Raw genomic sequence first — 57,671 nt, 5'->3', positions numbered from 1 at the left:
CTTTGAGCGCAGCGGCCGAGGACGTACTGACTCGCGGAGCCGCAAGGGCCGGACCTCTGAGCCCATTGCCGCGCTTAGGTGGAGGGGGATGATGATGGTATAGTGTCGTACCATGGGCTGGAGAATGGATGCTGCTCGTCATAAAACCTGGTAGTCGCAAGTGTGTGGACGAAACTAGGAGCGCATCGCATCTGAGGGCTTCCCGCTTGCAACGCTTTCATCGCTGAGTTCGGAGAATTCGCGGGCGTGCGTAGCGGCGGTTGAAGCTACATCGGTTCTCATACGACGGGGTGGCCGAGCTGGTTTGGGACTGCAAGCAAACGTCTCAACCCGGTTTTCGCACGCAGCCTCGATCGTTCTGAAGCGGCCGTTTTCCGATTTCGTCCATGACAGCTTGAGTCGATGGGTATCGGAAGTTAGCGGCAAAGTATTGATACATCACTCAACCGGATAGCAAATGACCGTTGCGATCATCACTGGCATTACTGGCCAAGACGGCGCTTATTTGGCGCAACTCCTCCTCGAAAAGGGCTACGAAGTTTATGGCACCTATCGCCGTACCAGCTCCGTGAATTTCTGGCGGATCGAGGAAGTCGGGGTATCGGACCATCCGAACCTGCATCTCGTCGAACACGATCTGACTGATCTCGGCTCTAGCATCCGTTTACTTCAGACAACCAAAGCAACAGAAATTTACAATTTGGCGGCTCAGAGTTTTGTCGGTGTGTCGTTCGATCAACCTGCTACGACCGCTGCGATAACCGGCGTCGGGGCCTTGAATCTTCTTGAGGCGATTCGTATCGTCAATCCTGAGATTCGCTTCTATCAGGCAAGCACCTCTGAAATGTTCGGGAAGGTGCAGGCAGTTCCTCAAATTGAAAGCACGCCTTTCTATCCGCGTAGTCCGTACGGTGTCGCGAAACTCTACGCGCACTGGATGACCGTTAACTACCGCGAGAGCTATAACATCTTCGGCTGTAGCGGCATTCTGTTCAATCATGAGTCGCCGTTGCGCGGTCGGGAATTCGTGACGCGCAAGATCACCGATAGTCTCGCGAAGGTGCAGTTGGGCAAGCTTGATGTGCTCGAGCTGGGTAACCTTGATGCGAAGCGAGATTGGGGCTTCGCAAAGGAATATGTGGAAGGCATGTGGCGCATGCTTCAGGCCGATAAGCCCGATACCTATGTGTTGGCAACCAACCGCACCGAAACCGTCCGCGACTTTGTCACGATGGCCGGTCGTGCTGCCGGCTTCGATATTGCGTGGCAAGGCAAGGATGATAAGGAGGTCGGCGTCGACTCCAAGTCCGGCAAAACGATCGTCCGAATCAATCCCAAGTTTCACCGGCCTGCCGAAGTCGATCTGCTAATCGGCGATCCCGCCAAAGCGCGCAATGACCTCGGCTGGGAGCCGAAGACCACTCTCGAACAGTTGTGCCAGATGATGGTCGAGGCGGACATCCGCCGTAACGAGGCTGGCACCTCGTTCTGATATATGGCAAAGGTTTTTATCACCGGCGCTGACGGCTTCACGGGCCGCTATCTCGCGAAAGAACTGATCCGCGATGGCTACGAAGTATGCGGATTGGCTCGCAAGGCCGATTCGAACGTTTCGTGGCGCTTGCGCGTCTGTGACCTGCTCGATCGCGAGGCGTTGACAGAAACCTTGGCCATCGAGAAGCCGGACGCGGTCGTTCACCTCGCTGCAATCGCTTTCGTGGGGCATGGCGATGTCAGCGAGGTTTATCAGACCAACGTCGTGGGTACTCGAAACCTGCTCGAAGCATTGACAAAGTCTGGTTGTAAGCCTCAGTCGGTGCTGCTCGCGAGTAGCGCTAATGTGTACGGCAACACCGACCGTGAGGTAATCGACGAGTCGGTTAAACCTGAACCTGCAAACGACTACGCGATCAGCAAACTCGCTATGGAGTTAGTTGCCCGTTTGTGGGAAGGAAAGCTCCCAATTACCATCGCACGGCCGTTTAACTATACGGGCGTGGGTCAAAGCAGTAATTTCCTGCTGCCGAAAATCGTCTCCCACTTTCGTGATAAAGCTCCGGTTCTCGAGCTGGGTAATCTTCACGTTATTCGCGACTTCTCTGATGTGCGGACAGTCGTATCTGCGTATAGCCGACTGTTGATGGGGAAATTCGCAGGTCGCACATTCAATGTCTGTTCTGGGGTTGGGTATTCGCTGCTCGATATCATCGCCATCATGCGCGGTCTTACGGTGCACCATCCAGAAATACGCGTGAACTTCGATTATGTTCGTGCGAATGAGGTCCACAAGCTCATTGGCAGCAACAACGAGCTTCGCACTGCAATCGGGGCGCTTCAGCCCATTCCCCTTCGTGAGACGTTACGTTGGATGTTGGAACATCCGACGGAAACGTAATTCCTGAATCTTCTGAACAACAATGCGGAGCAAGTTTGCCGCAAAGCCTGTGTGTTCTCGAGCCATCGGGACAACGGAAGGAACTCTCTGCGGACGTTGCTCGCATTGGGATCCTCGCGAACCAGGTCAAAGAGCGCGAGCCGCAATCGCCATTCAAAGGGCGGCAAGAAATCCTTCACGACCTTACACGTGTAAGTCCATTTATTTTGCAGTCTGCAGCCTGAATTGAGGCAAAATAACTGGGGCTTGATGGTGGCTTCGTGCGCAGTAACAAAAGGAAAATCGGGTTGCCGAACTGCACAACATTGCGCACACTCCGGGGTTGTTGCGGCCACACAACGAAGTGTCGTCCATAAGACACGCAGTTCTCACTTACATGAATGCTACAAGCGCGCCGCGTCCAGAAACTGAAGGGCTGTCCGTCTCCGTTGTCGTCTATCGGCCGGAGCGGGCCCAATTAACGAGTACGCTCGCGAGCCTTGGTGCCGCCTGTGAAGCACTGCGGGCCGTACGTCCCGGTCTGCCGGTTACGCTGTATATCGTCGATAACGGTGGCTTGCCGGACGTCCAGCGCGAGCTCGACGCACTGAAAACACATCGCATCGAGACGTCCATTCTCAGCGGTCATGGCAATGTCGGCTACGGTCGCGGCCACAATCTGGCTATCGAGCTTACGGCTAGCCGTTATCACCTCGTGCTCAACCCGGACATCGATCTGGACCGTGACGCACTGCTGCGCGCAGTCGACTTCTTCGAAGCGAACCCCGAGGTCGGTCTTTTGACGCCATGGATCGGCGACGAACAGGGCCATCAGCAGTTTTTGTGTCGCCGCTACCCGACCTTGCTCGACCTCTTCGTACGGGGCTTTCTGCCGGGCAGCGTCCGCCGTCTGTTCACGCGCCGTCTTGCCCGTTATGAAATGCGCGATGTGATCAACGAACGCGACATTGTCTGGGACCCGCCCATCGTGAGTGGCTGTTTCATGTTGTTCCGCACTGGCGTGCTCAAGCAGCTGGCGGGTTTCGACGCGCGCTATTTCCTGTACTTCGAGGATTACGACCTGAGCCTGCGTGCGCATGACGTAGCTCGCGTCGTCTACGCACCGGCCGTGCGTGTACTGCACCACGGCGGCGGCGCCGCGCGCAAAGGTTCGGCCCATATCAAGATGTTTATGGCGTCGGCGTACAAGTTCTTTAGCCGCTTCGGCTGGAAGTGGCTATGAGCCAGATCCTCGTAACCGGCGCAAATGGTTTTGTCGGGCGGGCGCTGTGCCGTGCGCTCGTTGACGGCGGACACGCAGTCACAGGCCTCGTGCGGCAGGCAGGCGGTTGTCCTGATGGCGTGCACGAGTGGGTGAGCGCCGGGAAGGATTTTGAGGACGTGAAGACCGATTGGCCGCAAGGCCTGCGACCCGAGAGCGTAGTGCATCTGGCAGCGCGCGTGCACGTCCTCAATGAGGATGCTGCAGACCCCGATGCGGCCTTCAACGCAACCAACGTCGACGGTACGTTGCGGATCGCCGAGGCGGCCTTGCACAACGGTGCCCGGCGCTTTGTTTTCGTCAGCAGCATCAAGGCCTTAGCCGAGGGCGATTTGGGGCGACCGCTGCGCGAAGACGATCTGCCCGCTCCGCAAGACGCCTATGGCCGTTCAAAGTACGCCGCCGAACAGGCTCTGCTGCGTTTCGGCGAGGAAACCGGGCTCGACATCGTGATTGTGCGGCCGCCGCTGGTGTATGGCCCGGACGTGCGTGCCAACTTCCTGCGCCTGATGGATGCCGTCTGGAAGCGTATGCCGCTGCCCCTTGGCTCAGTTCGCGCCAGGCGAAGCCTGGTGTATGTCGACAACCTCGCGGACGCGCTGGCGCGTTGTGCGACCGATCCGCGTGCTGCGCGTCAATGCTTCCACGTCGCGGATGGTGACGACCCGACGGTCGCCGGACTGGCGCGCTCGTTGGGCAGGCATTTGGAGAGGCCCGCGCGGCTCGTGCCGGTGCCGACGAGTTGGCTGCGATTGGCAGGACGGCTGACGCACCGCTCGCCGCAGATCGAGCGCCTCGTGGGGAGTTTGCAGATCGACTCGGGCCGGATCCGCTCCGTCCTGGGTTGGCAACCTCCGTATTCCACCGAAGACGGTCTGGCTGCGACGGCCCGTTGGTATCGATCGACGCGTTGAGGTCGTCCATGCTCATGCAAGTTTTTGGAAATTCACCTTGGACAGATGTCGGCGTGGTCGCAGCGGCAGCCGCGGTCGTTTGTGCGGCGATTCTCCTCGCGTTGTTGAAGACCGGTCTGGCATGGCGTCTCGCCACTGACATCCCGAACGACCGTTCGCTGCATGTTCGCCCCACGCCACGAGTGGGTGGCTGGGGGCTGGTGCCGGTATCGGTGGTAGCAACGCTGCTCATGGCGCCGAGCCTGTGGAGCGCCGCCGTGGCGGCGGCATTCCTGGCGGCGGTTTCGCAGATCGACGACCGCCGTGGACTGCCCGCCCGGGTCAGATTTGCCGCGCATCTGATCGCGGTGGTGGGATTCGTCGTGCTCAATCCTGCGCCGGTGCCATGGTGGGTGCTCGCCGTCCTGTCGTTTTTGATGCTCTGGCTGGTCAATCTTTACAATTTTATGGATGGCGCGGACGGTTTGGCCGGTGGTATGGCGCTATTCGGCTTCGGCGGTTACGCCGTGGCCGCGCTCATCGGCGGCCATTCGCTGCCCGAACTGGCAATGGCGTGCGCCGCGGTCGCCGGCGCGGCGCTGGGCTTTCTGTTGTTCAATTTCCACCCGGCGCGAATTTTTCTCGGCGATGCAGGCTCGATCTCGCTGGGCTTTCTGGCCGGCGCGTTAGGGTATTGGGGCTGGCTGAGCGGTGCCTGGCCTATCTGGCTCCCTTTCATGGTGTTTGCGCCGTTCATCACCGACGCCTCGATCACGCTCGCCCGCCGCCTTTTGCGTGGTGAAAAGTTTTGGCAAGCGCACCGCGAGCACTACTATCAACGCATGGTGCGCTCGGGCATGGGTCACGCCGGAACCGCCAGCTTGTGGTATGCGGTGATGGCCACAGGCATAATGCTTGCTTTAAGCATACTTGGCCGTTCTGCGGCTGTTCAATGGTGCGTGGTCGCGGCATGGATCGTCGCTCTGTGCCTGATGGGCGCGGCGGTCGATTTGCGCTGGCGTCGTTTTCAATCAACACTGTCTGAACAATCAACTGAGGTATAACGCTGATGCTAAGAAACAAGGCCTCGCTGCTATCTCTCAGCGCATTTCTATTCGACCTGTGTGCGGTCTGCGCGGCGTGGCTCGTCGCGTACGTCATCCGTTTCAACGGTTCCGTTCCGGTGGATTTCCGGGCGGGCGCATTGCATTCACTGGTCTGGGTGCTACCGGTCTACGGCGTGATGTTCCGGATTTTTGGCCTATACCGGGGCATGTGGGTGTTCGCTAGCCTGCCGGACCTCATCCGGATTGCGAAGTCGGTCGCAACCGGCGCAGTAGTCGCGATGGTCGTGTCGGTGATGGTTCAGCCGATTCCAATCGTTCCGCGCTCCGTGCTGGTGGTTTCGCCGCTGTTTCTTTTCCTTGCCATGGGCGGCTCGCGCGCGCTCTATCGGGCGACCAAAGAGTTTTATCTTTACGGTGGCCTGGTTGCGCAGGGTAAGCCGGTCGTGGTTCTGGGCGCAGGTTCCGCAGGCGCGAGCCTCGCTCGTGAACTCTCACGCTCGAGCGAGTGGCGGCTCGTTGGGCTGCTCGACGACGATGTGTCCAAGCATGGCCGCGAAATTTATGGCTACAAGGTCTTAGGCCCGATTAGCGAATTGCCGCAGCTCGCCGAATCGCTCAAGACCGAATACGCGATCATCGCCATCCCTTCAGCTTCAGTCGAAGCGCAGCGTCGCGTCGCAACGCTCTGCGTGCGTGCAGGCGTGCGCGCAATGGTGTTGCCGGCGTTGACCACGCTGACGCAAGGGCAGGCGTTCCTGTCGCGCGTACGCCAGATCGACCTTGAAGACTTGCTGGGTCGCGATCCGGTGAAGATCGATACGCCGCACGTGGAGGCGCTGCTCCGCAATCGCGTGGTCATGGTGACCGGAGCGGGCGGTTCGATCGGCTCGGAACTGTGCCGTCAGATTCTGCGCTTCGAGCCGGCTCAACTCATCGCCTACGATTTGTCCGAGTTTGCGATGTACAAGCTCACGGAAGAGTTGCACGACCGCTTCCCTGGCTTGTCCGTGGTGCCGGTGATCGGCGATGCGAAAGATTCGCTGCTGCTCGATCACGTGCTGTCGCGGTACACGCCGCATATCGTCTTTCACGCCGCGGCCTACAAGCATGTGCCGCTGATGGAAGAGCAGAACGCATGGCAGGCAGTGCGCAACAACGTGCTCGGTACCTACCGTGTGGCGCGCGCGGCGATCCGTCATGACGTCAGGCACTTCGTGTTGATCTCGACCGACAAGGCGGTCAACCCGACCAACGTCATGGGCGCGAGCAAACGGCTCGCGGAGATGGCGTGCCAGGCCTTGCAGCAAACAAGTTCGCGGACGCAGTTCGAGACGGTGCGTTTTGGCAATGTGCTCGGCAGCGCCGGCAGCGTGATTCCGAAGTTCCAGCAGCAAATCGCGAAGGGTGGTCCAGTCACCGTGACTCACCCGGAGATCACGCGTTTCTTCATGACTATTCCCGAGGCTTCGCAACTTGTGTTGCAGGCGTCGAGCATGGGACGCGGCGGCGAGATTTTTATTCTCGACATGGGCGAGCCAGTGAAGATAGTGGATCTTGCCCGCGACCTGATTCGGTTATACGGCTTCAGTGAGGAGCACATCCGCATCGTCTTTACGGGTCTGCGGCCGGGCGAGAAGCTGTACGAAGAATTGCTGGCGGACGACGAAACGACCACGCGTACCCCGCATACCAAGTTGCGGATCGCGCAGGCGCGTGGCGTGCCCGACAACCTGCTGGACGAACTGCTGCCGTGGCTGATGCAGCACCGCGTGCCGGCAGACGACGAAGTGCGCCGCGATCTGCGGCGTTGGGTGCCTGAGTATCAGCCGAACCTGGCTCCGCCGCTGCAAGGTGTGCCGACGGTGTCGGAGATTCGCGCGGCGCTGTGAAGGATTGGAATTACGCGGGCCCGCAGGTACTGCGTGAGAGGCAAAAAAGGCGCGTGGCGCCTTTTTTGTTATTTGCGACCTCTCCGGACCACCAGCCACCGCGGCGACTTGAACCGCACAATGCTCACGTACAACCACACGTAAGTTGCTGCGAAGACCATCACAAAGCAGAACAGGTGTAGCGTATGCCGCCAGAACAACGTGGCCGGAACTACAGCCACCAGACACAGCAGCCAGAGGTAGGGCGAGGTCAGCGAATTGCGCCGCGTCAATTCGCGCGCAGTCCGTACCCCAACGGCCCAGCGCATCAACCGCTTGTACACCAGCATGTGCAGATGCACGCCGTCGGGAATTCCCGGTGACATCCCGCGAATAAACTTCTTCCGGTAGATCGAGAAGCAGGTCTCGAAGATCGGGTACATGAACAGCAGAACCGGGTACCACGCCGAGACGTCGCGGTTGCGCATCACCAGCATGATCGAGAGTTCGGCAAGCATGAAGCCGATGAAATACGCGCCGCCGTCGCCGAGAAAGATCAGACCGGCCGGGAAATTCCAGATAAAAAAGCCCATCACCGCGCCCATCATGATGAGCGACGCGGACAGCACGACCGGGTCCGATACCTCGAACGCCACATACGCGAGCGACGCGAACATCATGAACGCGACCATCGACGCCAGTCCGTTGAAGCCGTCGATGATATTCACCGCGTTCGCAAGTGCCGCTACCGCGAGCACCGTCACCCCACACGAAATGACTGCGTAGGAGAGCAGAAAATCGAGCGGCGGCACGCTGATTCGCGTAACGGCAATATTCAGCAGGAAGTAGGCGAGGGCCGCTGCGGCCATCGTGCAAATGAGCCGCACGAGCGGCGAAACCTTCTTGGTCAGGTCTTCGACGAGCCCCGACCCGAATGCCGGCAGACCGCACGCCACGAGACCCAGAATGCCTCCGGAGACGGCGGGGTAGGAGTAGTGCAACTGCAAGGCCGACACCACCAGTCCGATCAGAATGCCCGTTCCGCCGATCCGCGGCACTGGGCTGGCGTGAAATTTCTGCACGCCGGAGAGGTCGGTATCGGTGGAGAATTTTTCATGCAAATGCGCGTAGCGCACGATCAACAGGGTGACCAGCAGTGAGACGAGAAACCCGAGCGCGAAACTAAGCATGAAAGTGAGCCTGAGCGAAGACGCCGAATTATACAAACGAAATGTGCGGGCCTCGAAAAGCGTGCCGGGACGGACTACAGTTCAGTCAGTGACCGCGGCCAGTGGTCTCATCAGGTCCAGTCGACGGCGCCCGTAGGGCTACCGCATCGCCACTGAAAAGAATTGGCCGTTCAGTCATACTTTCGGCTTGTTCGTCTGACAGAGTGCGCCCTATGTTTGGGAAGTTTCACGTTGCTTTCATTCTGCTTTTTGTAGCTTGCGTTGCCATGGCCGATGGTTATTCGCATCCCGTGGTAATGACCGGCGTCACCCAAATGGCCGATACGGCCGAGTTGCATTTCGACCCCGCCCCTGCGCATAGCGGCACGCTGGTTGTTCTTGGTGATCACTCTAAAACGCCGCGACAGAGCTATCCCTTTGTCTACAACGTGCCGGCACCGCAACACACAGAGGTTGATCCGCCGGTCAACCTCGATTTCACCAATAAGCAAAAACTGACCCTCTTGTGTGATCCACGCTCTGATAACTGCATGGCGACCGGCTATCTGACCATGGGGGAGACGACGTTCTCCATTCTGTGGAAAGTCACCCAGCGGTAACGACAGCCTCCGTCAGTCCCACATACTGACTCCGTCGCTCCCGGCAAACCCCCGCCTGTCATGGATTCCCCCTATCTAGCACGGGGTCCGCTCGTCCGTTAACCCAGAGGCGGCGAAGTGTGAGGGAGCCCAGGTCATGCGCCGCAGGACCAGGACGATACGGAGAAACAATGCTAAATAACATCACCATTCGGGGCGGATTGACGCTGGTCATCGGCGTGTTTGTCGCGTTCTTGCTGACTGTGATTGGAGTCGGTTACGGCGCGCTCAAGCTCGCGAGCAATGGCCTGCAGGATGTGCAGCGCAATTCGGCAGCGCTGACGCATCTGAACGAGAGCTCTGCGAAACTGCTCCAGGCGCGCCTCGCGCTGGGCACTTACGAGACCTTGTTTAGCGTCGGTAAGAGCACGGACGATCTGTTGCCGGCCGCGCACAAGGTGCTGGTCGAATCGAATAACGACTTCCATGCCTATGCGGACGGTCCCTTCGGCAGCGCAGACGAGGAGCGGCTCGCCCACACCGTGGCGACGGCACGCGCCGCCCTGGTCGATCAGGCAATCGAACCGGAATTCAAGGCGCTCGCGGACAACGACTTCAATACGTTCCGCAACATCCAGGGCGAAACGGCCAACGGTTTCTATGCCACCTATTCGAAAGCGATCGATTCGCTCGAACAGCTGGAAGCCGATAACCAGCGACTTCAGGCAGAAACGGCTGCCTCACGTTTCCGCGTTTCGACGCTGTTGTTCGCAGCGATCGGTGTGGTTTCGATCGTGATTGGCGTGATGGCGCGCGTCGGTCTTTCGGCCGCCGTGATCAAGCCCGTTAACCAGACCATTCGGCATTTCCAGCGCATTGCTGCCGGCGATCTGACGATTGCAGTGAAGGTGAGGTCGCGCAATGAGATGGGCCAGTTGCTCGCTGCCCTGACGCAGATGCGCGATGGCCTGGTCGACACCGTATCGAAGGTGCGCGGCAGCACGGGCGCGATTACTCAGGGAGCCAAAGAAATCGCTTCAGGTAACGCTGATCTGTCGAGCCGGACCGAGCAGCAGGCGGCCGCGCTCGAAGAGACGGCGGCCAGCATGGAGGAGCTGTCGGCGACGGTGAAGCAAAACGCCGACAACGCGCAGCAGGCTAATCGGCTTGCTCATGGCGCTCTGGAGACAGTGACGCGCGGCGGTACCGTAGTGGGCCGCGTGACGGAGACGATGGACGGCATCACCACCTCATCGCGCAAGGTGGCTGAGATTATCGGCATGATCGAAGGTATCGCTTTCCAGACCAACATTCTCGCGCTGAACGCGGCGGTCGAGGCCGCGCGAGCGGGCGAACAGGGGCGGGGGTTTGCGGTGGTGGCGTCCGAGGTGCGCAACCTCGCACAGCGCTCAGGCACGGCAGCGAAGGAGATCAAGGAGCTGATCGGCGAGTCGGCTGCGAAGGTCGAACAGGGCGCGTCGCTGGTAGCCGAAGCGGGCAAGACGATGCGTGAAGCGATGCAGTCGGTGGAGCGCGTGACCGGCATCATGGGTGAGATCGAAGCGGCAGCGCTCGAACAGAGCGAGGGTATCGCGCAGGTTAACAAGGCGATTACCCAGATCGACGAGGTCACGCAACACAACGCGGCACTGGTGGAAGAGGCCGCTGCGGCGGCGAAGTCGCTGGAAGAACAGGCGGCTGTGCTGAGAGAGGCGGTGGCGGTGTTCAGACTTGAAGAGAGCGAGCAATCGGCGGCAGGCAGAGGTGTTGCGCTCTCATCGTCGAACGCGGTCGCGATTTCGTCGGGTGAACGATCCCACTCCTCATTGTCATTACAAGCCACCTGAGCCGTTTGTGGCCGTTGACACCCGCGACGGGGGCGTCAGACGAAATGTCGCGTGGGCAGGGGCTGCAGCGTTTCGTCAGGCGTTCTTTGCTGCCGCGTCGGGACGGTGCGACGCCGGGCGCATAATGGGCCTGATTGGGGGTAATTTTGAGGCGACATATATTTCGACAATTTCAGCCTATACAATCGCGTTGCCCCAACACTGCTTTGCCTCGACTCAGCCCACTTATATGCCTAAGCTGTCGTTCCATCGGTCACCGCCGGGTTGTTCGCGATCGTCACAGATCGCCTTTCGTTTCAGGGGTGTAGCGATGAAACGGAGCGCTGTCCTTGCGAGCATCAGCCTGCTTTCCGCATGCACGGCTGTTTCACAGGTAGACTCGCGGCAAGACGGCCATCTGACGCTGACGACCCGCGCACGCTGGAGCGTGACGTCTTGGACCCACGTCAAGAACGTTGGTGTCAAACGTGCCGCTTCCTACTGCGAGGCGAAACACGCGCAGTCTCACATAGTCGCAGTGCATACCGAGAGCATATGGGGGGTGACGAATGAAGCGGTCGAAGTGGTGTTCGACTGCTACTGACGCGGTACTTTGCCTCATCAAATTGAAAGCTTTGTCAAAGATCCTGGTTCGGACTTCCTGTCCGCGTCATGCATGAGAGGGTGCTCAACCCCGCTCCGCCGCCTCCTGCAATTCCGAAAACGCCTTCACGACGCGAGACACCGGTAAAAAATATTTCCAGAGTTTATCCTTCGCGATTTTTCCAGGCAAAATCGGGAACGGCAGCACAGCTCTGCTCTCAGTCCAATCGGGTCGCCAGCGCTTGGCAATCTTGTTTCGAACCATCAGCGAAACCGCCGGCGTCCCTATATTGGATGCCAGGTGCGCGAGACCGGAGTCGTTACCTACAAATCGACCCGACTCATAGATGTACGCGGCAACATCGCTCAACGACTGGAAATCCGGCATCCCGAAGCCACGAGCTTCCACATGACGCCACGCCTCCCGCTCATTCGGGGCCAGGATGAACTCTGGCTGGAACCCTCTACTGCGCAACTGGCTGGCTAACGCAACGAAGCGGCGCGGCACCCACATCTTCCCCTTCAAGGTTGCGCTTGGGTGAATCGCCACGCGCCTGGGATTAGCCCTCATCCGCAAGTGGCGGGGTGCCTGACATCCATTGCCACGAATGACGTCTTTCAGGCCAAGCTCGTTCTCGCAAATCTCAACATGAATGTCGACCATGCTCTTCACCTGACGGAAGATGGGCCACTCGTCCATCACCAGCACTCGACGGTGCCAGTCACGTGTATTCCCAACTACGTTACGCGGGTAGGTGTGCAGCACCACGTCGAAGTCACTGTAGGCGGCATACGCCTCATCATCCTTCGGAGTGCGATGAATCTCGAAGTCCGGGAACCAGTCGCGCAAGGAGTACATGTAGTCGCCGAAAACGACGACGCGATGACCGTTTCGCGCCAGGTTGTTGACAACGATCATTGCCAACAGAGAGTCGCCCAGGGACTGAGACATCTGGAAGGCTACGCTCTGACCCATTTCGATACGATTTGTCATGAATACGCGGTATGTGAGCTCTGGGGCGTTTAGTTAAATACTTCCACAGGTCGTGCGCCGGTTCTTTCGCACGCTCTGCTCCGAACGGATTTACCACCCGTGCATGGAGTGCGGCGGCGCACGTTGTAGGCGACATCTTACTCATATGTCGTGTCGACTGTTCGATGCACCACCAAGCCGAATAAAGTGCCCCATCTCGTTTCGGACAAATTCGAGGTCCTGGCCGCACATTCCGCTTGCACATGTGCGCCGGACAACGTACTTAATCCGGGCCGCGCGCACAATACGATCTCCTCTTCAAGGAAAGCGAGGTGAGATCATGGAAAACACAATCTATTGGCATGATCGCCAGGTCGGAATCGAATGCGCGGGACGAATCTCATGGTTTCCCTCTGCACCGACAGAGGCGATCGAGGAGTATGAGCTGCATGCGCATGCAGAAGTGAAGGCGGTGACCGTCGACAGCGATAAAGCGGCTAGCATCCTCAGGGTCGCGAACTAAGACCCTTTCAGGCGAAACGCCCGCCCCTCGCGCTAGTTGTCAGAAACGTAGATCTCGACAGCCTGCGGACGGGTGAACTGAAAAGTGTTCACCCGCGCAGCGCGCACGTCGAGAATGAGCTGCGCTAGCAACTCAATTTCCTGCCGTTCAAATTCAACATCGCCGCCCGGCGTGGTCTCAATCTTCTGCAACCAGCGCCGACGCCGATCCATTAAATATGCGACGGCGCTTGCGCGTTGCATAAAGAAGCGATCCATTCACATGTACATCAATATTGATCGGACGAAACTATAGCGTGGCGATCGCCGCAGCGCATTCGTCCGACCACAGCCTCAGATGGAATGCGGTTCGCGAATCAAACCATGCCCGAACGCATCCAGCTCGCTTTCCTGCGCAGCCAGCGAGAGCGGTACCTGTTCCCGAAAAAACTCCACAAGGGTTTTGATCTTGGCGTCGAGGTAGCGTCGTGACGCGTACAACGCGTAGACGTTGTTGGCGCGCAGACGATGCTCAGGCAGCACGCGCACGAGGCTGCCGTCGCGTAGCGCGGGAAGCGCGACCGAGATGGGCAACGGCCCGATACCCATCCCCTCGCGAATCGCCTCTGCCAGCGCTTCGGAGACATTGACCGTGAACGGCACCGGCCGCGCGAGACGAAACACAGGATCGTCCACATCTTCGAAATGCCATTGTCCGAGCGGAACATCGGGTAGAACCAGTTGCAGGCACGTGTGCTTGTTGAGGTCCGCAAGGCGCAGGGGAGTGCCATGCCTGGCCAGGTATCGCGGCGAAGCGCAGAGGATCGTATAAAGACTGCCGATGCGTTGCGACACCAGCGCCGAATCTGCCAGGCTGCGCGCCACCACCACCGAAACGTCGAAACCTTCGTCGACCATATCGGGCACACGTTGCGCGAGTACCAGTTCGATCAGAACGTCAGGGAAACGCCGGTTATACCGTGCAATCAGCGGCGCCAGATGGTGCTGTCCAAATGTGGTTGTTGCGTGAACCCGCAGCTTCCCTGACGGCTGGCCACCCGCGCCTGCCGCCTCCGCTTCCGCCAGATCGACCTGCGCCAGAATCTGCTCGCAGTGTTGCAGATAGCGTTCGCCGGCTTCGGTCAGCGACATATGCCGTGTTGTTCTATGAAGCAGACGCGTGTGCAGCCGAGACTCGAGGTCGGTGATCGCACGCGACATCTGAGGCGTGCTCACAGAGGAGAGCGACGCCGCTTTGGTGAAGCTGCCCGCCTCGACGACTCGAACGAACATCCGCATGCTTTCCAACGTATCCATCGGAATCCTGACTACAGAAATAGGGGGTGACGCAGATACACGCCAGGCAGTGGGGTGGGGCCCTGACGTCGCTTCCTGGACCGGTGGCCTCCGGTCTGCGCGCACGTACGTTCCTGCATTGAGCTTGATGGACGGATTGAACCGTGACGCGCTGGCGTTTCGGGAATAGGCCCTTTCGAAAACTTACCCGATTGTATCTTGATGGGTATTTCCAATATTGCTGTGATATCGATCAAAACAGTATTGCAACACTCGAAATGATTCCGGTTTTAAAGGATTGTCGGTAATCATGGTGCCTTGACATGCACGCTGAATGTGCCTAAATCAGATAGGACGCTGCCACGTCGCGCACGCTGTTTGCGAGTTGCGAGTATTGTTTACGCGAGCTATTGAGCGGGAAGAATGATGAAGCTGGTCACACTCGAGAATGATCCTGATAATCCATGGTCGATGACCACTATGCTTCGGCATGCCGGTTATCACTGTCGCGGCTATGGCAGTCCTCATGCGCTGATCGATAGTCCATGGGTACTCGAAGCCGATCTGGCAATTGTCGATAGCGACGCAATGAAACTCGACAAGCGGCTCGTTTCGTATCTGGCGGAGATTTTCTGGCCCGACCGGAGAATGCTGCTGGTCGGAAGCGACGAGCGCCGGCTGAGCCAGATGATCCGCGAAAAGGATGGGCTGCTTGTCAAACCCGTCTCCGCGCGAGCGTTGGTCGCGTCAGTGAAAAGCACTCTCAGCGGGACGTGGGACGGCTACGCCACCACTACTGCCACCCAGTTTGGCCGCTACGCCTTCGAAACGCGCGGGCGAGGCGTGCTGGTGGGTGAGACACGGGTTCCCCTGACGCAGAAGGAGTACCAGCTGGCCCTGATTCTCTTCAGGAACCTCGCGAGACCCGTGTCACGCGTCTACCTCGCCGGGGCCGTGTGGCGGCACAACGAGCGCATCAATGCCCGCACGATGACGGCACACATCTCCGCGATCCGCTCGAAACTGCAGTTGCGCGACGACGGCGACTTCGTCCTCACACCCATCTACAACTACGGTTACCGGCTCGACCCGGTATCTGGATACCAGTCGCTCAGCCAACCGCACGCTTCGCCGCGCATGCCCGCCGAAGCATTCTGACCGTCCGCATCACCGTCCCCCTCCGTGTAGTCCCCGAACCTCGCGCGCCCGCTGGCGCAGCGAGGCGGGCGTCGTTGCGCTCGTTTTCAATCTCGTCAGATCAGGAAAATAACTATTGCTAAATTAGCAATTAAATTCGCATTGATATTGCCCCTGCGGCGATTGTTAGCGAATTCGATAATCAGCTGTTTCCAATTTTATTTCTAATCGCCACGATGTGAAAAATTTTGCCGCTTTAGCGCTGAGGTATCCTGTTATGTGAAATTCGATGGCATCGGATTGACAAATGGAGTGCCGAGTTTCTTTCAATCAGGTTGTGTTGCGGTTTGGGGACATGCGATTAAACCGGACTGGATTGTTGTGCCTTCTGAAAGGTGTTTTGGTAGACTGGTAACCAAAGTAGTAAAAGAGACACAATTAAAAGTAGTTTTGCTCCACCCATTGGGCGGATTGCAGACAGGAGACCGGCTGCGAGGCGCCACGCCCGCAATTGCCGAGACGAATTTCTGTGCCCGTCCTCCACGTGAAGCTCCTAATAAGTTGATGCCCATTCGGGTATTGCCGGCGAGGCAATACCGCATGTAGTCGGTCATTCCTTTTAAAACGGTATGGAGGAGAGGATGAAGGTGAAGAAGAGTTTGGTTGCCGCCGCGTTGATGTCGGTCGGTGTGGTTGCGCAAGCTCAAACGAGCGTGACGCTGTATGGCCGGCTGGATGCCGGCATCGAGTATATAAGCGGCTTGCCGGGCAACAACGGTACCGGGTCTACCTCGCGTTGGCGGCAGGAGAGTGGCGACTGGGGTACGAGTCTGTGGGGCCTCAAAGGCTCCGAGGATCTGGGTGGCGGTACCAAGGCCGTGTTTCAGTTGGAAGGTGCGTTTAGTACTGCTACAGGCTCGCTGGGTTTGTCGGGCTCTCTGTTTGACCGGATTGCTAACGTCGGACTTTCGAACGACCAGTTCGGTACGTTCCTGATGGGACGTCAGTTGCAGATCGCTAACGGCGACTGGGACTTCGATCCGTTCGGCCAGTCGAACTGGTCGTCGGCCTCGCTGGTTCGCGGCCGCAACTGGGAACACACCAGCAACAACCTGTCGTACCAGTCGCCGAAGATCGCTGGCTTTGACGCGTATGGCCAGTATGGCCTCGGCAACTCCACCAACTGGAATGAAGGCGTAGCCGGTGCGGCAACCGGCCGTAGCGACGGCCTGCAGGTTACGTATACCAATCCATTGTTCCAGGTGCGCGGTATCTACGACGAAATTCGCGACCCGCTCAACGGCCAGCTCGACAATCCGTTCACGGCATCGCGTGAATACTTCGTCGGTGCAAACCTGTTCCTCGGTCAATTCAAGGTCCAAGCCAGCTATACGGCTGAGCGCACCTCGGGTGGCGTGGTCACGCCAGTCGGTTCGCCAACGTCGCCGAGCACGGCCGACATGGAATGGGGTGGTGTGACGTGGCAGGCCACGGCGGCTGCGGCGCTGATTGCTGCGGTCTACCACGTGAACACGAACAACGGCGGCGGCAACGCAACCATCTACACGGTGGGCGGCACGTACAACCTGTCCAAGCGTACCTTGCTCGATTTCCAGGTTGCGCAAGTGCGTAACAGCAGTACCGCCAACTTCGGTCTCGATGCCAACAGCGAAGGTCCTGGTGGCCTGACCAACGGCTCGTTCAACGAGAACCCGACGCAAGGCCGTACCCAGACCGGCGCGTACGCGGGCATTCAACACTCGTTCTAACGTAACGGAAACCGGCAACGGCGCTGGCACTGGCGCCGGACTGCCGGGTTTTTTCACGCTGCCACGAGAGGCGCGTCTCGGCGCGATGCTTTTGAGCATGGCGCCATTTTTTATTTATGCCTCCGGCGCGCCAGTCAGTGCAGGGTGCCAAACTCCACTTTGCCGCCTTTCATGACCACATGAATGTGCTCGCCTTGCCCAGTCAGGCAGTTCAGGTCTTTGAGCGGATTCCCGTCGACGATGAGCAGATCGGCAAATGCCCCGGCCGCAATACGCCCGAGCTTGCCTGTCATGCCGAGCACTTCGGCGCCTATCGTCGTTGCGCTGCTGATGATTTCGGCCGGCGTCAGGACTTGCGCGCGAATCGTGAATTCGTCGCTTTGGAGGCGGTGTGACGGACCGAGCAGGTCGGATCCAAAGCCCATCTTCACCCCGGCACGTTTAAAGATTTCCAGCGACTGCAGACCCGCCACGCGCACGGTTTCGATCTTGGCTGCGCTCTCGGCAGGCAAACCGTATTTCACGCCCTCGCTGTGTAGCGCCTCATAAGCGACGAGGGTAGGCACCACGAAGGCGCCGTGCTCGGCCATCAGTCTGGCGGTCGGCTCATCGATCAGATTGCCATGCTCGATCGTGCGTACGCCGCAGCGCACCGCGCGCTGCATCGACGCGGCGGTATAGGCGTGCGCCATCACGTAGGTGCCGCGACCCTGCGCCTCCGCGACGACCGCGCGGATTTCGTCCTCTGAGTAGCCGAATGCCCCGATTGGATCGGTCGGCGATGCAACGCCTCCGGATGCCATGATCTTGATCTGGTCTGCGCCCATCTGTAGTTCTTCGCGTACGGCCTTGCGAAGCTCGTCCACGCCGTCGACCACCCGGCTCAAAGCGCCGACCCGGACGCAACAATTGCACGGAGCGTCCGGGACGATGAAGTCGGCGCGCCCGCGCGTGTCGCCATGACCGCCCGTCTGGCTCAGCGCCCGGCCGGCGATGAACAGGCGCGGCCCTTGGGCGAGTCCCATCTCGACTGATTGCTTGAGCGCGAGGCCGGAGCCGCCAGCGTCGCGCACGGTCGTGAAGCCGCGCCGCAAGATGCCTTGCATGATCGGCAAAGCCTTCAGCGTGACGAACACGTTGGGCATTCGCACCTGACCCGGCAGGTCGAATTGCGTCGCGATCATGTGAGCATGCAAATCGATCAGCCCCGGCATGATGGTCTTGCCTTTGAGGTCGACGACGTGAGCGCCCGCCGACGATATCGGCCGGTCGGACACTTCGCGGACGGTGTCGCCTTCGACGAGCACTTCGTAGCCGGGCCGCAATTCTGCCTCCAGCGGATCGAGCAAAGCGCCGTTTTTAAACAGGATGCTAGTCATGCAGGGTCCTCCTCCAGGATGTCATCGGGTTCGCGCCAGCGATGGGTCATCGTGTGCGTCATTGCCTCGATTCAACCAGTTCGAGACGATCGTTGCCGGTGCTCGCGGCAATGTCTTCCAGCGACCTGCCCCGCGTGGGCACACCCATCAACACAACGGCCACGGCGCCGATCAGCAGCACCAGTGTGGTTGCACCGAACACGCCGGCGAACCCGAACACGGGGTAGAGATATCCGACCAGGATTGGCGCCGCGATCGCGCCCAGCCGACCGATAGCGGAAGACACGCCCATGCCGGTTGTGCGCACATCGGTGGGGAAAACTTCAGGCGTGTAGGCGTAGACGCCGGCGTACGTGCCGTTCATAAAGAACGACAGGAAGATGCCCGAGACCATGATGCCGCTGTTGGTGTGGGTCAGCGCCATGCCGAGTGCGGCCATGCCGCCAAGCACCATGTACGAGGCGATCGTCGCTTGCCGGCCGATTTTCTCGTTAAGCCACGCGCCGGAAAAGTAGCCTGGTATCTGCGCGAGATACATGGCGAGCGAATAGGAGAAGCTGCGCGTAATGGTCATACCGCTTTGCACCAGCAGCCCGGGAATCCACGTGAAGAATGCGTAATAGCTGAACGTGATGGAAAGCCACATCAGCCAGGCCATTGCGGTGGTGCGTGCGAGCCTAGCGGACCACAACGTTTTCAGATTCCCGAGTACCGTCCTGCCGTTTGTGGTCACCGGCGCGGCGGGCACGTCCAACGATTCCAGCGGCGCGAGCTCGACCCCTGCCGCCCGCAATTCCGCCTCGATTCCGGCGACGATCACCTCCGCCTCCGCGGTGCGGCCCCGGCTGTCGAGCCAGCGAGGCGATTCGGGCAACGCCTTGCGCCACCACAGCAGCATCACGATGGGCAACGCGGTGAGAATCATCACCGCACGCCACGCGTCCGGACCGAGCGGGATCACGAAATAGCCGAGCAGGGCGGCCGCAACAAAGCCGAACGAAAAGAACGAGGCGAGACTCCCGGTGAAACTGCCCCGATATTTCCGGGCCACGAACTCCGACAGGAACGGTGCCACGATGGCACTCTCCGCGCCGGTGCCGATTCCCGCGATAATTCGTGTCACGATGAAAAAGGGCCAGTCGTTGGCGATGGCGCTTGCCACGGAGGCCGCGCAATAGATGGCGAGCGACCACATCATGACCTTGCGGCGGCCGATCAGGTCGCCAAGGATGCCCGCCACCGACGCGCCCACGAAATAGCCGATAAACGTGCCACTGCCAAGTACGCCGGTCTGCACGCTGGTCAGGTGCCATTGGACTCGCAGCACGGGCAGCAGGAAGGCCAGCACGGCGGCGTCCATGGCATCGAAGACATACCCCAGCCCGCCCATGAACAGCAACCGGCGGTGGAAGCTGGAATACGGCATCCGCTCGATACGGGCGGGAATCGTCGACATAGCTTGCCTCCAGAAGAAGATCGCAAATGGGCGATGGTTCGGCCAGCCTGATGTTCCGGGCGAGAAAAATGGTCGCGACAGCGGGTGACGCGCGAGTACCACTCCTCAAATTGACCACGATGGGTGGTTTGAGTTTAGGCAGACGAAATTGTCGCGTCTTGAATACAACGGGCGCTTAAGATGCGCATTTCGGCACAGGGGCCCGCGATCGCGCACCTTGTTGGCGGAAGCGGGTCTTCCTTGACGGGACCTGTTGCGACTTCATTCTCGCCGCATCTAATCTGTTTATCGGCCTGTTTTGCCGTGAATTGCCGCTGACATTTCCTTCGATATTCGACGGGTCCCGCCAATCCCTTGTTGGACGGGCCTGTGGAGAGATACTCTTTCCTGTAAGACACGCTCCGCAACACCGAATCTCCGCACGTTTTCGTCAATGTATGCGGTTAACCCCCCCTTTTGATGTTCCCCTCCCAGGGCTACCTTTCGTCCTGACAGGCGGCGCCGTTCCGGCGGCCGTCCTATGCGTCCGCAATGTGCAGGGATTACACAGCCATTACGCAGAAACGAGCGGACGGACGCGACTCTCTGGAGAAGTACTGGCATGGCACGGATTATTGGCGGCATCGCCGCCTCGCACACACCTACGATCGGCTTTGCGTTCGACAAGAACAAGCGTGACGACCCCGTCTGGGCGCCGATCTTCGAAAACTTCGCGCCGCTGGCCGCCTGGCTGGCGGAAAAGAAACCCGACGTGATCCTGACCATTTACAACGATCACGTCACCTCGTTTTTCTTCGATCACTATTCGGCCTTCACGCTAGGCGTCGGCTCGGAATGGCAGGTGGCGGACGAAGGGGGCGGCGCACGCGATCTGCCCTCGATAAAAGGGCACCCCGGGTTGGCCGCGCACATCGGCAATTCTCTGGTGACCGATGAGTTCGACATGTCGTTCTTCCAGAACAGGGCGCTCGATCACGGTTGCTTCTCGCCTTTGTCCATGTTGTGCCCGCACAAGCCTGAATGGCCGGTGAAACTGGTGCCGCTGCAGATGGGCGTGCTGCAATTGCCGGTGCCCAGTGCGCGGCGCTTCTACAAGCTCGGGCAAGCGCTGAGGCGCGCCATCGAAAGTTATCCCGAAGATCTCAAGGTCGCGATCCTCGCCACCGGCGGCCTGTCGCACCAGGTGCACGGCGAGCGCGCCGGATTCAACAACACGGAATGGGACCAGCGCTTCCTCGACCTGTTCGAGCACGATCCGGAGCAACTGGCCGACATGACGCTGGCCGAATACGCCGAACTGGGTGGCTTCGAGGGCGCGGAAGTAGTCATGTGGCTCACCATGCGCGGCGCGCTGCCGGCCAATGTCACCTGCAAGCACCGTAGCTACTATCTGCCCTCGATGGCAGGTATCGCCACGGCAATCTACGAAGGTGAGGATGGCGAAACGAATCCTGCGGTCGTGGAACGTCATCGTCAGCGCATGTCGGTCCAACTCGCCGGCATCGAGAAACTCGAGGGCACGTACCCGTTCAGTATCGAAACGGCGGTGCGCGCTTACCGCATCAACGAATACCTGCATCGCATGGTCGAGCCTGCCCAGCGCGAAGCGTTCCTGCGCGATCCCGAAGCGAGCTTCGAGGCGGCCAGCCTGAGCGAGGAAGAACGGGACCTGATCCGTCGCCGTGACTGGCGCGGTCTGCTGCACTACGGCGTCATCTTCTTCATGCTCGAAAAACTTGGCGCTGTCACGGGAGTGTCGAACCTTCACATCTATGCCGCCATGCGCGGCGAAACGCTGGAAGAGTTTCAGCGCACCCGCAACGCGCCGGGCGCTTTGTATTCAGTGGCAGGAAAAACTGCAGGAAAACTGGATTGGGATAGTACGGGGAAAAAGAAGGGCGAGTAAGCGGACCGTTCGTGGGGCGTCTTTCGCATGATGACCCCACGCGACTCTAAATAACCACTGCATGGGGCAGGCGGACCATGGCGGTCACGCCCGAAGCGCAGGCAAGGAGACAGGAGAAAGCAGATGGCAAGCGGTAAAACGATTGATATCAAGGCCTTTATTGATGACCGGGCGATCTCGGCGTATCAGTGGCTACTGGTGGTGCTGTGTTTTCTCGTGGTCACGGCAGACGGCATGGATGTCGCCATCATGGGATTTATCGCACCCTCGATCATTCACGACTGGGGCATTTCACGACCCGCATTCGGTCTGGTGATGAGCGCGGCGCCGATTGGTCTCGTGATCGGTGCGCTGACAGCCGGCCCCGCTTCGGACCGTATTGGCCGCAAGTGGGTGTTGATTACGTCGATTTTCCTGTTTGGTATTTTCACGATCGCGACGGCTTTTACCCAGTCGCCCGCGACCATGGCATTGCTGCGATTGCTGACGGGCATTGGCCTCGGCGCCGCGATGCCGAACACGACGACCTTGCTGTCGGAGTACGCACCGCAGCGCAAACGTGCGCTGCTGATCACGATCATGTTTACCGGCTTCAACCTGGGCTCAGCGCTGATCGGCTTTGCTGCCGGCTGGCTGATCCCTGCTCATGGTTGGCGCGCCGTGTTGATCTTCGGTGGCGTGCTGCCGTTGGCGCTGATTCCGTTGCAGGTCTGGTTGCTGCCTGAGTCGGCTCGTCTGCTGGCAGTGCGCGGCGTCGCATCCGCGCGGATTGGCGCTATCTTGGGCCGAGTAACCGGCACACGCTTTTCCGGTGACGAGGTCTTCGTCTCGAACGAACCGCCGTTGCCCACGCGCAAGCCGATCGGCGTGCTGTTCGCGCATGGCTACGGCGTCACGACCGTGGCGCTGTGGGTCACATACTTCATGGGCCTGCTCGTCATCTATCTGTTGACCGGCTGGCTGCCTACGCTGATGAAGGACGCTGGATTGACGGTCAGCACGGCTGCCAACGTGACGGCCATGTTCCAGATCGGCGGCACCATTGGCGCGATTCTGGTCGGTTGGGTGATGGACAAGGTCCGGCCCGCGCCTGTGATCAGTGCCGCCTACGTGGGCGGCGGTCTGTGCGTGCTCGCGTTGGGCTGGATCGGCGCCATGTCCTCGTCGCTCACGTTGCTGGTGTTCCTCGCTGGCTTCTGCATGAGCGGTGCGCAGACGGGCTTGAATGCCTTTGCGCCGAGCCGGTATCCGACGGTTGCGCGTGCAACCGGTGTGAGCTGGATGCTTGGCGTGGGCCGCTTCGGCAGCATCTTTGGCTCTGCGATCGGCGGCGCGTTGCTCGGGCTCGGCTGGCAGTTCGGCGCCATTCTCGCGATGCTGGCTGTGCCCGCCGCATTGGCCGCTATCGCCATCTTGCTGGCCCAGCGTACCAACGCCAGCGAGGCGGTGCCGCAGCCGACCGCGGCGCATTAAACAATTCGGCGCGCTCGCCAGCCAGCGTGGCGCGCTGAAACCTGCTTCAGTTATCTGGAAACAACGATGATCATTGATATTCACGGCCATTACACCACCGCTCCGAAGGCGCTGGAGGCGTGGCGCAACCGTCAGATTGCGGGCATCAACAATCCCGCAGAGCGGCCGAAGGTCGCCGAGTTGCAGATCAGCGATGACGAACTGCGCGAATCGATCGAGAGCAACCAGTTGCGGCTGATGCGCGAGCGCGGTCTCGATCTGACGATCTTCAGTCCTCGTGCAAGCTTCATGGCGCATCACATTGGCGACTTCGAAGTTTCCAGCACCTGGGCGGCGATCTGCAATGAGCTGTGCTATCGCGTAAGCCAACTGTTTCCCGATCATTTCATTCCCGCGGCCATGTTGCCGCAAAGCCCGGGTGTCGACATCGCCACCTGCGTCCCCGAACTCGTCAAGTGCGTGGAGCAATACGGCAACGTTGCGATCAATCTGAATCCGGATCCGTCCGGTGGTCACTGGACCAGTCCGCCGCTGTCTGACCGCTCGTGGTATCCGATCTACGAGAAGATGGTGGAGTACGACATCCCCGCGATGATCCACGTGAGCACAAGCTGCAACGCGTGTTTTCACACCACCGGCGCGCACTACCTGAACGCGGACACCACTGCCTTCATGCAGTGCCTCACATCGGATCTGTTCCGCGATTTTCCCACGCTACGCTTTGTGATTCCGCACGGCGGCGGTGCTGTGCCTTACCACTGGGGCCGCTTTCGCGGACTGGCGCAGGAACTGAAGAAGCCATTGCTCAAGGATCATCTGCTCAACAACGTGTTCTTCGACACCTGCGTCTATCACCAGCCGGGCATCGACCTGCTGACGCGCGTGATCCCGGTGGAGAACATTCTGTTTGCGAGCGAGATGATCGGCGCCGTGCGCGGAATCGACCCGGAAACAGGCCACTATTTCGACGATACGAAGCGTTATGTCGAAGCCGCGCACATGAATGCGGACGACCGTTACAAGATCTACGAGGGTAACGCGCGACGTGTCTATCCGCGCCTCGATGCAGCATTGAAATCCCGAGAACGTTAAAGGAAGGAAGATCGGTCATGTATGAACTGGGAGTCGTATATCGCAACATTCAACGCGCAGATCGTGACGTGGCGGCCAGGCTGGGCGCGCTCGGCTCTGCAACCGTGCACGAGGCGATGGGCCGCACCGGCCTGATGAAACCGTACATGCGGCCGATCTATAGCGGCGCAAGCGTAGGCGGCGCGGCCGTGACGGTGCTGCTGCAGCCGGGCGACAACTGGATGCTCCATGTGGCGGCGGAGCAGATCCAGCCGGGCGACATCGTCGTTGCGGGTGTCACGGCGGATTGCACCGACGGCTATTTCGGCGATCTGCTGGCGACCAGCTTTAAAGCTCGCGGCGCCGTTGGACTGATTATCGATGCAGGTGTGCGCGACGTGAGCGTGCTCACCGAGATGAAGTTTCCAGTGTGGAGCAAAGCGATCTCTGCCAAGGGTACAGTCAAGGCGACGCTGGGCTCCGTGAACGTGCCGGTGGTATGCGCAGGCGCACTGGTGAATCCCGGCGATGCCGTAGTGGCGGACGAGGACGGCATCGTCGTGGTGCCTGCTGCCTCAGCGGCCAAGGTCCTGGAAAAAGCGGCTGCGCGTGAAGCCTTCGAAGGCGAGAAACGAGCCAAGCTTGCCTCCGGCGTGCTGGGTCTGGACATGTACAACATGCGCGAACCGCTGCAGAAGGCAGGTTTGCGATATATCGATTGAACAGGACGGCAATCGAGGCCATGCACGAAATCGAAACCATGAATCAGGCGATCACGGGTGTCTCTTCAATGGCCACCCGTGATGTGCTGGCCGAATTGAGCGCCGCCTATGAGCGGCGTTCCGGACGGAGGGTGCTGATCGAATCGAAGGGCGGCGTTGTCGCGGCCCGTCTCGTTCAGGATGCCGAACCGTTTGACATTGTGGTGCTGGCGGCTGATGTGATCGAGCGGCTCGCAGAAGCGGGCCGCGTTGTGCCGGGCAGCCGGGTCGATCTTGCGCGTTCGGGCGTCGCGGTAGCGGTGGCCGCAGGTGCGCCGCGACCCGATATCAGCACTGAAACTGCAACTCGCGACGCCATTCTCGCCGCGCGCAGTATCGGCTATTCGACAGGACCTAGCGGCAAGAAACTGGTTCGTCTGTTCGAGCGCTGGGGCATTGTTGAGACCATCGCGCCGCGTATGGTGCAGGCGCCGACTGGCGTACCAGTCGGCACGCTTGTCGCACGAGGCCAGGTCGAGCTGGGGTTTCAGCAATGGAGCGAGATGATGCATGTGCCAGGCATCGATGTCATTGGCGCGCTGCCGCCTGAAATCCAGATCATCACGTTATTCTCGGCCGCTATCTGCGCGGTGTCCGAGCAGCGCGAAGCAGCTCAGGCGCTGCTGTCGTTTCTGGCGTCGCCCGAGGCTGCTTCGGCCAAGCTGGCTCATGGGATGGAGCCGGCCTGATAAGCCGGCCTTATGTGCGAGCCCGTCTAGCGGGCCTATGTAAGTCAACAGGCCAGCGGTTTACGCTGGCCTGCTTCAAACGTTTCCATTTCTACTGAGTCATCGACACGCAGCCCGGATCATCCTCGCGGATAACCGGGCTGCGATGCATCGTCAGAACATGTGGCGAATGCCGATCTGTGCGCCGGTTTCGCTCTGACCTGCGCCTGGCGTCAGGAACGATCCCGTTGTGATGCTGGCGCCAGTCATCTTGTACGCGGCCGTGTTGGAGTTGTTCAACCTCGATACCACTGCGTACAGTCGGGTCGCCTTGGAGAGGTCGTAGTTGACGATGGCGCTGAACTCGCGCGCCGTGTTGTCGAGCGACGAACTATCCGTGATGAACGCGTACCCAGCCCCTATGCTAAAGAACGGGTTGATGTGGTAATCGGCAGAGAACGAATAGGTATTGTGGTAATTGCCTGCCACGTTGCCGACCACGCCTGTCGCCGGGTTGTATTTCCCGGCGGGATTGGCCAATGCATTCCCGGTCGTTGAGGAGATGATGTCATTGGCTCTGAAGAAGCCGAAATAGATCTTTCCCCAACCGTAGTCGTAATTGGCGCCCGCCATGGCTTCCTGAACACGCACACTGTTCGTTGGGTTGGCTGCATTCAGGTAAGCCAACGCAAGATAGACCGGACCAACGTTCGACTGGACGGCTGCCTGATAGACGGCATTACCCGCCGTGTCACCCGCTTCCCCGCCCACCGAATAGTGAAGCTCGACCTGGGTGCCGTAGAACTTCGGCGAGATATACGCAATATCGTTATCGACGCGAGCCTGCCAGTTGGCAAAGTTGTTGAAGCCGGACCCGTAGGTCGCCGCGCTAAACGCGTCCAGATTGCCGCTCCAGGCGAACATTGGCGTGTTTTGACGGCCGAGCCTCACGTCACCGTAAGGCGACGCAATACCCACCCATGCCTGCCGGTCGAAGAACCGATAGGCGTTCTGCATGGAGCCCGTGCCTGGATCGAAGCCGTTCTCGAGGTCGAATATCGCGCGGTAGCCGCCGCCAAGATCCTCGCTTCCGCGTAGGCCCCAACGGCTGGTGAGTTCTCCGTTGTTGCCGAGCGCAACCAGAGACTGGCTCTTCCCGCCGGTTTTGCTGGACTGGTATCCCACAAACTCGTCGAGTACCCCGTACAACGTGACCGATGATTGTGCCTGCGCGTGTTCCGCAGAGATGATCCCCAGAACCGATATAATAAGTACTGCTGTTTTACGTGGATTCATTTTTTTGCCTTGCTCCTCTTGCCTTTATCGCTCTAGACTGGATTCGTCGAACTACGCACCCGGATGCGATGCCAGCAGTCTCTTCACGGTCAGTGCGAGCGGCACCGTGAAGCAGAAGTGCGACATGAAGCCGCCAATGATGACGGCGGGGTCGTAGTAATTCGGGTGATTGTCCGAAGCGATCGAGATGGCCACGTGCATCGCGATCCACGCGATGATGGCGTAGAACAGCGCGATGAAAGTCGCTTCGTACCCGCGGCGACGGAAATACGGCCAGATGAGAGCAAACAGGACACCCCAGCCGATTGCGAAGGAGAAGTGAATCAAGGTGCCCAGAAGATACGCCCAGATGCCAAGCGCTTCCTGCACAGCTTTGCCGAACACGAGACCCGTCGCGTTGCGCGGAATGCCCGCCAGCGGCATCAGGTGTTGCACCCCAACCCAGATCAGCGCTTCGTAAATCCAGATGCATACCGCACCGGTCAGGCCGCCAATCGCGCCGGCACGAAATAGGGTTTTCAGATCCTGCTTGTCCGAGTTCAAAGCCGAACCCTTGTTGACGTCGTTACCGCTCATGCTGAAGTTACCGCTCATGTCTACTCTCCTCGAGAAAGCCCCGTATAAAACGTCATGGTGCGAATGATCCGCGCCACTTCGCGTGCTGAGCTACGTGTACCCGGCTCATGCAAAATCGAATACGCTGCGGTGGCCGTGCGGCCATAACAACGTGATCCGTTGGGACACGAAGATATAGAAAGTAGGGATCGTGCTGAAAGTTGGGGTTAACCATTCGCGATCCGTATAAAGTGCGGATCCAGCACCATTTTGCGTTTGCGGTGAGGCGGCGTAAGCTTCTGAAATCCGTACTGTGTAAGGAACTGTTGGTATCCCGAAGCTTTGGCGGATACGCTTGCAGGCAACGGTGATATCCGCAGGGTCATAAAGAAATCAGATGGGAAAAGAATGAAGTCGCAATCTCGTCTGTGCACGCAATACAACAGTGGCAGGGGTGTAAGGAATGCCTGAATCAACGGAGGGAAATCCTTTCTGCGTCCGCCTGGGACTCGCTCTCGTCGCGGGGGCTTTCGAAACATCCCGCTTCAATCTTTGACCGATGACCGACGATCACCGTGAGCAACAACGAACTTCTCAATCTGGCCCATCTGCGAGCGTTCAAACTTGTTGCCGACACAGGCAGCGCGACACGCGCTGCCGCCGAGCTCTTTCGCGCGCAGTCGGCCGTGACCCGGTCGGTGCAGGAACTCGAATCGGCGCTCGAGGAACCGCTCTTCGAGCGCAAGCCGTCCGGCATGTTGCCCACGCCGACGGGGCGCGCCGTGCTAAAGCGGTGTGAGCGGATCTTTGCCGAAATCGGCGAGCTGGCACTGTGGTGCGCGCTTAGGCAGGCTCGCCGGCGAGTGCCTGCCGAAGGCACGCTGCCGGCCTACCTGCTCAACACGCGGCGCCTGCAGATTTTCCGGGCACTGGCGCGTCATCGTCACATGCCCACCGCCGCGAGCGCGTTCGGCATCAGCCAGCCGGCTGTCAGTAGTGCTATCCGGGTTCTCGAAAGCGGCTCGGGTTTGCGGCTGTTCCATCGCGGCCCGCGAGGCATCCTGCTGACCACCGAGGGCGAGACCTTCCTGTTGTACGTGGGACGCGCGTTGAACGAACTGCGCCACATACCAGATGACATTGCTGCGCTGCACGGCAACATTCAGGGGGCCGTGACGGTCGGCGCGTTGCCGCTTGGCCGCACGCTGATTCTTCCCAATGCGATTGCCCGTCTGAGTGCGCAACATCCGGGGGTGCGGGTCATAACGGACGAGAGTGCCTATGAAACGCTGGTGGCCGGCCTGCGGGCGGGCGACATCGATTTCATTCTTGGTGCGCTGCGGGACAATGAGCCAACCAGCGGCCTGCAGAATGAGAGGCTGGTGACCGAAGACATGGTTGTGCTGGCCCGCCGGGATCATCCCCTCGCAAATGTGCGCGGTCTGACCATGGCGGACTTGCGCCAGGTCCAGTGGATTGTGCCGCGCATCCATGCTCCGGCCCGCGGGCTGTTTGAATCGCAGTTTCGCCGCTTGAAGCTGAAGCCGCCCATGCCCACGGTCGAAACGGCCGACCTGGCTGTGATTCGCGGACTGCTGCTGCACACCGACATGGTGACGGCGCTCTCGGCGCAGCAGTTGCATTACGAGTGCGAGTCGGGCCAACTCGTCGTGCTGGACGTACCGTTGCATAACACGCAGCGCGATATCGGCTTGACGGTGCGGGCAGAAGGGACGCCGTCGCCCGCGGCGCGCGCCTTGATCGATGCGATCCGCCTGTCTGTAGGCGCCCTCAGGCGGCCGGGGTTTCGAGCGCCAGTGGCATCAAACGAGGGCGCCACATCCTTGACGTGAGCCGGCGGCAACGCCAACACCGGTATTCCCGGTACTAGTATGAGTAATGGACTGGATGTCTACCCGGAGACGCCGTAGGATCGCAAACTGTCGCCCCTGAAACCGTTTCGTGGGGTAAAGCAGCGGCAATACTCAACGGACCGCCAATAGGGTCCGTTGAATGACGGCCACGTCTTCCCCGGATCGAATCATGGCGAACCCGCCCGCTAGCGTCTCGCAGCCTCCAATGCCGCCCGCCCAGGACGGCGCCGCCCATTGGCGCCGTAACCTCATTGTCTGTGTCTTCGGCTCGTTCACCACCATTGTGGCGATGACCCTGCTGCTGCCGTTCCTGCCGCTTTATGTCGAAGAACTGGGCGTCAAGAGCCATGCGGCGATTGTGCAATGGTCCGGTGTCGCATATGGCGCGACCTTCCTGTCCGCCGCTTTAACCGCTCCTTTGTGGGGGCGGCTCGGCGATCGTTACGGCCGCAAGCTGATGCTGATTCGCGCCAGCCTGGGTATGGCGGTTGCCATGTCGCTGATCGGTATGGCGCACAACGTCTGGCAACTGGTGGCGTTGCGACTGCTGGCAGGACTTCTTGGCGGCTACGCGTCGGGGTCCACCGTTCTGGTCGCCACCCAGACGCCGAAAAGTCGCTGCGGCTGGGCGCTTGGTGTGTTGTCGTCGGGGATCATGGCCGGCAATCTTGCGGGTCCTTTGATTGGCGGTTCGTTACCTCCGCTGATCGGTGTGCGCGCAACCTTTTTTGCCGCCGGGGCACTCATTTTTGTCGCGTTTCTCGCTACGGCGTTTCTTCTCAAGGAAGACCCGCGACTTGCGCCGAAGAAGACCAAGAAGCAGCAGGTCGACTGGCAGGCCATCCCGGACCGGCGCCCCGTCGTCGCGATGCTCGTCACCGGTGCGTTGCTGATGGTGGCGAACATGTCGATCGAGCCCATTATCACGGTGTTCGTCGCACAGATCGTCGAGGTGCGTCAGGTGACCTTTGTGGCGGGACTGGTGATGTCCGCCGCGGCCTTGGGAAGCATTCTTTCCGCGTCGCGCCTGGGACGGTTGGCTGATCGGATCGGACACTGGAACGTGATCGTCGGCTGTCTGGCGGTCGCAGCAGTGCTTCTGATTCCTCAGGCGTTCGTGATCGCGGGATGGCAACTCGTGGTGCTGAGATTTCTGATGGGAGCGGCGCTCGGCGGTCTCTTGCCGTGCGTGGCCAGTGTCATCAGACACAACGTGCCACAGACGGTTGCAGGAAGAATGCTGGGCTATTCGACGTCCGCCCAGTACACCGGGCAGGTGCTTGGACCTTTGTTAGGCGGGTTCGTTGGAGGACACTTCGGAATGCGCGCGGTGTTTCTCGGAACTTCGGTGCTGATGGCCATTGGCGCGATCTACAACCATATCAACAGGACCGCGCCGAACCGCAAGACCGTCTCGGTTCAGTGAGGGCATTTACTGCCCGCACTGAACGTCCTTTCTTTGCACCACGATAATCGCCGGATAGGTGCCCTGATCGAGTTCCACGCGCGCGGTCACGGTGATCGTCGCGCCGTCGCTGTCGTCGTACACGCTCATCTGTTCATGCTTAAGGTTGGTGACGCCGGTGCAGTCAAATGCACGGCCCTCGTCGGAGATCTTGCATTGGATCTGGTGGTCCGCGAAGTAGCGATACCTGTCTCTGTCTGGGAGCGCGAGGTATTCGCGGAAGCTCTGTGCCGCGCCGCCCACACCGGTGACGTACCCTGAATCGCAATGTTGTTTGGGCGCACCGCCACCCCCGGATGTTTGGGCTATCGCAACGGTGCTTGTGGTCGCGATGACCAGCGCGAGTGTCGATGCAAAGAGATGTTTCATGGCGCGAATCACGATTGTCGGATCGAAGTGAGGGATTGTAACGGTATCGGCGGGAAGAGAGCGCTAGCGGTTCTTCCTGGCGCCAGGTGTCCCAGTTGCACGTCTTAGCTTGCTGAAAGCCTGTGGTTCCCACGCGCGCATGGCAAGCATGAGCGCGGTTCCCGTCTTGTCCGACAACGGAGCGGAGGCGGATTGATCGTGAAGCGCGGCAAACTTCGCCCGCAATCGGGAGAACTCTTCGTTCATCTGATTGAACGCCGCTTTCGTCAACATGCCGTGCACGAAGCTCATCGCGCCATCCGGTCCATCGAAACCGCTATTCATGAAGTCGGGCAGTCCATGCCGCACGAAGAATTGCCGGATGGGGCCACCGGGCAACCAGTCGAAGTCTCGCGCTACCAGCAGGCGGATCCGGTTGCTGGGCTTCAGATTGATCAGGCCCATACGGTCCAGCACGAGCAGGTACTTGATGCATTCTGCCGTTGTTAGCCGGTAGGCCGAGACTATGTCATCCATCGACCAGTGATTGAGCGCACACACCGTTACTAACAGGAATTTCTCATCCGAGACAAGTTGCGCTTCCTGCTGTGGCGTGAGCGTATGGACGAGTGGCTCTGACGTGTCGGCTTCATGCAGGAGTTCGGCCATTGTGACACCGAGCAGGTCGCAGACCTGGGCAAGGCGCTCTACGGTTATGTGCCCGTTGCCTAGCAGGCGCTTCACACTTGCCTCCGAAAGGTCTAGCGCGCTTGCGACCTGTCGATAGGTTAGCCCCGCGGCCTTGAAGCGGCGCTTGAGTGTCGTGACCAATCGCGCGATCTCTGTCATGGAAGTATTGAAATCCGATACCTGACGGCGCATTCTACGCATGTTTGACAAAGAATAGGTGCGAATAAGGCGACCCGGTGACATCCTGCCCCTCATGCCATGAACGGAGGAGGGTCGCCATGTCCACTTTCAATCGCGCAAACGCGCATCGGTACTTGCGAATCGGAGACCTGATATTCATCAGGGTCACCGCAAGGCCATTTCTCGAAGTTGCAAGCGCAACTTGTTCGTGGACGAACCACGTCGGGATCGTTGTTGGCAATCGTGGAGGCGATTGGCTCATCGCGGAGAGTACTTTTCCGTTGTCACGCATCACGTTGTTATCAAAGTTTCTCGCCCGCTCCGAGCATGGTGCGTTTGCGGTTGCGCGACTCAGGCAGCCACTTGGAAACAAGCAGGAAAGCTTACTGGTCTCGGCGGCAACGCGGCGCATAGGGGTTCTGTACGACACCGGCTTCAATCTGGAGTCGCGGCGCCAGTTCTGCTCGCGCTTCGTCCGGGAAGCGATCTTCGAGGCAACAGGCATCCTGATAGGCGACGTCGAAACCTTTGAAATGCTGTTCAGCCGGAATTCGAATCCCCGAACCGGATTCTGGAGACTTTGGTATTTCGGTCGAATTCCATGGCAACGCCGCACAGTGACACCCGCAAGCCTGCTTGAGAGCCCCGATGTCAACGTTCTGCTGGATAACTGGCGCGAGCCCGGCACCGCAGTGCCTGCTGCCGACGATAGGGAATCCTCATCATGCTCCCTATAATCTTTTTTCTCTTCGGTTGCTGCCTGGCGCTGGAGACAATTCGTCCCGGCTGGCGCCTGCCTCATATCCGCACCTGGCCAGTGCGAGTCCTTCTCATGAACGCGGTGCAACTTTGTGTCGTCGTGGTGGCCGGGATGACCTGGGAGAAGTGGCTATCGGCGCATTCGCTGTTTCATTTCTCGCGATACATGACGCCCGGCGTTGGCGGTATCTGCGCCTATTTCATCGCGACCTTTGTGTTCTATTGGTGGCATCGCTGGCGCCATGAATCCGGAGTTCTCTGGCGGCTGTTTCACCAGATTCACCATAGTCCGCAGAGGCTGGAAGTGATCACCTCGTTTTACAAGCACCCGGGAGAGATGGTGGTCAACTCCGTGCTCGGGAGCCTCCTCGTCTACTCGTTGCTGGGCCTTTCAATCCAGGCAGGCGTTGTTTATACGTTTTGCACGGCCGTCGGCGAGTTTTTCTACCACACGAACTGCAGGACACCTCGTTGGGTCGGCTTCTTTTTTCAGCGCCCTGAGATGCATCGTATTCACCATGAACTCGGATCGCACAGGAACAACTACGGCGATATTACCTGGTGGGACATGATCTTTGGAACCTATCAAAACCCCGTTACGTGGGATGGTCAGTGTGGCTTTGACGGCGACAAGGAGCAGAGGCTGAAGGATATGATTCTCTACCAGGACGTGCATCGCCGGTGAGCCGTTCGGCTTCGAGATTCGAAGTTTGAACTTCGAGTCTCGTGCCGTGCGTGTGGCTTTCACGGGCCGTCTAACCCCGCGCGTCGCTAACCACCGCCAGATGCATCTCATGCCGGTCAACAAACCCCAGCTTGCGATACAGCGCTATTGCAGACTGGTTCGATGTGAAAACGTGCAGAAACGGTGTCTCGCCGCGTGCGCTGATCGCCGCAATCAGCAGCTTCATCAGATCGCCGGCATAACCGCGGCCCCGAAACGCCGGATCCACGCAAACGGCGCTAATCTCGGTGAAGCCGTCAAGCCTCATGCGTTCGCCGGCCATCGCGGCCAGCTTGCCCTCACTACGAACACCAATGTATTGACCGAGTTCAATGGTGCGTGGGCCAAAGGGACCCGGCTCCGTGGCAGCGGTCAGAGCGAGCATGTCTGGGACATCGGCCCCGGCGAGGCTGACATGCTGCAGTTCGTTCTGTTGACCGAGCTTGCCTTGCCAGATCATCTGAAGCAATGCCGCGCGCCTGATGACAGAGAACCCGGAAGGCAACGCAACCTCATCCGCGGTAACCAGGGCAACCGAGTCCTGTGCGTCGATCAGCGAACGCAATGCCTCAAAGGACTCCGGGCTGTGATCGGCCACGGCAGCAAAACGCCCGATATCCGTCGGATACCGCCGTGCGCGAGCATCCCCGATTGCCAGGTGATTCTGCTTGCCAGCGAGCGCGTTCCATATCACCGCGTCGAGAGGATGAGTGCCGTTCGCGTCGCTTCGGGGTTTTGCTTCAGACATCGCTTCTCCTGCGTTAAGTCTGTTAAGGCATCGGCAAAGGGTTGTCGATGATCATCTGGTTGAGGTAGTTCACGACCTCATGCTCATTCGGCCCGGCGCTGTTGCGCAACTGCTGGCCCGCTTCAACGACGACCTCCGTGCTGGCGGTCTCGAGCAACGCCATGGTTTCCGCAATGAAGGGTTCCAGTTGCATCGCGCGCGCGTCGCCGCTCTTGTATATCAGATCGGTATCGACCCAGGGCGGTGCGATCTCCAGCACCTGCACGCTTGTCTCACGCAACGCAAAACGTTGGGACAGCGAGTATGAATGGATTGCGGCCTTGGTTGCGCGAATACAGTGCGGCCATCGACATCGGAATGTACGCTACAACCGAACTGTTGTTAATGATAAATGCTTCCGGCTGCTTCTTCAGATGTTCGATCAATGCACCGCTGATCCGGACGGGGCCCAGCAGATTGGTGTTCACCAGATGGACTGCCTGTGCGTCATCCAGTGGACCGGTGACATCGTCGAATGGCATGATGCCCGCGTTGTTGATGAGGACATTGAGCGCCGGGTACTTTTGCTTCAGGCTCTCGGTCACGCTGGCGATTTGCGCCGGACTGCTCACGTCGATCTCGACTGCATCCATGCCGGGGTTGGCCCGCGTCACTTCATCGAGCAAGGCTTTTCGACGGCCGCCGATAATGACCTTGTTGCCCCTGCTATGAAATGCTTCGGCGAGGCCGCGGCCGATGCCTGAGGTTGCGCCGGTAATGAAAATAGTATTCCCGCTGAGCTTCATGATTCGTACTCCTTTAAGATTACTGTATGAGAAGTATGTTTTGACAGACTAAAAAAGCCGCATACCTGGAAAAATTACTGCTCGAACGCGTGGCGATTGGCTTGCACGAATTCACCAACGGTTTGCGGGACTCGCCCGGTGATCTCACTGATGACGCCGTCCGCTCCGGAGAAAATTCCGTTCTGGTAGTCAACAGCGATCGCGAGAAAATGCTGGATCAGGAATTCCGGCAGACCGTATTTCTCCAGATGCTCGCGATATTGTTCGATGGTCGACGGGCTATAGGTGATCTTGCGGCCCAGGACCTTGCCGATCTCATCGGCAATCTCTTGCTGGTTCAGTTCGACGGGGCCAAGCAACGGATAAGTCTTGCCGATATGGCTAGCCGGTTGTGTAAGCACAGCGGCGATCAGGCGAGCCTGGTCTTCCGCTGCGATTGGCGCATGGCGTCCCGCGCCGTATGGCAGCGTGATCTTGCCTTCCTGCACGATCGAATCGAGCACCCACGGGAAGGTGAGCCATTCGGAGAAGAAGGTCGGGCGAATGTGGACGGTCGGCACACCGGACCAGTCGAGCACACGTTCTGCAATCCAGTGATCGCGTGCGGCATGACTCTTTGAGTCTTCCCGCGCGGAGATCTGCGACATCTCCACGACAACCTCAACGCCTGCGCGTCTCGCAGCGTCCGCGAAGTACGCGGTGGCCTGGATATAGCCGGGAAGCACGGGATAACAAAGATACGCGCCCGTCACACCGGTCATTGCACGAATGACATCGTCATGCTCGAGAAGATCGCCAACCACGACTTCGGCACCTTCCTTGCGCAACGTTGCACTCCGTTCGTCCTCCTTGTGGACGAACGCGCGAACTGCATGTCCACCTTTGAGAAGATTTCGAACCGTATGGACGCCCGTTTTTCCAGTGGCGCCGGTGATGAGGTATTGATGTTGCTTCATGGTGGATTCTCCAATGCGCACTGTGGGTGTATATGCACACAAAAAGTCAAAGAAAGTGACGGATGCAAAATCTCCGGGAATACCTAGATCGCTTCGAGGTGTCGCCTGACGTCCTGCAATACCGACAGTGAAGCGTCGGGGTCTGCAATGATTCGCGACATCGTGATGGCGCCGATCATGGCCGAGAGCGCGAAGACAGCCTCGGACCTTGCCGCTTCCCGCTGCCGGCGCCCGATGCGTTTCGCCAATACTTCGACGAGCTCATCAAACCCGTGTGAGGCCGCGGCGCGGGCCTGTTCGTCGGCGCGTGCCAATTCACTCCCCAGACCGGCAAGCGGGCAGCCATGTTCCGGCTCGTCGCGATGCGTCGACGAAACATAAGCTTCAACGATAGCCCTGAAACCGTCCTTGCCTTCGCTGCCCTTGGCCGCTTCCTCGAGCTCGCCGATCATGGTGGCCAGTCCCGCTTCGCATGCTTCAGCGACCAGTTGATCTTTCGAGTCGAAGTGCCGGTAGAAGCCGCCATGGGACAGTCCCGCCTCGGACATCAGGTCGGCGACGCCAGTTGTCTGGATGCCGTTGGCCCTGAATTCCCGTGCGGCCACCTCGACGATTCGCTGACGAGTCTCGGCGGTTTCTGCCTTGGATTTCCTCATGATTCGTGGCTCCCGGTGACATCATGATTTAGATGATGGTTATCATCTAAAAGAAAGTCAACCCGTCCACGCAGTGCGATTGCGACGCATGATCGATGCATCAGGCGGCCTCACTGGTACATCCCGTTCGGCAAACGGCCATGGTAGGGCGTGTTGCGGCAATGTCCCCACGGACCGAGCCAGTATCCCGGCGGGCAGGCGTAGTTCGAAACGGGGGCCGCAGGTGCGGCGTAAACGACCGGGGCGGTCTGGACGATAACCGGAGCCGCATAACGGCATTGACCCCAGGCATTCCTCCATCCTCCCGGTCCGCAGCCTTGTGCTGCTTGTGCGTTGCCGATGGAAAACGCTAACGCTGTCGTAGCGATAACGAGTGACGCAGTAAGTTTCATGTTCATGATTGGCTCCTGTCGCATGTGTGGGTGAGACGCTCTTGCTGACAGGAGCCATTCTGCGTGGCGAGAATTAGCCAAAAATGAGCGCCTTTGCCGTGGCTGCTTCTTATCGTTTTTGCGAGGCTTCTGGCGTGCGCATCCAGTGGCGCTCAGTCATGAGCCGAGGCGATGTATACGCGCAGCAGCTTGCGAATTTCCGAGAGGATTTGCGTCCGTGTGGCGGGCGCTTCTGTTTCGGCCCGTGTCACGGCTTTGAGCGTATGCAAGACGACAATAGCCATGGTTCTCGACCGGGCGGTTCCCAGGTCGGGAATCGCTCTGCGAAGTATCTTTGCAACGTGGCTACGCATGGCATCCCTGAACTCGACGCGTTTCTCGTCTCGACCGCCGCGTTCCTCCAGCAGTGAAATCGCAAAGCTGTGCTGCGGGCGCACTGATAGCGAGAAATCCACCAGTGCATCGGCCACTTCGTCAGGCGACATGCCCGACACTTTCGTTTCGAGTGCCGTCAACTCCGTCGCGACAAGTTGGGCGTACTGCAGGAGCAGTGCGTCTGCTAGCGCCTCTTTGGATGGAAAGAACCGGTAAAGCGAGCCAATCGCCGTCCCCGACTGCGCTGCAATCTCGGTCATCGTCGCCGCGTCAAAGCCCCTTTCTTTAAACAGCTTGACGCCCGCCTCGATGATGGCCGCGACGCGATCGCGGCCTCGCTGTCTCTTTGGTTCTTGCGCGACGGTAGGACGGGTGGATGGCATGGGAACGAGTTTTTCGCTGAAGATAGTTGAGGTTTTGAGAGCGAATCCTCTCATATTTCCCCGGCCGTTGTAACGAAACAATAGCGCAAGAAAGACGGCTTCTCTTCCCAGGACCTCAAATTACTTATGCGAGGCTTGCCTCTAGTATCTCAATTATGAGAGGATACCCTCGCATATCCAGACAACTCTCAGGTTACCGCCATGTACTACGTCGCAATGTTCTTTTCCGGGCTATTCATCTGCAATTCCTTGCCGCATCTCGCGAGCGGCTTGAGGGGAGAGGCATTTCCCACTCCCTTCGCAACGCCCAGAGGAATAGGGCGTTCGTCACCGCTCGTTAATGTCCTCTGGGGTTGTGCCAACCTTCTGGTTGGAGGCTTTCTTCTTGCGCGCCATGGAATTCCGGCCGCGACCGACCCCGCGCTCGTCGCAGGATGTCTTGGTTTCGTCGTGATGGGCGTTTTTTCGGCGATCCACTTCGGCAAAGCCCGCAAGACGTGGGAGTAGCGACTCGGTATGAAGCCGACGCGCACGCTCGCCGCGAGGCGAGGCGCTGCGATCGACACGCGAGGCCCGCGGCCCGGACCTAGGCCTTCAGCGCCTCGATCAGCGCCCTCAGCCCGGCCGACTGATGTCTGCGGCTCGGGAAGTACAGAAACAACCCCTCGTCGATAGCGCTCCAGTCTTCGAGGCATCGCTTGAGTTTCCCGCTACGCAGATAAGGCGCCGCTCGATCTTCCCAGACATACGCGAGCCCTAGGCCGCGTGCGGCGGCGTCTGCCATGAGTTCCTGACTATCGACGGTGAGCGGTCCATCGACTTCGACCTGGACGACTTCGCCGTTTCTGAAGAATTCCCAATGAAAGATCGTGCCGCTCGGAAACGCATAGCGGATGCACGTGTGGTTCTTCAGATCGTACGGTGTGCCTGGAATCTGCTTTCCCTTGAAGTACCCCGGCGAACCGACGACGATAAAGCGGAACTTCGATTTGATACGCACCGCAATCATGTCCTGCGTCAGACGCTCGCCAAAACGAATGCCCGCGTCGAAGCCTTCCTCGACAATGTCGACCAGCGTGTCGGTCGCGATTATCTCCAGCTTTAGCCCAGGGTTGCTCTTTAGCAGCGTCTCTATGGCGTCGCCAAGCACAAACGGCGCAATCGAGTTCGGAACGTTGATGCGCACCGTGCCGAATGGTGTCGCACGAAACGAGTTTAGTTCATCCACTGCTGCCCGCATGTCGGTCAGCGCGGGTTCTAGCCGGGCACGCAACATCTCGCCGGCTTCGGTCAGCGAAACACTCCGCGTGGTGCGATGGAAAAGCCGCACGCCGACCCGGGACTCGAGGCTGCGGATTGAATGACTGATCGCCGAGGACGAGGTGCCTCGTTCGGTAGCCGCCTGCCTGAAGCTCAAGTGCCTCGCGACCGCCGCGAACACGGCCAGCTCTGCCAGCTCAGCGTTTTCCATTGATGAATTTCATTCAGCATCGTACGAAAGATTGGCCACTTTATCATAACAATTTGGAGCTCCAGAATTGCATCAAGGAGTGAGCGGGAACGGTCCCGATCCTTTTCTTGAGACCCACTTATCGATTCTGGAGATACAAATGAACGCCTCTGTCTATCCTCAAACGCTGTCCGGCAAGGTCGCGCTGGTGACCGGTGCAAGTTCCGGCATTGGCCGCGCCACGGCCATTGAACTTGCCCGCCGTGGTGCCAGGGTCGTTGCAAGTGCCCGTCGGCAATCGGAACTCGAGGAACTCGTTGCCGAGATCAAACGCGGCGGCTACGAGGCCTCGGCCGTCGTCGCAGACGTCAACGTCGAGCAAAGCGTGATCGACCTCATCGCAAAGACGATTTCGATTTATGGGCGTATCGACGTCGCATTCAACAACGCCGGTACCGAGGGGGCGTTCTCGCCCTTCGTCGAGCAGACCAACGAGACCTACGAGACGATTTTCAACGCCAATGTTCGTGGCGTGTTCTGGTCAATGAAGCACGAGGCCAAGGCCATGCTCGCGCAGGGCGGCGGCACGATCATCAATAATGCGTCCATGGGCGGGGTGATCGGCTTTGGCAACGCGGGCCTGTATGTCGCCAGCAAGCACGCGGTCCTTGGCCTTACCAAGACGGCTGCGATCGAACTGTTCAAGCAAGGGGTTCGAGTGAACGCTGTCAATCCGGGCATCATCGACACGCCGTTCCAGGACCGCATCTGGCCGAGCGCGGAAGCGAAGGACGCCTTTGCGGCAACTACGGTGCCGGGCCGCGCGGGCACCCCGGAAGAGACGGCTGCGGTCGTTGCTTTCCTGGCCTCGGACGACGCCTCGTTCATCTCCGGGCACGGCCTTCTGGTCGACGGCGGCTATTCGATCGCCTAAGCCGCGGGGGCATGGCCTGTTCTACAAAGCGCCGATTAAAAAAGCCGAGGCATCACTGCCTCGGCTCCTCATCCATCCCCGCAACTAATGGACGCTACCCGTCCTCAATGCTTGAGACAGGTGTCGGCGTTCTTCCAGGTGCATGTGTCGAGACCCGTATGGATGACCGGCGGCACCGTCTTGCCATCGGCGAGATCACGCATGACCATGGCTGACCGGTAGCCCATTTCCTCCGGCCGCTGGCCGACGAGCACGTTGACCTTGTGATCCTTGAGCGCCTGGATCTCCGGTCCGAGCGTATCCGCCGAGACGATCACGAACTTGCCGCTATTGATCTTGTCCATGATCGGCTGAACGACCTGCGAATAGGCTTGCGGTGCAAACAGCGGCCAACCGCCCTCGAGCACGAAGGCATCGAGGCCGGTCGCGTTGGCCGTCAGCGTGTCCTGCATCATCTGGTTCGCCTTGGCGGCATCGTCATTCACGTAAAGCGGACAGGCGCTGATTTCCTTCCAGCCGTTTTCTCCCGCCAGCTTCTGGACGCCCTTCTTGCCGGCGAGTGTGTCACGCGTACCTGCTGCGCGCTGGTTGATGTTCTCGGCCGCGGGGTTCCCCATGACGAGGCAGATATTGCCGCCCTTGGGCATCAGCAGCTTCAACTGCTCGCCGAGCTTGACGCCCAGTTCGTAGTTGTCGGTGCCGACATAAGTCTTGCGCAGCGACGCATCCTTCGGCAACAGATCGGCATCCGCAGTAATGACCGGGATCGTCACATTGCGGCGGCGCAATTCTTCCGCCACGGCCGGAGCGTTCGCAGGCGAAATCGCGATGGCCGATACGCCCTTGGTCAACAGGTCGTCGATGATCTGCACTTCGGCGCTTTCGTCAGCGGCGGTCGCGGGACCAGTGTAGTAGCAGGTGTAGCCCTGTTTGCCGAGCTCCTTGTTCGCCCGGTCGCATCCCTGATGCATTAGGTCGAAGTAGGGGTTGTCGAGCCCCTTCACGACCAGCGCCAGGGTTTTATCGGCTGCGGACGCGGAGGTGCCCAGTACAGCGAGCCCTCCGATCGCAGCAAGACACATCAACATTTTCTTCATTGTCGCCTCCTGTGTCGGCCGGAGTGAGCGCTCTGGCGCCTCGTCCGGTCTCATACAAAGTAATAGGCGCCGGCTCTGCGGTGCCTATGTCTGCTCGCACGATTGTCGTAATAATCGCAAGGCAAGTCCGTCGCCGGACCTTAACCTTCTTGCGGAACATGGCGTTTCTTGTGAGCCCCTGCGTCCGGCAGTTCCGCATCTCGCCCGGTCGCACTCCAGGCACCGGTCGCAATCGCGGCCAGTGCGTCCGAAGACATGTCAATCTCCCTGCCGCTCGCCACCCAGCCGGTTGAACAGCACGGCGACGATGATGAACGCACCCACGACCGTCCCCTGCCAGAACGAGTCCACGCCGAGCAGGATCAGGCTGTTGCGGATCACTTCGATGAGTGCGGCGCCGACCACGGTCCCAAACGCGCTGCCGATCCCGCCCATCAGATTCGTGCCGCCGATCACGGTCGCGGCGATCACGCGCAATTCGTCGCCGGTGCCGAGGCCCGTCGTCACCGCGCCGAGCCAGCCGACTTCGAGAATGGCCGCGACGCCCGCCATGAGCCCGGCGAGCAGATAGACGGAGCAGATGATGCGACGCACCGGCACGCCCGTGAGATTGGCCGCATGGCGGTTGCCGCCGACCGCGAACACGTAGCGGCCCCAGCGCGTAAACGCAAAGGCGAACCAGAACAGCACGGCGAGGACCAGCAGGAACCACACAGGATTGGCGAGACCGAGCGTCTTGCCGCCGCCGAGTGCGAGCAGCTTGGCGCCGTCGGGACCGAAATCGAAAATGGTCCGGCTGCCGGAGAACACCAGCGCGAGGCTGCGGCCGACGCTCAGCATGCCGAGCGTCACGACAAACGGCTGCATGTCGAGATAGGCGATCAGGAAACCGTTCACGAGGCCGACGACTCCGCCGGTCAGAAGACCCATGCCGATGCCGGCCCAGATCGGATAGCCGGCATTCATGACCACTGAGAGCACGATGCCGGAGAGGCCGATCGTCGAGCCGACTGAAATATCGATGCCGCCCGTGACGATCACGGCCATCATGCCGAGCGCGACGATGGCAACGAAAGCGAAGTTGCGCGTGACGTTGAACAGATTCTGCTGCGTCGCAAACGTGGAGGTGACGAACGAGAGCACGACGCAGGCGACGATCGTGGCCGCGACCACCCAGAACACCTGGCTTGCGAGCAGCCCCGACCAGCGGGTATGTGTCCGCGCGGCCTGCGGATTATCGAGCAGTGCCGAGAGGGGTGTGGGCTGTTCCTGCGGATCGTTCAATTTCGGGACTCCCGTGCGAGTCAGATTCAGGCGGTGGCAATCGCTCCGGTGATGAGGCCGGTGACTTCTTCCGGAGACGATGCTTCGATCTTTTTGTCCGCAACCTTGTGTCCGCGCCGCATGACGACCACGCGATGGGCGACCGTGAAAACGTCAGGCATGCGGTGGCTGATCAGAATGACAGCAATGCCATGTTCGGAGAGACGCTTGATGAGATCGAGCACCTCCGCCACCTGGCGCACGCTGATGGCTGCGGTCGGTTCGTCCATGATGACGAGCCGCGCTTCGGACAGACGCGTGCGGGCGATCGCCACGGCCTGCCGCTGGCCGCCCGACATCTGCCGGACCAGATCGAGGGGACGTGTCTCCGATTTCAGTTCTTTGAAGAGTTCGCCGGCGCGCCGGTACATGGCCGCGTGATCGAGAATGCGGATGGGCCCGAAGCCGATCCTCGGCTCACGTCCAAGGAAGACATTGGCGGCTGCCGTCAGGTTGTTGCAAAGCGCGAGGTCCTGATAGACGACTTCGATTCCCTGGGCGCGGGCGTCAACCGGACGGTTGAAATGCACTGCCTTGCCGTCGATGAGAATCTCGCCGTGCGATGGCGGAAAGTTACCGGCAATGACCTTCACCAGGGTCGATTTGCCGGCACCGTTGTCCCCCATGAGCCCGACTACCTCGCCGGCCTCCAGACTGAACGTCACTTCGTTCAGTGCGTGAATGGCGCCGAAATGTTTGGATACGTCTCTGAGCTCCAACAGACTCATAAATTATCGTGCTCGCTCCAGTGGAGCCGCCCGTTTCTTCGGCAGGGCGACCGGAAGATACGCTGACTAGCATTTTTTTATAGCACAACAGTGCCTTTTCGCAAGACATGTGGCTACCGGGGTTTACCTTCGATAGAACGGGCGGCGCGGCGTATCAAACTTCGGGACGCTCAAAGGCCGAAACAAGGTATTCGATGAATACGCGTACTCGCATCGGTACCCGGCGGCCGGCCGGATAAACAACGTGGCTCGGCACCTTCTCCGGTTGCAGGCCGGGCAGCAATACCTTGACCTCACCGGAGCGGATCTCTTCGGCCAGCAACCAGAACGGTGCCTGTGCGATGCCGAGACCGCACAGCACGGCCGCACGAATATGCTCGGCATCGCCGGTGATCACCGAATCATGCGGAATGTAAGAGACGGTTTCCCGACCGACCTTGAGTGACCACGGGCTACGCTCACGCCCTTTTGCAAACGCGATACAGGTGTGCGCGTCCAGCTCCGAAAGCCGGGTCGGCGCGCCCTTCGCGGCAAGATAGCCAGGGCTTGCCACCAGCACGAAATCGGTCTCGGACAATTTCCTCGCGGTGAGCGAAGAGTCGACCAGTCTTCCATGACGGATGGCCAGATCGACACCTTCTCCAACCGGGTCGACGGGCCGCTCCGACGTGGACAATTCGATCGCGACGTCCGGGTAGCGTCGAAAGAATTCGGGGAGTAGCGGCGTAATGCAAAGCCGGCCATGTGCTGGCGCGGTACTGAGCCTGACCAGACCTCGGGGCGACTGCTGACGCGCGCCCACTGAAGACTCGAGCGCGTCGAACTCGTCCACCAGTTGCCTCGCCGAATCATAGAAGGCCTGTCCGGCATCCGTGATCGCGACCTGGCGCGAGGTACGCAAAACGAGTTGTGCGCCGAGGTACCGTTCCAGCGCAACGATCTGCTTGCTGACTGCAGGTTGTCCGATTCCCTCTTCGCGCCCTACGGCCGAAAAACTCCCGCATTCGACGAGACGTACAAACAGCCGGATCGCATCCAGTCGGTCCATGTGCTTCCCCATCATCCATTCCAAAGTGGAATTGATGGTATGTCCTGAAGCTACGTTTCGGCAATGGATGAAGTTGCTTATGTTACGGGCTGTGCAGTCGTCGACACCTAAACCGGAACATCAGGAGCTGATCCATGAAAGCGATTTGTGTGACACCCAGCCGCGAGCTGGAAGTGCGCGACATCCCGACCCCGACCGAGCCTGCGCCGGGCCATATCCTTGTCGACATGGACGCGTCGGCCATTAATCATGGCGACAAGACGTTCCTCAAAATGCCGGGCGCGGCGGGCAACCCTCTGGGAGGCGGCCAGCACGGCGTATGGGGTGCGTCGGGAGCGGGGAGGGTGGTGGCAGTGGGGGCAGGCGTGCCGGCCGAATATGCGGGCAAGCAGGTGGCGATCTACCGGTCGCTCGGCAGAACGCCGGAGAGTATCGGGCTGTGGTGCGAGAGAGCGCAGGTGCCTTACACGAGTTGCGTGATTCTGCCCGAGCATGTGCGTGCGAGGGATTATTCCGGTTCGCTGGTCAATGTCATGACGGCCTTCGCGTTTCTGGAAGAGATTGCCGAGGCGGGGCATAAGGGCGTCATTGTCACGGCCGGAAATTCGGCCACGGGACATGCCCTCGCTTCACTCGCGCTCCGCAGAAACCTGCCGGCGATTTTTCTCGTGCGCACCGAAGCAGCGCGGCAAGCGCTCCGCGGACTGGACGTGGAACATGTGATCGCGACAAGCGAGGGCTTTACCGACACGCTTGCCGCGTTGTCCGCTGAGCTAGGGACGACAGCGGTATTCGATGGCGTCGGTGGCGACCTGCTCGGGAAGATCGTTCCCAGCCTGCCGATGAATTCCACCATCTACATCTACGGCTTTCTCGGCGCGAGCGCGCCGCTCACGATCCAGTCCGTGCTGTTCATGATGAAGAACCTGACCATAAGGCGATTCAGCAACTTCGAGAGCAGGACAGCGAAGGAACCACCGAAGCTCGTGTCTGCGCTGAAAGCACTCGGGGAGGTGATCGACGATCCGATGTTCAGGACCAGAACCGGCAAGGAGTTTAGTTTCGAGCAGATCGAAGAGGCCATGGCTTACCAGCCGTCCGATGGGACCAAGGCGGTCCTCGTAGCGTAGGTAACCGGGCGATTGCATTTGTAACCATCCCGACAGGAAGGTTGCATCTGTAATGCACGGCGCGATAGAATCGCGCCTGCTCATTGGGGAGTAGCCGCCCTGAACGCGACGTTCAGGGGCGCACGTCAACATACTTGGCAAATCGCAAGATCTGCCATGGCGTACGCAGCGAAATGCCTGGCAAGACCGATGACACGCATTCCGACCTAACCGGGTCGCCGGAATGCGCGTCATCGCGTTTTTTCGGCGCGGCCCGGGTACAACATCCCATGCAATCCTTTCTCGTCTCAACCAGCGTTGTTGGCCTGGCCGAAATCGGCGATAAAACACAACTGCTCTCCCTCGTGCTCGCGGCCCGCTATCGCAAGCCCATTCCCATCGTTCTTGGCGTGCTGGCCGCGACGCTCATCAACCATGCGGCGTCCGGCGCGTTGGGAGCGTGGCTTGCGAGTGTGTTGCGACCCGGCATCCTCAACTGGGCGGTGGTCGCATCGTTCGCGGTGATGGCCGTGTGGATTCTCATCCCGGACAAACTGGACGACGCCGATTCGGCGGTTTCGAAAAATACGATGGGTGTCTTCGGCACAACGGCCGTGACCTTCTTTCTCGCGGAGATGGGCGACAAGACCCAGATCGTGACCATCGCGCTAGCCGCGCGCTTTCACGAGTTTTTCGGTGTCGTCGCGGGCACGACCCTGGGCATGATGCTGGCGAACGTGCCGGTCATCTATCTGGGACACAAGTTCGCCGACCGCTTGCCGACAAAGGCCGTTCACGTTCTCGCGGCCATCATCTTTGTGGTGTTGGGTGGACTTGCGCTGAGGACGGCGCTGTATCCGGATGCGCATCCGATGTTTTAGCGTGACGCAGGTTCTGTTTATTATTGGCAGTCTAATCCTGGCGGGCGTTCGCTCAGAACCGGATGCGCGGCGCGAGTCTCACGGGTTCAATCCCCATCCGCACCTAGGGGAAACGGCTGACTTGCGCACCGCTTTGACGCAAGGCGCTCGCCTACGCTTGTGTTACGCGTCCGTAAGTGTCCTCGAAGCGCACGATGTCGTCTTCCCCCAGATACGCTCCAGATTGAACCTCGATCAGTTCAAGGGGAATCTTGCCCGTGTTCATCAGCCGGTGCGTTACCCCGACTGGAATGTAGGTCGACTGGTTTTCTGTCAGCATGATTTCCTGGTCGCCGTTGGTGACGAGCGCGGTGCCTTTAACCACGATCCAGTGTTCTGCGCGATGGTGATGCATCTGCAGACTAATCTTGGCCGCCGGGTTGACGACAATTCGCTTCACTTGGAAGCGCACACCATGGTCGATGCCTTCATAGGAACCCCAAGGGCGCACAACGCGCCGATGTGTGACGGAGATTGAAGGTTCCGGATGGCGAGTATGCGACCGCTCACGCGAGGGACGGCGCGGCCATCCAGATTGCGTGGTGGCACATGCTGGACCGTGTGATATGCACGCGTAAAGCTCACGCCGTGTGGGTTGAACAGGGTGGCTTTTCGTAGGCGGACGCAGATGGTAGTGATCTGCGTGACGGTCGATGAAGGGGCGCCTCTGCCTGGGCGCGATCAGCAAATGGATCCGGTGCAATAAAAATTACGGTTATGGTCACCGGGTGAACCCCGTGTACGCGGTAGTGAAAACGTTGTTAGACGAAGGCACGTCAGTTGACGAATGCAAAACGTCTTTTGTCCGATGTGCTGTCAGGTTGTTTTCACTCCAGCCAGACCACCTCAACGACTGCGATGATTGCGAGCTACCGCTGTTCTGTCGAGCCGGGGTTGTGCTGGCACAGGAGAATCGGACGGCTCAAACCAGCGACCTGCGTCGATGGTGCGTACCGAACCCGCACCGAAGAATTGCCTGACGCGGCTTCCATCGCTGCACGCCAATCTCCCCAAGCGAACCGCTTCCGGGCTGCATGATCTGGACTTGTTCTGCGTGACCGGACATGTGATCACCTCAAGTTGATAAATCTGCTTGCTGCCAGAGTCCGTGTGGCGAGCGGTGCTTAATGGCGCGCTGCGAATTCGACCGGTTGTCCCGCTTAAAGGCAACAGTCAGGTCTTTCAAGGCTGCACTTTTTTCTGGCCACCCGTGAGACTTGTTATCGCTTTATCGCTTTGACAACGCTGCCAACCATCCCGCTGCTGTACGGACTGCTGGATTTTCCCAAAGGCTGTTGGTGACTTGCATTTGCGGAAGTGCACCTGAGACTGTGTTCGTGGGTTCGATCGACGAACACACGATTGTGTCCCAACAACAGCCAGGAGAATTCACATGCAGAACCGTCAACGCTGTTCCCGCTTTTCCGTCGTCAATGCGGCTTACGCCGAACTGCCACGCCCGGTCCATTGGATTATCAACGGCATCGGCGTGCTCTTTCTGGCCGCTCCTCACGTCTTCTCGGTGCTGTCGTGGTTTCTGCTCACCTGGGGTATCGATGTACTGCAGTCGGTCCTTGGAAAGGATGGAAGAGGTACCGTGTTCGCGCTGTTCGACATGCTGAAATTCGCTACGTCGATGTTCACGCTGGCGTTTGGCCTCGAGTTCTGGTCGAGCAGGGCAGAGTGGGCCGAAGAGGTCTACCAGATTCTCGACGACAGTTGCGAGGAATTTTCCATCCTGTTTTGTCGATAGACCCAGCCACCGGTCGTCGCCCCGGTCCCTGTGGCCGCTTAATGCTGCATTCGCGATCAGTGACGGCGGTGCCTGACGCTTTCGCGATTACCGGGTGCGACGGCCGTTCTGTTTGCAACCCTTTGATGCCTGAGGTTCGCATGACACGGCACAACGTGCGCTGACGATCGCGTGCGTTCCGCTCATGCAAAAGGAGTGACCATGAATTTTCTTATCCTGGCGAACTTTCCGTTCGATCGTGCACAAGAAAGGACTGCCTGCGGCAGTAGCGTGTGGTCTCACGGTTCGAGGTTCCTGCTGTTTGACGACCCGACCCGGCTGCTAGAAGCATTGACCGCCCAGAGGATGGAGATTGTCACAATGCTTCGGGAAGAAGGCCCAATGACGGCGGAATCGATTGCTTCGCTCCAGGCTCGCGAGAAGACGTCAGTCATGCGCGACCTGGAAGCGCTCCTCGACCTGGAAATTCTCGACCTGGACCGTGACGCGCGCTACCTGTTCGGTTTCAACGGCATACGCGTCATATTGCACTATCCACACCGCGGACATATGGAAAGGGAGTCGTGATGAACGCTGAACGCCTAGCAACCGACACTGCGAAAAAACCAGGTGAATTGGTGATCGTGCGACTGGAATATGAGCAGGTGCAGGAAGACGGGACTCTGCCTTGCGGAGCGTGTATCGAGGTGGAAGGCGCGTATCGCGTTGGCACCGTACCGGAAATTCATGGTGCGGATGGATGTGGATCCGTCACTGCACATTGGGCGCTCGTTCTGTTCCCGCGTGACGCACGTGGCAATGTCGTCGGATGGCTGATGCTTGCGAACGATGTGAAGGCACTTCCTGACGCGTTGCCCGGAACTAACATGGCCGGACCACCGGGGCTACATTGAGGCTAGAGCGGGGCCCTTGCAGCGATGTGCCTTGCATGATGTCTTGCGGGCAGCGTTCGCTCCTGTTGTTCCGATCCGCGTGGCTTGCACCGACCCGGCCGCACGCCATCCTGACCATGTTGTCAAGAATGAAGCCGTGACCGTACCGCAGGCGGAAGGTTCGTATCAGACCTGGGTCGCATCATGGTGGAGGGCCTGGGCCGGCCGCTCCAGCTGATGACGCTGTGCAAACGGGCTGCTTCCGCAGGCCGATTCTGCGAGCGGTTCACGGCTGTACCTTGCCGGATGCAACGGGATCTGTTGTTCGCCTAGGTCCGGGGGGGTGTCAGGGATTGTGTGGTGGCCTCGATATGGGCTGCGCGCCGGGTGCGCGAACAGAGGCGCTGCAAGTGACCCCGTCGTTTGAACGATGCCCAGCCGGCATGTCAGATCAGACGGCAAACGTAATTTATATAAATAGGAGTATTGATGAAAATGAAAGCATCAATTTTTGTGGAACACGGTGAGGGAGTTATCAGGATGAGCGGCGGAAGCCTTACTGCCTTTGTCCCGGCTTCGGTCCCCCTTGAAGTCATCGAACTCTGGCGCCAGCGACTCGCGAGCCATCTCAGACGTCGAATTGGTCGGCTGCGACGCGCGGAAAGACGCTGGAAGCGGCGCAGAACTAAGCGGGTACGTCTCACAGCACGCATGCGCCCGGTCAAAAAGCGGATCAGAAAGCCACTGCGACAGTGGGATCCGGTCCCGCGCCGCTAAAAACCTGCCCGGCGCTGCACGACGTGCCCTGGCTCCGGGAGCAATTGACGGCAACAGCAGCGCTTGCATGGTGAGTGCTGCTGTTGGTCTCCGACATACAAATTGAGGTAAATCAATGAACGGGTTCAATCATCCCGCCTGCTTTGTACTGCGGTGGGTTTTCGTGGGACTTTTTATGGTTGCCACCATCCATTCATTTACGGCGGGGTACCAGATGAGCGCTGATTCGTGCCGCGAGTTGCTCGGACTTACCTTAATCGCGGCCGCATCGGTGTGGGTGCAGGACCGGCACAGCTCGCGCTGGACGCTTGCTGCGTTCCTTATCCTGAGCGCGGGCATGACGTGTCTGGAGATCGCTTCAGGTGGTTTCAATCGAACCGGGGCGGCTATCTGGACGATAGCGGCCGTCGCCATGATGATTCGTCGCCACTGGCGCTACGGGCGGCCAGGCTCGGACCGGATCGCTGCGAACACCGGGGCTGCGCCGCAGACGCTACGTGATCCGGTGCAGGAGCGGCACCCGGCCTATTCGTTCGATGACAGCGTGCGACAGCCTCGCTACCGGTTTGGCGACCTGATTGGCATGGCTGAAACGAAGATGCGTTTGCTGGCGGCCGCTGAGAGCATTATTCATGGCGGTCGCGACAAACGAAACGGGATCCTTCTCTTTGGAAAACCTGGCAACGGAAAGACCCTTTTCGCGGAGGCGCTCGCTGGCGAACTGAGGGTGCCGTTCATGGCAATCACCTATGGTGACCTTGCGTCGAAGTGGATCAACGAGACTCCGCAGAAGATTGACGCGATGTTCAGGGTGGCGCGTCGCATCGGAGTATGCGTCCTCTTCCTCGATGAAGTTGACTCCATCCTGCCTGTCCGTGACGAAGGCAGCTCGCACTCGATGGATATCCATATGGTCAACGTCATGTTAACGAACATCACCAGCCTGCACGGTACGCGTGTGGTGCTGGTGGCAGCCTCAAACTTCATCGACCGGCTCGACCGTGCTGCGATCCGCGAAGGTCGCTTCGATTTCAAGATTGAAGTGCCGGTACCTGACATGGAAGCACGGGTGGCAATCCTGCGCAGGTCGATCGGCGAAAGCCTAGGTTTCTCGGCGGTTGATCCCGTCGTGGTCGAGAGTCTGGCAGAGCGCTGGGACGGCTTTAGCGCGAGCCGCCTTGCGAGCGTGGGTGGCCAGCTGGCGGAAATGCGCAGGGACGGCAGGTTTGGGACGGGCACGGTGACGTTTGATCTGGGGATGCAGGCGATGCGATTGCTGCAGGGTCGCAAGGGCAGGCTGCCGGTGGGCGTGAAGTCGATCGAAGAAATCATCATGCCGGCTGAGTCACGCGACGTTTTACGCGATATGGCTTACAAGATGCAGCAGGTCCATAACCTGGAGAAGATGGGGGGGAGCCTTCCCCCTGGCGTGATCTTCTTCGGCCCTCCGGGTACCGGGAAGACGGAAGCAGCGATGGCGATTGCCCAGGCGAGCGGGTGGGGGTTCCTGTCGACTACGGGTGCCAGGCTCATCGGCAAGCCGGGTGCGTGGGGCGACCTGGTACGGGAAGCCAGTGATATCCGTCCGGCGATTGTATTCATTGACGAGGCGGACCCCGTGCTGCTGGAGCGTCGTTACTCGAACGTCGAGGTCTTGACGAACGAGATCCTCACGTCCTTGAGTGGCGCTCAAGGAAAGGTTCGTGACGTAATGTATATCGCGGCGACCAATCACTACGACCGCCTGGACAAGGCGGCGCTACGTGGTGGACGCTTTGAGGAGAAAATCCGCTTCGACGTGCCGGCGCGCGAAGACATGCGTGCGTATGCGAGCCGGAAGCTGGCGGACATGACACGCAACAGATATACCGTCGCTTCTGGGGTGCTTGATCGCTGCGTTATGGTGCTTGACGGCAGGTCGATTGGAGATGCGGACGCGGTTATCACAAATGCAGTCAATATTGCCGCCGTCCGCGCCATGCGAGGAAGCGTCGCACAGTTGCGGGTCAGCGACGTGTCATTCGCGGCGCGCGCGGTGTTTGTCGAGAACGTCGACATATCAGCGACGAGTTGACATGCAAGGCCAAGCTTCCGTGCATGCCATTAAAACCGTTTGACCTTCAGTGCCGGAACGCACCACAGTATGAGCCGCGCGCCTTATCGTAATTACGGAAGCGGGGAGGGTTCCTTCCAGCACAGACCACCGATCCGTGTTTCATCTGATCCGCCCTCACGCAGGCATGCTGGTCAGGGCAAGAAAATGGCGCGCTGCCTTTGGGTCGGGGGAGTCCTCCTTGGCCGTACGCCCGGCAATCAGGCGTTGGGTCGATATCCACGTTGTGCCGAGCCGTGGTCTCATGGGGCCGTCCTTACGGTATCGACTGTCATCCCCCCAGGCAATGCCACGTGTGGGTCGTCGCCGGCGGGGCACGGCTGCAGCCAAACTGCTGATAACGCTTTCCTTTGAGATCGGAAGTATCGGGCCACGATCCTGAGCCGGGGCGACGCGCGTATTTGCGTCTGGCAATCGGTGACAGACACTGGAATTGCGACGGGCAGTGGGGTGTCCACTATCTGATGATCGCATTTCATGTGAAATATAAATCGGAGTCCTTATGAAATTGTTTCGCAAGGTGTGGAGGTATTTTTTTCACTACGACGATCACCATCTGTCATTGCTGATGCTTGCGGTTGCGGCCGCAACGTCTGGTAGCGGCATCGTTGCTGCAGCATTATGGATTTCGCATGCTCCGCCGGCACTGCCGAAGGCGAACGCCGCGTACCAGACCTGTCTCAAAAGCTGCCCGAAAGTATGTGACGAATACATTCGCTAATAGCCGCGTCATATGAAAATTTCCAATCCGTCGAGGATGAATCATGAAAGATGTTCGTAAATACTGGTACCTCTTTTGGACAGAGTGCCGCGCCTTGTTTCTTGACTGCGCCCGGCCCTTGATTGACCTTGCGCGCTGGCTCCGTGGCAAGGGATAGCGTGTAGTTCACCCATGTGTCGTCCGCACCGGATACGGTGTGGACGACACACGGTCTATTGGCACCTCGCAAGCGAAAACGTACCGCCATGCACCGGCCGTTTGCGGTCCGGGACTACGCGGACACACACGCTGTTGCAGAATTCCAGCTTTGGCTTCCGCACCCGCGCGATTTCACGGCTGCAGTTATAGCAAGACAGGCGCGCAGGGTGCGCTTGCCGTGGGTCTTCCCCCTGAAGAGAAGGTGGCGGCTTTGCGATAGTGCTCGCTTGGCCCGCGCCAGACCTGATCCCTGCCTCTCCAAACCTGCCGACCCGTGTTTGCCGGTGCGTCCGGTGCGCGCTGCTCGCGCGCAGACTTCGAAAAAGTTTACCCCGCGGCTCCGGGCAGGTGGCCGCAGAGTGCGATAGGCAACCTGGCCCGAAGCGAGGCTACGCCGTGGGCCAGTCCGACTCGACGTGCCTCCAGCGCCTCGTCATTTCTCGCTTGCCGAAACCGCCCGCGGGCTTGTGGGTCCCAGCCAAGTCGCCGTACGCGGCACGTCTGCACGGCGGTCAAAGCTAGCTTCGGGGCACGCGACGGTCGATATGGAAACGATAAAACAGGGGATGGACCTACTACGGTGCCGTACGCGGCCAGACTGAATCTGTATAGCAAGGCAGTTTAATTTCCTTACCGGGCAAGGGCCGTTTGTCTCACTGTGCGACTGGGCACGCGCACCGACGCTTCACGCAATCGAAGTTAGCCCGGGCGAACATGCGGCATCGCGCAATTCGCCGACCCCATGAGACGTCGATTGCGAAAGATAAGACCCCAAATATTAAGGTGCCGGAAGGAGAGCCAGCGGCGCAGTGGCTTCGGGCATGCCGCGGATATCCGGTGGCGTTAGCACATGTTCGGGACCGTAGAAAGCCGAAAAGCCCCCCAAAAGTCGTGGTGCATTCGAGCGAATTTTTGTCAAGGTTTATTGCGCAATGAATTCGTCGGGCGCCACTCTGCCCGGTCACCGAGATCTGGATCTCTTGCCAGTTACTTAGGAATACGAAATGAAAAAAGCAGGAAAATCGACAATTATGTTCGCTTCTTGAAGATGCCTGATCCACATGCGGAAGCTGGACCGTCCAATCGTCAGGCGGCCATTGCCGCTTGCGCTCGCCGAGTTGTGCGCACGCGATGATGCGGCCACGACTCTCTATCCGCAAACTGAGTTTGCCGAGCGCATCAGGCGGGTCGAGAAGGAAGCGGCGCATATCCGCTCCACGTCGCAGTACGCCGAAGCTTAGAATGACTGGCGGGCACCCTGCTTTAATCAGGATACCGGTTGGGGGACGCGGGTCGTCCTGTTCCACAGTGAAGTGGACGATAAGGGAGAGCTGAATGGGATCGCGCTCGCCACAAGTCCGCATTCACTTGTGGCGACGCCACTGCTGACGCTGCTGCGTGACAATGAAGGAAATTCTCTCGGCGAGCTCCTGCGCGACGCATTGAATGAGCAACTCGCCATGCACGAAAAAGCGCCTTTCGAGATTCACACGATTCCCGTTCCGAGCGCGGCAAACCCGCTGTCGCTATGGATTGTTTGGCCGGAATCGGCGGAGGCTGAGATTGAAGACATAGCAGATGTGCTTCAGACAGTTCTGAACGACAAATCAATTGAGCCCGCATACTGTTCAATGATCGATAGCGCAATAAGGCGCGTGCGGCTCGTCGGGTAACGGATGTCCAGGCACAGCTGGGGGTCCACCTGGAGGTCGCGCCTTCGGCCACGACCCCGCTTATTGCTATTTCCGCTATTGCATCGTGAGACATCCACTGGAGGACCATCCGGCATGGTCTGAAGCATTGTTTTTGTGGCGCCAAGAGCGGGATGAACAGCTTTTTTCCCGCTCTTCCTTAGCCGCGGGGCAGTTCCCGCAGTCAAGCCTCGAGGCACGATCTGAGGAAGCTGGCCGCCGCGAAAGTCGCTGGAATGGATCGCCTTATAGAGAACATACATTCAGCCCAATACAGTAGTGAAAGACGGCATTCAATTCGCAAGAAGTGCGTAGCAGGTACTAGTCGTCAATTACACATGATACGTGCCCGCAGGCAGCTCAACTATCGCTGCGTGGGACAATGCTAACGACCCACACAGAGCGAATTGGGATCGCTCGGTTTCCTGCGCCCCGGATTAAGCCGCGCCGATTTTTCTGGTCTTTGCCGTGCCGGTGGCGACGGCATGATGGTGGGCTTCTTTGGCCGCAGTTTGTTCCGGTGGAAAGCTTTTTTGAGGACTGACCTCCGGTGAGCATCGTCAGGCGCTCGAAGACGGCGGCAAATTCGAGCGTATGAATGGATATCTGCGCTACAGCTTCTGGGTCCCGTTGGTTTCAATGCTTAAACGGGCAGAGCTCATCGCCGACTGCGGCATGTGCAACGAGCGCGTCAGGCTGCGGTTGCGCGACGTCGCCAACGTCCGTGTGCACGGCACTAACAAACGGGTTCCTGGCGCGGTGTTGCCCGAGGAGCGGGCGCATCTTCTGCCACTGCCGGCACCCTACGTGGGACAATCGGTTAGAACGGGCGCGACGCCACATCAGCAGCCGAAACCAGCATCATGGTACGCGACCTCGGAGTGGAACAAATCGTTGCAGCACCCGTTGTCGGTCTAAGACGCGTTTAGCCGCGCGCAGGAGGTAAGCGCATGACGCCACAGCTCGAACGACTGACTGTGTTGTGCAAGCAGCTCAACCTTCTGCACTTGCCGACATAGATTGCACACCTCGGCCAGATGGCCGCGAAGCGCGAGCTCGGCTATCTGGACTTCCTCGAACAGGCCCTGAAGGATGAAGCAATGGCACGCGCGGAACGCATGCGCCGGATGCTGACGCGTCTGGCTGGCTTACCGGCAATCAAGACGCTTGATGAATTCGACTTCGAATTCGCGCTCGGCGTGCCGAAAGCACTGGTCCTCGAACTCGGTAGTCCCGCCTTTGTGGAGCGTGCAGAGAATGTCGTACTCCCTGGACCCAGTGGCGTTCGTAAAACCCATCTTGCTGTCGCGCTTGGATACCGCGCAACACAAGCCGGGTTTCGCACCCGCTTCATTACTGCCGCCGATCTGCTGATGCAATTGACGACAGCGTTGCGACGTAACCAGCTGGAGGAAACCATCAAGCGGATCACGAAGCCCTCGGGCTACTGATCATTGACGAGACGGGGTATCTGCCCATTGATCGGGAGCAGGCGAACCTGCTCTTCCAGGTGGTCGCCAAACGGTACGAAACCGGCAGTCTCATCCTGACCAGCAATCTTCCGTTGGGGCAGTGGGACCTAGACGGAGTCAATGCGCCGGCCGAGATAATTGTCGCCGCCCAAGGACCAGACCTTCGCTGACGATGCAACGCTCACGGCAGCGCTCCTCGACCGGCTGCTTCATCACGCACACGTCGTGCCGATCTCTGGCGACTCGTAAAGGGTGAAGGAAAAACGTCAGGCCGGCATGATCAACCGCATCCCACCGCCACACCTAAACGACGCGCACGACGTCAAACGCAATTCGAAGGAGACACCGCTCAGCTAATAATCGCATGAGCAGGTGTATCAAATTCAAATTGCGTTTGCGTCTGAAGCTGTATCAATTTGAGATTGCGTTTGACACGGTTGAGTTTCGACTAGAACCGCTTTCTGACAAGCCCCGAGCACAAGCCGTTCTGCGATAGGTACGCTCGATGTCAGAATGGGAGCGAAAACGTCCTCCCGGGTACGCATTGGGTATTGCATACTCCGACATGTTCGAAACCCACACTGCGCAAGCGATTGAAATCTCCGTGCACGAACAGTCCGGCAAGATCCACGTGCACAACGTATGGGTTGCTGTGGACACAGGAGTGGCTGTAATGCCCCAAAACCTAACACGGCAGGTGGAGGGGGGTGATCTGGGGAATCTCGGGTGCACCGTTCGAGCGTTCATCGATATCTGCTGGCGTTCGGGAGCAGTCGAACTTTAACGACTATCTTGTAACTCGAATGCGTGACATCCCTCACGTTTCTGTCACGATACTTCAAATGGACAATCCGCCGGGTGGGATCGGCGAAGCGGGGGTTCCACCAGTTGCACCCGCGATATCGAACGCCTTCCGCACATTGACTGGACAACGATTGCGCCATCTCCCGATGAGCAATGAGAGAGTTAAAACCGTGCTTCTAAACGCAAATATACAAAACGCCCCCCGGCGGAGTGGGCTAGTGCCATTCTTCTAAGTTTGCGGAGGCGCAATCGTTTGAGACAGCGAGGCCTATGCGAAGAAGCCAGTGGATGCTTCCCTCGTGATGGTCAGTGGAGTTGCCCCTGTAAATCAGGACACGCAGACACCGTTAAGTTGATGATGCAGCGGTTCGCCGGAACTCCCGGGGGGAACGGTACTTCAGTGC

50 protein-coding genes, 4 pseudogenes and 1 riboswitch are annotated in these 57,671 nt (G+C 59.3%); of the genes and pseudogenes, 32 read left to right on the top strand and 22 right to left on the bottom strand.

What is annotated here, in order from left to right:
• Positions 1-457 precede the first annotated feature (457 nt).
• The 6 genes from gmd (at position 458) to P3T24_RS28645 (ending at position 7,505) form a co-directional block, all read left to right on the top strand.
• Positions 458-1,492 carry a GDP-mannose 4,6-dehydratase gene (gmd, locus tag P3T24_RS28670; RefSeq protein WP_429439893.1) on the top strand — a complete coding sequence of 345 codons (1,035 nt, stop codon included), beginning with the start codon at positions 458-460 and terminating at the stop codon, positions 1,490-1,492.
• A gap of 3 nt (positions 1,493-1,495) precedes the next feature.
• On the top strand, positions 1,496-2,395 hold the full coding sequence (locus tag P3T24_RS28665; protein ID WP_429439890.1) for an NAD-dependent epimerase/dehydratase family protein: 900 nt from the start codon (positions 1,496-1,498) through the stop codon (positions 2,393-2,395).
• A gap of 376 nt (positions 2,396-2,771) precedes the next feature.
• Entirely contained in the window at positions 2,772-3,617 is an 846-nt protein-coding gene (locus P3T24_RS28660; protein ID WP_429439887.1) for a glycosyltransferase family 2 protein, read from the top strand.
• A complete protein-coding gene (locus tag P3T24_RS28655) occupies positions 3,614-4,570 on the top strand; it encodes a UDP-glucose 4-epimerase family protein (protein WP_429439884.1) in 957 nt (318 codons plus the stop codon). The genes P3T24_RS28660 and P3T24_RS28655 overlap by 4 nt, the downstream gene beginning before the upstream one ends.
• 8 nt (positions 4,571-4,578) lie before the next feature.
• The gene (locus P3T24_RS28650) at positions 4,579-5,613 is read left to right on the top strand and encodes an MraY family glycosyltransferase (RefSeq protein ID WP_429440192.1); all 1,035 of its coding nucleotides are present in this window, start codon (positions 4,579-4,581) and stop codon (positions 5,611-5,613) included.
• A 5-nt stretch (positions 5,614-5,618) separates the two neighbouring features.
• Positions 5,619-7,505 (top strand): polysaccharide biosynthesis protein, encoded by a 1,887-nt coding sequence (locus P3T24_RS28645; protein ID WP_429408639.1) that lies wholly within the window; start codon positions 5,619-5,621, stop codon positions 7,503-7,505.
• A 68-nt stretch (positions 7,506-7,573) separates the two neighbouring features.
• Here P3T24_RS28645 and P3T24_RS28640 read toward each other — a convergent pair whose 3' ends face one another.
• Positions 7,574-8,674, bottom strand: coding sequence for an MraY family glycosyltransferase (locus P3T24_RS28640; protein WP_074265659.1), 1,101 nt, complete (start codon positions 8,672-8,674; stop codon positions 7,574-7,576).
• Positions 8,675-8,886: 212 nt separating this feature from the next.
• Between P3T24_RS28640 and P3T24_RS28635 the strand changes: the two genes are divergently transcribed.
• A complete protein-coding gene (locus P3T24_RS28635) occupies positions 8,887-9,273 on the top strand; it encodes a hypothetical protein (RefSeq protein ID WP_074265658.1) in 387 nt (128 codons plus the stop codon).
• 170 nt (positions 9,274-9,443) lie between these two features.
• The gene (locus P3T24_RS28630; RefSeq protein ID WP_429439880.1) at positions 9,444-11,099 is read left to right on the top strand and encodes a methyl-accepting chemotaxis protein; all 1,656 of its coding nucleotides are present in this window, start codon (positions 9,444-9,446) and stop codon (positions 11,097-11,099) included.
• Positions 11,100-11,766: 667 nt separating this feature from the next.
• Here the strand turns inward: P3T24_RS28630 and P3T24_RS28625 are convergent.
• A complete protein-coding gene (locus P3T24_RS28625; RefSeq protein WP_429439877.1) occupies positions 11,767-12,675 on the bottom strand; it encodes a glycosyltransferase family 9 protein in 909 nt (302 codons plus the stop codon).
• Between the two features lie 319 nt (positions 12,676-12,994).
• On the opposite strand from P3T24_RS28625, the gene P3T24_RS28620 reads away from it, so the two are divergent.
• The gene (locus tag P3T24_RS28620) at positions 12,995-13,177 is read left to right on the top strand and encodes a hypothetical protein (protein WP_429439874.1); all 183 of its coding nucleotides are present in this window, start codon (positions 12,995-12,997) and stop codon (positions 13,175-13,177) included.
• A gap of 32 nt (positions 13,178-13,209) precedes the next feature.
• Here the strand turns inward: P3T24_RS28620 and P3T24_RS28615 are convergent, their stop codons facing one another.
• The gene (locus tag P3T24_RS28615; protein WP_429439872.1) at positions 13,210-13,434 is read right to left on the bottom strand and encodes a hypothetical protein; all 225 of its coding nucleotides are present in this window, start codon (positions 13,432-13,434) and stop codon (positions 13,210-13,212) included.
• Positions 13,435-13,509: 75 nt separating this feature from the next.
• On the bottom strand, positions 13,510-14,472 hold the full coding sequence (locus P3T24_RS28610; protein ID WP_074265648.1) for a LysR family transcriptional regulator: 963 nt from the start codon (positions 14,470-14,472) through the stop codon (positions 13,510-13,512).
• Positions 14,473-14,922: 450 nt separating this feature from the next.
• On the opposite strand from P3T24_RS28610, the gene P3T24_RS28605 reads away from it, so the two are divergent.
• Together P3T24_RS28605 and P3T24_RS28600 are read left to right on the top strand one after the other, a co-directional pair.
• On the top strand, positions 14,923-15,609 hold the full coding sequence (locus P3T24_RS28605) for a winged helix-turn-helix domain-containing protein (protein ID WP_429286426.1): 687 nt from the start codon (positions 14,923-14,925) through the stop codon (positions 15,607-15,609).
• Positions 15,610-16,235: 626 nt separating this feature from the next.
• On the top strand, positions 16,236-17,357 hold the full coding sequence (locus P3T24_RS28600; protein ID WP_429408852.1) for a porin: 1,122 nt from the start codon (positions 16,236-16,238) through the stop codon (positions 17,355-17,357).
• Positions 17,358-17,491: 134 nt separating this feature from the next.
• Here the strand turns inward: P3T24_RS28600 and P3T24_RS28595 are convergent, their stop codons facing one another.
• Positions 17,492-18,736, bottom strand: a complete 1,245-nt coding sequence (locus P3T24_RS28595; protein WP_429439869.1) for an amidohydrolase family protein — start codon at positions 18,734-18,736, stop codon at positions 17,492-17,494.
• Positions 18,737-18,794: 58 nt separating this feature from the next.
• Entirely contained in the window at positions 18,795-20,192 is a 1,398-nt protein-coding gene (locus tag P3T24_RS28590; RefSeq protein WP_429439866.1) for an MFS transporter, read from the bottom strand.
• Positions 20,193-20,793: 601 nt separating this feature from the next.
• Between P3T24_RS28590 and P3T24_RS28585 the strand changes: the two genes are divergently transcribed.
• The 5 genes from P3T24_RS28585 to P3T24_RS28565 all read left to right on the top strand — a co-directional run bounded on the left by P3T24_RS28585 (position 20,794) and on the right by P3T24_RS28565 (position 26,092).
• Positions 20,794-22,098 carry a gallate dioxygenase gene (locus P3T24_RS28585; protein WP_429439863.1) on the top strand — a complete coding sequence of 435 codons (1,305 nt, stop codon included), beginning with the start codon at positions 20,794-20,796 and terminating at the stop codon, positions 22,096-22,098.
• A 123-nt stretch (positions 22,099-22,221) separates the two neighbouring features.
• Complete coding sequence (locus P3T24_RS28580) at positions 22,222-23,571, top strand: MFS transporter (RefSeq protein ID WP_429286421.1); 1,350 nt, start codon at positions 22,222-22,224, stop codon at positions 23,569-23,571.
• Between the two features lie 66 nt (positions 23,572-23,637).
• Positions 23,638-24,663 (top strand): amidohydrolase family protein, encoded by a 1,026-nt coding sequence (locus tag P3T24_RS28575; RefSeq protein ID WP_074265642.1) that lies wholly within the window; start codon positions 23,638-23,640, stop codon positions 24,661-24,663.
• A 17-nt stretch (positions 24,664-24,680) separates the two neighbouring features.
• Complete coding sequence (gene ligK / locus P3T24_RS28570) at positions 24,681-25,364, top strand: 4-carboxy-4-hydroxy-2-oxoadipate aldolase/oxaloacetate decarboxylase (protein WP_074265641.1); 684 nt, start codon at positions 24,681-24,683, stop codon at positions 25,362-25,364.
• Between the two features lie 20 nt (positions 25,365-25,384).
• Positions 25,385-26,092 (top strand): substrate-binding domain-containing protein, encoded by a 708-nt coding sequence (locus P3T24_RS28565; RefSeq protein ID WP_429439859.1) that lies wholly within the window; start codon positions 25,385-25,387, stop codon positions 26,090-26,092.
• A 153-nt stretch (positions 26,093-26,245) separates the two neighbouring features.
• On the opposite strand, the gene P3T24_RS28560 is transcribed toward P3T24_RS28565, so the two are convergent.
• Both P3T24_RS28560 and P3T24_RS28555 read right to left on the bottom strand, forming a co-directional pair.
• Positions 26,246-27,367, bottom strand: a complete 1,122-nt coding sequence (locus P3T24_RS28560) for a porin (RefSeq protein ID WP_429439857.1) — start codon at positions 27,365-27,367, stop codon at positions 26,246-26,248.
• A 51-nt stretch (positions 27,368-27,418) separates the two neighbouring features.
• On the bottom strand, positions 27,419-27,961 hold the full coding sequence (locus P3T24_RS28555) for a hypothetical protein (protein WP_074265639.1): 543 nt from the start codon (positions 27,959-27,961) through the stop codon (positions 27,419-27,421).
• A gap of 536 nt (positions 27,962-28,497) precedes the next feature.
• Here P3T24_RS28555 and P3T24_RS28550 point away from each other — a divergent pair.
• Both P3T24_RS28550 and P3T24_RS28545 read left to right on the top strand, forming a co-directional pair.
• The gene (locus P3T24_RS28550; protein WP_074265638.1) at positions 28,498-29,775 is read left to right on the top strand and encodes a LysR family transcriptional regulator; all 1,278 of its coding nucleotides are present in this window, start codon (positions 28,498-28,500) and stop codon (positions 29,773-29,775) included.
• Between the two features lie 190 nt (positions 29,776-29,965).
• On the top strand, positions 29,966-31,222 hold the full coding sequence (locus P3T24_RS28545) for an MFS transporter (protein ID WP_429439854.1): 1,257 nt from the start codon (positions 29,966-29,968) through the stop codon (positions 31,220-31,222).
• 6 nt (positions 31,223-31,228) lie between these two features.
• On the opposite strand, the gene P3T24_RS28540 is transcribed toward P3T24_RS28545, so the two are convergent.
• The gene (locus tag P3T24_RS28540; RefSeq protein WP_429439852.1) at positions 31,229-31,630 is read right to left on the bottom strand and encodes a hypothetical protein; all 402 of its coding nucleotides are present in this window, start codon (positions 31,628-31,630) and stop codon (positions 31,229-31,231) included.
• 63 nt (positions 31,631-31,693) lie between these two features.
• On the bottom strand, positions 31,694-32,458 hold the full coding sequence (locus P3T24_RS28535) for a helix-turn-helix domain-containing protein (protein ID WP_429439849.1): 765 nt from the start codon (positions 32,456-32,458) through the stop codon (positions 31,694-31,696).
• 119 nt (positions 32,459-32,577) lie between these two features.
• Between P3T24_RS28535 and P3T24_RS28530 the strand changes: the two genes are divergently transcribed.
• Both P3T24_RS28530 and P3T24_RS28525 read left to right on the top strand, forming a co-directional pair.
• Entirely contained in the window at positions 32,578-33,216 is a 639-nt protein-coding gene (locus P3T24_RS28530; protein WP_429439847.1) for a YebB family permuted papain-like enzyme, read from the top strand.
• On the top strand, positions 33,204-33,923 hold the full coding sequence (locus P3T24_RS28525) for a sterol desaturase family protein (protein ID WP_429439844.1): 720 nt from the start codon (positions 33,204-33,206) through the stop codon (positions 33,921-33,923). Before P3T24_RS28530 ends, P3T24_RS28525 begins: the two co-directional genes overlap by 13 nt.
• A 70-nt stretch (positions 33,924-33,993) precedes the next feature.
• Here P3T24_RS28525 and P3T24_RS28520 read toward each other — a convergent pair whose 3' ends face one another.
• The 6 genes and pseudogenes from P3T24_RS28520 to P3T24_RS28495 form a co-directional block, all read right to left on the bottom strand.
• Positions 33,994-34,710, bottom strand: coding sequence for a GNAT family N-acetyltransferase (locus P3T24_RS28520; protein ID WP_429439842.1), 717 nt, complete (start codon positions 34,708-34,710; stop codon positions 33,994-33,996).
• Positions 34,711-34,732: 22 nt separating this feature from the next.
• Positions 34,733-35,495: pseudogene (locus P3T24_RS28515) on the bottom strand (SDR family oxidoreductase).
• A gap of 74 nt (positions 35,496-35,569) precedes the next feature.
• On the bottom strand, positions 35,570-36,451 hold the full coding sequence (locus P3T24_RS28510) for an NmrA family NAD(P)-binding protein (RefSeq protein WP_429439839.1): 882 nt from the start codon (positions 36,449-36,451) through the stop codon (positions 35,570-35,572).
• A gap of 83 nt (positions 36,452-36,534) precedes the next feature.
• The gene (locus P3T24_RS28505; protein WP_429439837.1) at positions 36,535-37,107 is read right to left on the bottom strand and encodes a TetR/AcrR family transcriptional regulator; all 573 of its coding nucleotides are present in this window, start codon (positions 37,105-37,107) and stop codon (positions 36,535-36,537) included.
• 110 nt (positions 37,108-37,217) lie between these two features.
• Positions 37,218-37,505, bottom strand: coding sequence for a GCG_CRPN prefix-to-repeats domain-containing protein (locus P3T24_RS28500; RefSeq protein WP_074265631.1), 288 nt, complete (start codon positions 37,503-37,505; stop codon positions 37,218-37,220).
• A gap of 146 nt (positions 37,506-37,651) precedes the next feature.
• On the bottom strand, positions 37,652-38,311 hold the full coding sequence (locus P3T24_RS28495) for a TetR/AcrR family transcriptional regulator (RefSeq protein ID WP_429439834.1): 660 nt from the start codon (positions 38,309-38,311) through the stop codon (positions 37,652-37,654).
• Positions 38,312-38,458: 147 nt separating this feature from the next.
• Between P3T24_RS28495 and P3T24_RS28490 the strand changes: the two genes are divergently transcribed.
• Positions 38,459-38,764: a hypothetical protein gene (locus tag P3T24_RS28490; RefSeq protein ID WP_429439831.1), complete on the top strand. Its 306-nt coding sequence runs from the start codon at positions 38,459-38,461 to the stop codon at positions 38,762-38,764.
• Between the two features lie 79 nt (positions 38,765-38,843).
• Here P3T24_RS28490 and P3T24_RS28485 read toward each other — a convergent pair whose 3' ends face one another.
• On the bottom strand, positions 38,844-39,728 hold the full coding sequence (locus P3T24_RS28485; RefSeq protein ID WP_429408663.1) for a LysR substrate-binding domain-containing protein: 885 nt from the start codon (positions 39,726-39,728) through the stop codon (positions 38,844-38,846).
• 139 nt (positions 39,729-39,867) lie between these two features.
• On the opposite strand from P3T24_RS28485, the gene P3T24_RS28480 reads away from it, so the two are divergent.
• On the top strand, positions 39,868-40,641 hold the full coding sequence (locus P3T24_RS28480) for an SDR family NAD(P)-dependent oxidoreductase (RefSeq protein WP_429408664.1): 774 nt from the start codon (positions 39,868-39,870) through the stop codon (positions 40,639-40,641).
• Positions 40,642-40,745: 104 nt separating this feature from the next.
• On the opposite strand, the gene P3T24_RS28475 is transcribed toward P3T24_RS28480, so the two are convergent.
• From P3T24_RS28475 to P3T24_RS28460, 4 genes are all read right to left on the bottom strand, one after another.
• Positions 40,746-41,738, bottom strand: coding sequence for a sugar-binding protein (locus P3T24_RS28475; protein WP_429439828.1), 993 nt, complete (start codon positions 41,736-41,738; stop codon positions 40,746-40,748).
• Between the two features lie 258 nt (positions 41,739-41,996).
• On the bottom strand, positions 41,997-43,022 hold the full coding sequence (locus P3T24_RS28470) for an ABC transporter permease (protein WP_074265627.1): 1,026 nt from the start codon (positions 43,020-43,022) through the stop codon (positions 41,997-41,999).
• A 26-nt stretch (positions 43,023-43,048) separates the two neighbouring features.
• The gene (locus tag P3T24_RS28465; RefSeq protein WP_074265626.1) at positions 43,049-43,789 is read right to left on the bottom strand and encodes an ATP-binding cassette domain-containing protein; all 741 of its coding nucleotides are present in this window, start codon (positions 43,787-43,789) and stop codon (positions 43,049-43,051) included.
• A 154-nt stretch (positions 43,790-43,943) separates the two neighbouring features.
• Positions 43,944-44,837 (bottom strand): LysR substrate-binding domain-containing protein, encoded by an 894-nt coding sequence (locus tag P3T24_RS28460; RefSeq protein WP_429439825.1) that lies wholly within the window; start codon positions 44,835-44,837, stop codon positions 43,944-43,946.
• Positions 44,838-44,971: 134 nt separating this feature from the next.
• On the opposite strand from P3T24_RS28460, the gene P3T24_RS28455 reads away from it, so the two are divergent.
• Both P3T24_RS28455 and P3T24_RS28450 read left to right on the top strand, forming a co-directional pair.
• Positions 44,972-45,967: an alcohol dehydrogenase catalytic domain-containing protein gene (locus tag P3T24_RS28455; RefSeq protein ID WP_429439822.1), complete on the top strand. Its 996-nt coding sequence runs from the start codon at positions 44,972-44,974 to the stop codon at positions 45,965-45,967.
• A gap of 73 nt (positions 45,968-46,040) precedes the next feature.
• Positions 46,041-46,224, top strand: a riboswitch (yybP-ykoY riboswitch).
• Between the two features lie 12 nt (positions 46,225-46,236).
• Positions 46,237-46,827, top strand: a complete 591-nt coding sequence (locus P3T24_RS28450; RefSeq protein ID WP_074266189.1) for a TMEM165/GDT1 family protein — start codon at positions 46,237-46,239, stop codon at positions 46,825-46,827.
• 151 nt (positions 46,828-46,978) lie between these two features.
• Here the strand turns inward: P3T24_RS28450 and P3T24_RS28445 are convergent.
• Positions 46,979-47,338, bottom strand: a pseudogene (locus P3T24_RS28445) (cupin domain-containing protein); the annotation flags it as partial.
• Between the two features lie 921 nt (positions 47,339-48,259).
• On the opposite strand from P3T24_RS28445, the gene P3T24_RS28440 reads away from it, so the two are divergent.
• The 8 genes and pseudogenes from P3T24_RS28440 (at position 48,260) to istB (ending at position 56,712) form a co-directional block, all read left to right on the top strand.
• Positions 48,260-48,619, top strand: coding sequence for a hypothetical protein (locus P3T24_RS28440; RefSeq protein ID WP_429408667.1), 360 nt, complete (start codon positions 48,260-48,262; stop codon positions 48,617-48,619).
• Between the two features lie 201 nt (positions 48,620-48,820).
• Positions 48,821-49,186, top strand: coding sequence for a hypothetical protein (locus P3T24_RS28435; protein WP_429439819.1), 366 nt, complete (start codon positions 48,821-48,823; stop codon positions 49,184-49,186).
• A complete protein-coding gene (locus P3T24_RS28430; RefSeq protein ID WP_429408669.1) occupies positions 49,186-49,512 on the top strand; it encodes a hypothetical protein in 327 nt (108 codons plus the stop codon). The genes P3T24_RS28435 and P3T24_RS28430 overlap by 1 nt, the downstream gene beginning before the upstream one ends.
• Positions 49,513-50,383: 871 nt before the next feature.
• The gene (locus P3T24_RS28425) at positions 50,384-52,342 is read left to right on the top strand and encodes an AAA family ATPase (protein WP_429408670.1); all 1,959 of its coding nucleotides are present in this window, start codon (positions 50,384-50,386) and stop codon (positions 52,340-52,342) included.
• Between the two features lie 2,019 nt (positions 52,343-54,361).
• Positions 54,362-54,541, top strand: coding sequence for a hypothetical protein (locus P3T24_RS28420; protein ID WP_074265619.1), 180 nt, complete (start codon positions 54,362-54,364; stop codon positions 54,539-54,541).
• A 72-nt stretch (positions 54,542-54,613) separates the two neighbouring features.
• Positions 54,614-54,973, top strand: coding sequence for a hypothetical protein (locus tag P3T24_RS28415; RefSeq protein WP_429439816.1), 360 nt, complete (start codon positions 54,614-54,616; stop codon positions 54,971-54,973).
• A 597-nt stretch (positions 54,974-55,570) separates the two neighbouring features.
• Positions 55,571-55,909 (top strand): annotated as a pseudogene (locus tag P3T24_RS28410) (IS21 family transposase); the annotation flags it as partial.
• A gap of 32 nt (positions 55,910-55,941) precedes the next feature.
• A pseudogene (gene istB / locus P3T24_RS28405) lies at positions 55,942-56,712 on the top strand (IS21-like element helper ATPase IstB).
• Positions 56,713-57,671: the final 959 nt, after the last annotated feature.

Source organism: Paraburkholderia sp. GAS33 (assembly GCF_050436645.1).
GTDB classification, from domain to species: domain Bacteria; phylum Pseudomonadota; class Gammaproteobacteria; order Burkholderiales; family Burkholderiaceae; genus Paraburkholderia; species Paraburkholderia phenazinium_B.
This window is presented reverse-complemented; position numbering and strand designations above follow the sequence as displayed.

Bases quoted from the DNA above. Each gene is read 5' to 3' on its own strand.
- gmd (WP_429439893.1), top strand. From the start codon at position 458: ATGACCGTTGCGATCATCACTGGCATTACTGGCCAAGACGGCGCTTAT.
- P3T24_RS28665 (WP_429439890.1), top strand. From the start codon at position 1,496: ATGGCAAAGGTTTTTATCACCGGCGCTGACGGCTTCACGGGCCGCTAT.
- P3T24_RS28660 (WP_429439887.1), top strand. From the start codon at position 2,772: ATGAATGCTACAAGCGCGCCGCGTCCAGAAACTGAAGGGCTGTCCGTC.
- P3T24_RS28655 (WP_429439884.1), top strand. From the start codon at position 3,614: ATGAGCCAGATCCTCGTAACCGGCGCAAATGGTTTTGTCGGGCGGGCG.
- P3T24_RS28650 (WP_429440192.1), top strand. From the start codon at position 4,579: ATGCTCATGCAAGTTTTTGGAAATTCACCTTGGACAGATGTCGGCGTG.
- P3T24_RS28645 (WP_429408639.1), top strand. From the start codon at position 5,619: ATGCTAAGAAACAAGGCCTCGCTGCTATCTCTCAGCGCATTTCTATTC.
- P3T24_RS28640 (WP_074265659.1), bottom strand. From the start codon at position 8,674: ATGCTTAGTTTCGCGCTCGGGTTTCTCGTCTCACTGCTGGTCACCCTG.
- P3T24_RS28635 (WP_074265658.1), top strand. From the start codon at position 8,887: ATGTTTGGGAAGTTTCACGTTGCTTTCATTCTGCTTTTTGTAGCTTGC.
- P3T24_RS28630 (WP_429439880.1), top strand. From the start codon at position 9,444: ATGCTAAATAACATCACCATTCGGGGCGGATTGACGCTGGTCATCGGC.
- P3T24_RS28625 (WP_429439877.1), bottom strand. From the start codon at position 12,675: ATGACAAATCGTATCGAAATGGGTCAGAGCGTAGCCTTCCAGATGTCT.
- P3T24_RS28620 (WP_429439874.1), top strand. From the start codon at position 12,995: ATGGAAAACACAATCTATTGGCATGATCGCCAGGTCGGAATCGAATGC.
- P3T24_RS28615 (WP_429439872.1), bottom strand. From the start codon at position 13,434: ATGGATCGCTTCTTTATGCAACGCGCAAGCGCCGTCGCATATTTAATG.
- P3T24_RS28610 (WP_074265648.1), bottom strand. From the start codon at position 14,472: ATGGATACGTTGGAAAGCATGCGGATGTTCGTTCGAGTCGTCGAGGCG.
- P3T24_RS28605 (WP_429286426.1), top strand. From the start codon at position 14,923: ATGACCACTATGCTTCGGCATGCCGGTTATCACTGTCGCGGCTATGGC.
- P3T24_RS28595 (WP_429439869.1), bottom strand. From the start codon at position 18,736: ATGACTAGCATCCTGTTTAAAAACGGCGCTTTGCTCGATCCGCTGGAG.
- P3T24_RS28590 (WP_429439866.1), bottom strand. From the start codon at position 20,192: ATGTCGACGATTCCCGCCCGTATCGAGCGGATGCCGTATTCCAGCTTC.
- P3T24_RS28585 (WP_429439863.1), top strand. From the start codon at position 20,794: ATGGCACGGATTATTGGCGGCATCGCCGCCTCGCACACACCTACGATC.
- P3T24_RS28580 (WP_429286421.1), top strand. From the start codon at position 22,222: ATGGCAAGCGGTAAAACGATTGATATCAAGGCCTTTATTGATGACCGG.
- P3T24_RS28575 (WP_074265642.1), top strand. From the start codon at position 23,638: ATGATCATTGATATTCACGGCCATTACACCACCGCTCCGAAGGCGCTG.
- ligK (WP_074265641.1), top strand. From the start codon at position 24,681: ATGTATGAACTGGGAGTCGTATATCGCAACATTCAACGCGCAGATCGT.
- P3T24_RS28565 (WP_429439859.1), top strand. From the start codon at position 25,385: ATGCACGAAATCGAAACCATGAATCAGGCGATCACGGGTGTCTCTTCA.
- P3T24_RS28560 (WP_429439857.1), bottom strand. From the start codon at position 27,367: ATGAATCCACGTAAAACAGCAGTACTTATTATATCGGTTCTGGGGATC.
- P3T24_RS28555 (WP_074265639.1), bottom strand. From the start codon at position 27,961: ATGAGCGGTAACTTCAGCATGAGCGGTAACGACGTCAACAAGGGTTCG.
- P3T24_RS28545 (WP_429439854.1), top strand. From the start codon at position 29,966: ATGGCGAACCCGCCCGCTAGCGTCTCGCAGCCTCCAATGCCGCCCGCC.
- P3T24_RS28540 (WP_429439852.1), bottom strand. From the start codon at position 31,630: ATGAAACATCTCTTTGCATCGACACTCGCGCTGGTCATCGCGACCACA.
- P3T24_RS28535 (WP_429439849.1), bottom strand. From the start codon at position 32,458: ATGACAGAGATCGCGCGATTGGTCACGACACTCAAGCGCCGCTTCAAG.
- P3T24_RS28530 (WP_429439847.1), top strand. From the start codon at position 32,578: ATGTCCACTTTCAATCGCGCAAACGCGCATCGGTACTTGCGAATCGGA.
- P3T24_RS28525 (WP_429439844.1), top strand. From the start codon at position 33,204: ATGCTCCCTATAATCTTTTTTCTCTTCGGTTGCTGCCTGGCGCTGGAG.
- P3T24_RS28520 (WP_429439842.1), bottom strand. From the start codon at position 34,710: ATGTCTGAAGCAAAACCCCGAAGCGACGCGAACGGCACTCATCCTCTC.
- P3T24_RS28510 (WP_429439839.1), bottom strand. From the start codon at position 36,451: ATGAAGCAACATCAATACCTCATCACCGGCGCCACTGGAAAAACGGGC.
- P3T24_RS28505 (WP_429439837.1), bottom strand. From the start codon at position 37,107: ATGAGGAAATCCAAGGCAGAAACCGCCGAGACTCGTCAGCGAATCGTC.
- P3T24_RS28500 (WP_074265631.1), bottom strand. From the start codon at position 37,505: ATGAACATGAAACTTACTGCGTCACTCGTTATCGCTACGACAGCGTTA.
- P3T24_RS28495 (WP_429439834.1), bottom strand. From the start codon at position 38,311: ATGAGAGGATTCGCTCTCAAAACCTCAACTATCTTCAGCGAAAAACTC.
- P3T24_RS28490 (WP_429439831.1), top strand. From the start codon at position 38,459: ATGTACTACGTCGCAATGTTCTTTTCCGGGCTATTCATCTGCAATTCC.
- P3T24_RS28485 (WP_429408663.1), bottom strand. From the start codon at position 39,728: ATGGAAAACGCTGAGCTGGCAGAGCTGGCCGTGTTCGCGGCGGTCGCG.
- P3T24_RS28480 (WP_429408664.1), top strand. From the start codon at position 39,868: ATGAACGCCTCTGTCTATCCTCAAACGCTGTCCGGCAAGGTCGCGCTG.
- P3T24_RS28475 (WP_429439828.1), bottom strand. From the start codon at position 41,738: ATGAAGAAAATGTTGATGTGTCTTGCTGCGATCGGAGGGCTCGCTGTA.
- P3T24_RS28465 (WP_074265626.1), bottom strand. From the start codon at position 43,789: ATGAGTCTGTTGGAGCTCAGAGACGTATCCAAACATTTCGGCGCCATT.
- P3T24_RS28460 (WP_429439825.1), bottom strand. From the start codon at position 44,837: ATGGACCGACTGGATGCGATCCGGCTGTTTGTACGTCTCGTCGAATGC.
- P3T24_RS28455 (WP_429439822.1), top strand. From the start codon at position 44,972: ATGAAAGCGATTTGTGTGACACCCAGCCGCGAGCTGGAAGTGCGCGAC.
- P3T24_RS28450 (WP_074266189.1), top strand. From the start codon at position 46,237: ATGCAATCCTTTCTCGTCTCAACCAGCGTTGTTGGCCTGGCCGAAATC.
- P3T24_RS28440 (WP_429408667.1), top strand. From the start codon at position 48,260: ATGCAGAACCGTCAACGCTGTTCCCGCTTTTCCGTCGTCAATGCGGCT.
- P3T24_RS28435 (WP_429439819.1), top strand. From the start codon at position 48,821: ATGAATTTTCTTATCCTGGCGAACTTTCCGTTCGATCGTGCACAAGAA.
- P3T24_RS28430 (WP_429408669.1), top strand. From the start codon at position 49,186: ATGAACGCTGAACGCCTAGCAACCGACACTGCGAAAAAACCAGGTGAA.
- P3T24_RS28425 (WP_429408670.1), top strand. From the start codon at position 50,384: ATGAACGGGTTCAATCATCCCGCCTGCTTTGTACTGCGGTGGGTTTTC.
- P3T24_RS28420 (WP_074265619.1), top strand. From the start codon at position 54,362: ATGCGGAAGCTGGACCGTCCAATCGTCAGGCGGCCATTGCCGCTTGCG.